General features: G+C 40.9%; 59 protein-coding genes and 2 pseudogenes (2 of these 61 only partly in view). 40 read left to right on the plus strand and 21 right to left on the minus strand.

All coding sequences use genetic code 11. The features are described 5' to 3' along the window. On the plus strand, positions 1 to 50 hold the 3' portion of the coding sequence (gene yhaM, locus BM126_RS00815; RefSeq protein WP_090987309.1) for a 3'-5' exoribonuclease YhaM. Its footprint begins 889 nt before the window's first position; 50 of the gene's 939 nt are visible here — the last part of the coding sequence; the start codon falls outside the window, past its left edge; its stop codon occupies positions 48 to 50. A gap of 366 nt (positions 51 to 416) precedes the next feature. Next, positions 417 to 602: a sporulation YhaL family protein gene (locus BM126_RS00825; protein ID WP_090988348.1), complete on the plus strand. Its 186-nt coding sequence runs from the start codon at positions 417 to 419 to the stop codon at positions 600 to 602. A 64-nt stretch (positions 603 to 666) separates the two neighbouring features. Here the strand turns inward: BM126_RS00825 and BM126_RS00830 are convergent, their stop codons facing one another. Next, positions 667 to 1,542, minus strand: a complete 876-nt coding sequence (locus tag BM126_RS00830; RefSeq protein WP_090987312.1) for a peptidylprolyl isomerase — start codon at positions 1,540 to 1,542, stop codon at positions 667 to 669. Positions 1,543 to 1,979: 437 nt separating this feature from the next. Here BM126_RS00830 and BM126_RS00835 point away from each other — a divergent pair, with 437 nt between their 5' ends. Next, complete coding sequence (locus BM126_RS00835; protein WP_083392217.1) at positions 1,980 to 2,063, plus strand: YjcZ family sporulation protein; 84 nt, start codon at positions 1,980 to 1,982, stop codon at positions 2,061 to 2,063. 158 nt (positions 2,064 to 2,221) lie between these two features. Here BM126_RS00835 and BM126_RS00840 read toward each other — a convergent pair whose 3' ends face one another. After that, positions 2,222 to 2,401, minus strand: coding sequence for a hypothetical protein (locus tag BM126_RS00840; protein ID WP_071352540.1), 180 nt, complete (start codon positions 2,399 to 2,401; stop codon positions 2,222 to 2,224). A gap of 451 nt (positions 2,402 to 2,852) precedes the next feature. Here BM126_RS00840 and BM126_RS00845 point away from each other — a divergent pair, with 451 nt between their 5' ends. Further along, the gene (locus BM126_RS00845; RefSeq protein WP_090987314.1) at positions 2,853 to 3,182 is read left to right on the plus strand and encodes a DUF1878 family protein; all 330 of its coding nucleotides are present in this window, start codon (positions 2,853 to 2,855) and stop codon (positions 3,180 to 3,182) included. A gap of 3 nt (positions 3,183 to 3,185) precedes the next feature. Here the strand turns inward: BM126_RS00845 and BM126_RS00850 are convergent, their stop codons facing one another. Next, positions 3,186 to 3,764, minus strand: a complete 579-nt coding sequence (locus BM126_RS00850; RefSeq protein ID WP_071352513.1) for an HTH-type transcriptional regulator Hpr — start codon at positions 3,762 to 3,764, stop codon at positions 3,186 to 3,188. A gap of 221 nt (positions 3,765 to 3,985) precedes the next feature. Further along, entirely contained in the window at positions 3,986 to 4,348 is a 363-nt protein-coding gene (locus BM126_RS00860) for a YtxH domain-containing protein (protein ID WP_090987319.1), read from the minus strand. Positions 4,349 to 4,867: 519 nt separating this feature from the next. On the opposite strand from BM126_RS00860, the gene BM126_RS00865 reads away from it, so the two are divergent. After that, the gene (locus tag BM126_RS00865) at positions 4,868 to 5,059 is read left to right on the plus strand and encodes a membrane protein YhzF (protein ID WP_090987321.1); all 192 of its coding nucleotides are present in this window, start codon (positions 4,868 to 4,870) and stop codon (positions 5,057 to 5,059) included. 111 nt (positions 5,060 to 5,170) lie between these two features. On the opposite strand, the gene BM126_RS00870 is transcribed toward BM126_RS00865, so the two are convergent. The 3 genes from BM126_RS00870 to BM126_RS00880 all read right to left on the minus strand — a co-directional run bounded on the left by BM126_RS00870 (position 5,171) and on the right by BM126_RS00880 (position 7,485). Beyond that, positions 5,171 to 5,689, minus strand: a complete 519-nt coding sequence (locus tag BM126_RS00870) for a tryptophan transporter (protein ID WP_090987323.1) — start codon at positions 5,687 to 5,689, stop codon at positions 5,171 to 5,173. 142 nt (positions 5,690 to 5,831) lie between these two features. Beyond that, on the minus strand, positions 5,832 to 6,929 hold the full coding sequence (serC, locus tag BM126_RS00875) for a 3-phosphoserine/phosphohydroxythreonine transaminase (protein ID WP_090987325.1): 1,098 nt from the start codon (positions 6,927 to 6,929) through the stop codon (positions 5,832 to 5,834). 130 nt (positions 6,930 to 7,059) lie between these two features. Beyond that, positions 7,060 to 7,485 carry an HIT family protein gene (locus tag BM126_RS00880; protein WP_090987327.1) on the minus strand — a complete coding sequence of 142 codons (426 nt, stop codon included), beginning with the start codon at positions 7,483 to 7,485 and terminating at the stop codon, positions 7,060 to 7,062. Positions 7,486 to 8,038: 553 nt separating this feature from the next. On the opposite strand from BM126_RS00880, the gene BM126_RS00885 reads away from it, so the two are divergent. The 3 genes from BM126_RS00885 (at position 8,039) to BM126_RS00895 (ending at position 11,000) form a co-directional block, all read left to right on the plus strand. Continuing rightward, a complete protein-coding gene (locus BM126_RS00885) occupies positions 8,039 to 8,782 on the plus strand; it encodes an ABC transporter ATP-binding protein (protein WP_090987330.1) in 744 nt (247 codons plus the stop codon). Continuing rightward, complete coding sequence (locus BM126_RS00890) at positions 8,775 to 9,983, plus strand: ABC transporter permease (protein WP_090987332.1); 1,209 nt, start codon at positions 8,775 to 8,777, stop codon at positions 9,981 to 9,983. The genes BM126_RS00885 and BM126_RS00890 overlap by 8 nt, the downstream gene beginning before the upstream one ends. Before the next feature lie 303 nt (positions 9,984 to 10,286). After that, positions 10,287 to 11,000 (plus strand): EcsC family protein, encoded by a 714-nt coding sequence (locus BM126_RS00895; RefSeq protein WP_090987334.1) that lies wholly within the window; start codon positions 10,287 to 10,289, stop codon positions 10,998 to 11,000. Positions 11,001 to 11,029: 29 nt separating this feature from the next. Here BM126_RS00895 and BM126_RS00900 read toward each other — a convergent pair whose 3' ends face one another. Together BM126_RS00900 and BM126_RS00905 are read right to left on the minus strand one after the other, a co-directional pair. Beyond that, entirely contained in the window at positions 11,030 to 12,208 is a 1,179-nt protein-coding gene (locus tag BM126_RS00900; RefSeq protein WP_177201264.1) for a M20 family metallopeptidase, read from the minus strand. Positions 12,209 to 12,353: 145 nt separating this feature from the next. Beyond that, the gene (locus tag BM126_RS00905) at positions 12,354 to 13,748 is read right to left on the minus strand and encodes a hypothetical protein (protein ID WP_090987336.1); all 1,395 of its coding nucleotides are present in this window, start codon (positions 13,746 to 13,748) and stop codon (positions 12,354 to 12,356) included. 400 nt (positions 13,749 to 14,148) lie between these two features. On the opposite strand from BM126_RS00905, the gene BM126_RS00910 reads away from it, so the two are divergent. The 5 genes and pseudogenes from BM126_RS00910 (at position 14,149) to cspC (ending at position 15,936) form a co-directional block, all read left to right on the plus strand. Next, the gene (locus BM126_RS00910; RefSeq protein ID WP_090987338.1) at positions 14,149 to 14,484 is read left to right on the plus strand and encodes a LiaI-LiaF-like domain-containing protein; all 336 of its coding nucleotides are present in this window, start codon (positions 14,149 to 14,151) and stop codon (positions 14,482 to 14,484) included. Between the two features lie 14 nt (positions 14,485 to 14,498). Continuing rightward, entirely contained in the window at positions 14,499 to 14,702 is a 204-nt protein-coding gene (locus BM126_RS00915) for a hypothetical protein (protein WP_141770014.1), read from the plus strand. Then, entirely contained in the window at positions 14,699 to 14,833 is a 135-nt protein-coding gene (locus BM126_RS22670) for a hypothetical protein (protein WP_371261389.1), read from the plus strand. Before BM126_RS00915 ends, BM126_RS22670 begins: the two co-directional genes overlap by 4 nt. Before the next feature lies 1 nt (position 14,834). Continuing rightward, positions 14,835 to 15,471, plus strand: a pseudogene (locus tag BM126_RS00920) (response regulator). Positions 15,472 to 15,735: 264 nt separating this feature from the next. After that, entirely contained in the window at positions 15,736 to 15,936 is a 201-nt protein-coding gene (cspC, locus tag BM126_RS00925) for a cold shock protein CspC (protein ID WP_044394619.1), read from the plus strand. A gap of 247 nt (positions 15,937 to 16,183) precedes the next feature. On the opposite strand, the gene BM126_RS00930 is transcribed toward cspC, so the two are convergent. Then, entirely contained in the window at positions 16,184 to 16,696 is a 513-nt protein-coding gene (locus BM126_RS00930; RefSeq protein ID WP_090987342.1) for an antibiotic biosynthesis monooxygenase family protein, read from the minus strand. Positions 16,697 to 17,008: 312 nt separating this feature from the next. Between BM126_RS00930 and hemE the strand changes: the two genes are divergently transcribed. The 12 genes from hemE to BM126_RS00990 all read left to right on the plus strand — a co-directional run bounded on the left by hemE (position 17,009) and on the right by BM126_RS00990 (position 29,417). Beyond that, a complete protein-coding gene (gene hemE, locus BM126_RS00935; RefSeq protein WP_090987344.1) occupies positions 17,009 to 18,049 on the plus strand; it encodes a uroporphyrinogen decarboxylase in 1,041 nt (346 codons plus the stop codon). An 87-nt stretch (positions 18,050 to 18,136) separates the two neighbouring features. Continuing rightward, positions 18,137 to 19,075 carry a ferrochelatase gene (gene hemH / locus BM126_RS00940; RefSeq protein WP_090987346.1) on the plus strand — a complete coding sequence of 313 codons (939 nt, stop codon included), beginning with the start codon at positions 18,137 to 18,139 and terminating at the stop codon, positions 19,073 to 19,075. Between the two features lie 527 nt (positions 19,076 to 19,602). After that, a complete protein-coding gene (locus BM126_RS00945; protein ID WP_090987348.1) occupies positions 19,603 to 20,337 on the plus strand; it encodes an MBL fold metallo-hydrolase in 735 nt (244 codons plus the stop codon). Between the two features lie 66 nt (positions 20,338 to 20,403). Continuing rightward, positions 20,404 to 21,393 (plus strand): lipoate--protein ligase, encoded by a 990-nt coding sequence (locus BM126_RS00950; RefSeq protein ID WP_090987350.1) that lies wholly within the window; start codon positions 20,404 to 20,406, stop codon positions 21,391 to 21,393. Between the two features lie 187 nt (positions 21,394 to 21,580). Further along, positions 21,581 to 23,131, plus strand: coding sequence for a fatty acid--CoA ligase family protein (locus BM126_RS00955; protein ID WP_090987352.1), 1,551 nt, complete (start codon positions 21,581 to 21,583; stop codon positions 23,129 to 23,131). A gap of 244 nt (positions 23,132 to 23,375) precedes the next feature. Continuing rightward, positions 23,376 to 24,176, plus strand: a complete 801-nt coding sequence (locus BM126_RS00960) for an enoyl-CoA hydratase-related protein (protein WP_256212936.1) — start codon at positions 23,376 to 23,378, stop codon at positions 24,174 to 24,176. Positions 24,177 to 24,377: 201 nt separating this feature from the next. After that, positions 24,378 to 24,902, plus strand: a complete 525-nt coding sequence (locus BM126_RS00965; protein ID WP_090987354.1) for an HD domain-containing protein — start codon at positions 24,378 to 24,380, stop codon at positions 24,900 to 24,902. A gap of 76 nt (positions 24,903 to 24,978) precedes the next feature. After that, positions 24,979 to 25,611, plus strand: a complete 633-nt coding sequence (locus BM126_RS00970) for an NUDIX hydrolase (protein ID WP_090987356.1) — start codon at positions 24,979 to 24,981, stop codon at positions 25,609 to 25,611. Between the two features lie 74 nt (positions 25,612 to 25,685). Then, complete coding sequence (locus BM126_RS00975) at positions 25,686 to 26,411, plus strand: AzlC family ABC transporter permease (protein WP_090987358.1); 726 nt, start codon at positions 25,686 to 25,688, stop codon at positions 26,409 to 26,411. Next, complete coding sequence (locus BM126_RS00980) at positions 26,404 to 26,709, plus strand: AzlD domain-containing protein (protein WP_090987360.1); 306 nt, start codon at positions 26,404 to 26,406, stop codon at positions 26,707 to 26,709. Before BM126_RS00975 ends, BM126_RS00980 begins: the two co-directional genes overlap by 8 nt. 203 nt (positions 26,710 to 26,912) lie before the next feature. Continuing rightward, positions 26,913 to 28,169, plus strand: coding sequence for a M48 family metallopeptidase (locus tag BM126_RS00985; RefSeq protein WP_090987362.1), 1,257 nt, complete (start codon positions 26,913 to 26,915; stop codon positions 28,167 to 28,169). A 438-nt stretch (positions 28,170 to 28,607) separates the two neighbouring features. Beyond that, entirely contained in the window at positions 28,608 to 29,417 is an 810-nt protein-coding gene (locus tag BM126_RS00990; protein WP_090987363.1) for a YitT family protein, read from the plus strand. Between the two features lie 90 nt (positions 29,418 to 29,507). On the opposite strand, the gene BM126_RS00995 is transcribed toward BM126_RS00990, so the two are convergent. Then, on the minus strand, positions 29,508 to 29,744 hold the full coding sequence (locus BM126_RS00995; protein WP_177201265.1) for an IDEAL domain-containing protein: 237 nt from the start codon (positions 29,742 to 29,744) through the stop codon (positions 29,508 to 29,510). 153 nt (positions 29,745 to 29,897) lie between these two features. Here BM126_RS00995 and BM126_RS01000 point away from each other — a divergent pair, with 153 nt between their 5' ends. Next, a complete protein-coding gene (locus tag BM126_RS01000) occupies positions 29,898 to 30,509 on the plus strand; it encodes a competence protein ComK (RefSeq protein WP_256212937.1) in 612 nt (203 codons plus the stop codon). 333 nt (positions 30,510 to 30,842) lie between these two features. On the opposite strand, the gene BM126_RS01005 is transcribed toward BM126_RS01000, so the two are convergent. Then, positions 30,843 to 31,217, minus strand: coding sequence for a YhjD family protein (locus BM126_RS01005; RefSeq protein ID WP_090987366.1), 375 nt, complete (start codon positions 31,215 to 31,217; stop codon positions 30,843 to 30,845). A 692-nt stretch (positions 31,218 to 31,909) separates the two neighbouring features. Between BM126_RS01005 and BM126_RS01015 the strand changes: the two are divergent. The 6 genes and pseudogenes from BM126_RS01015 to addA all read left to right on the plus strand — a co-directional run bounded on the left by BM126_RS01015 (position 31,910) and on the right by addA (position 43,571). Beyond that, positions 31,910 to 32,523 (plus strand): annotated as a pseudogene (locus tag BM126_RS01015) (TVP38/TMEM64 family protein). A gap of 41 nt (positions 32,524 to 32,564) precedes the next feature. Then, positions 32,565 to 33,128, plus strand: a complete 564-nt coding sequence (lepB, locus tag BM126_RS01020; protein ID WP_090987370.1) for a signal peptidase I — start codon at positions 32,565 to 32,567, stop codon at positions 33,126 to 33,128. 586 nt (positions 33,129 to 33,714) lie between these two features. After that, positions 33,715 to 37,215, plus strand: coding sequence for a helicase-exonuclease AddAB subunit AddB (gene addB, locus BM126_RS01025; protein WP_090987372.1), 3,501 nt, complete (start codon positions 33,715 to 33,717; stop codon positions 37,213 to 37,215). Next, entirely contained in the window at positions 37,208 to 38,560 is a 1,353-nt protein-coding gene (locus BM126_RS01030) for a UvrD-helicase domain-containing protein (RefSeq protein ID WP_090987374.1), read from the plus strand. Before addB ends, BM126_RS01030 begins: the two co-directional genes overlap by 8 nt. 613 nt (positions 38,561 to 39,173) lie before the next feature. Next, a complete protein-coding gene (locus BM126_RS01035; protein ID WP_090987375.1) occupies positions 39,174 to 40,718 on the plus strand; it encodes a reverse transcriptase/maturase family protein in 1,545 nt (514 codons plus the stop codon). A 426-nt stretch (positions 40,719 to 41,144) separates the two neighbouring features. Beyond that, complete coding sequence (gene addA, locus BM126_RS01040; RefSeq protein WP_090987377.1) at positions 41,145 to 43,571, plus strand: helicase-exonuclease AddAB subunit AddA; 2,427 nt, start codon at positions 41,145 to 41,147, stop codon at positions 43,569 to 43,571. Positions 43,572 to 43,600: 29 nt separating this feature from the next. Here the strand turns inward: addA and BM126_RS01045 are convergent, their stop codons facing one another. The 6 genes from BM126_RS01045 to BM126_RS01070 form a co-directional block, all read right to left on the minus strand. Next, positions 43,601 to 43,819, minus strand: a complete 219-nt coding sequence (locus tag BM126_RS01045) for a spore germination protein (protein ID WP_090987379.1) — start codon at positions 43,817 to 43,819, stop codon at positions 43,601 to 43,603. 37 nt (positions 43,820 to 43,856) lie between these two features. Further along, positions 43,857 to 44,267 (minus strand): spore germination protein GerPE, encoded by a 411-nt coding sequence (locus BM126_RS01050; protein WP_090987381.1) that lies wholly within the window; start codon positions 44,265 to 44,267, stop codon positions 43,857 to 43,859. 4 nt (positions 44,268 to 44,271) lie between these two features. Beyond that, a complete protein-coding gene (locus tag BM126_RS01055) occupies positions 44,272 to 44,451 on the minus strand; it encodes a spore gernimation protein GerPD (protein WP_090987383.1) in 180 nt (59 codons plus the stop codon). Continuing rightward, positions 44,441 to 45,055: a spore germination protein GerPC gene (gene gerPC, locus BM126_RS01060; protein ID WP_090987385.1), complete on the minus strand. Its 615-nt coding sequence runs from the start codon at positions 45,053 to 45,055 to the stop codon at positions 44,441 to 44,443. Before gerPC ends, BM126_RS01055 begins: the two co-directional genes overlap by 11 nt. A gap of 93 nt (positions 45,056 to 45,148) precedes the next feature. Beyond that, positions 45,149 to 45,340 (minus strand): spore germination protein GerPB, encoded by a 192-nt coding sequence (locus BM126_RS01065; protein WP_071350136.1) that lies wholly within the window; start codon positions 45,338 to 45,340, stop codon positions 45,149 to 45,151. 32 nt (positions 45,341 to 45,372) lie between these two features. After that, positions 45,373 to 45,594 (minus strand): spore germination protein, encoded by a 222-nt coding sequence (locus BM126_RS01070; protein ID WP_071350137.1) that lies wholly within the window; start codon positions 45,592 to 45,594, stop codon positions 45,373 to 45,375. Positions 45,595 to 45,815: 221 nt separating this feature from the next. On the opposite strand from BM126_RS01070, the gene BM126_RS01075 reads away from it, so the two are divergent. The 4 genes from BM126_RS01075 to BM126_RS01090 all read left to right on the plus strand — a co-directional run bounded on the left by BM126_RS01075 (position 45,816) and on the right by BM126_RS01090 (position 48,873). Continuing rightward, positions 45,816 to 46,985: a DUF418 domain-containing protein gene (locus BM126_RS01075; protein ID WP_090987387.1), complete on the plus strand. Its 1,170-nt coding sequence runs from the start codon at positions 45,816 to 45,818 to the stop codon at positions 46,983 to 46,985. Positions 46,986 to 47,011: 26 nt separating this feature from the next. Then, positions 47,012 to 47,905, plus strand: coding sequence for a fumarylacetoacetate hydrolase family protein (locus tag BM126_RS01080; RefSeq protein WP_090987389.1), 894 nt, complete (start codon positions 47,012 to 47,014; stop codon positions 47,903 to 47,905). A 94-nt stretch (positions 47,906 to 47,999) separates the two neighbouring features. Further along, positions 48,000 to 48,350 carry a YisL family protein gene (locus BM126_RS01085; RefSeq protein ID WP_071350140.1) on the plus strand — a complete coding sequence of 117 codons (351 nt, stop codon included), beginning with the start codon at positions 48,000 to 48,002 and terminating at the stop codon, positions 48,348 to 48,350. Positions 48,351 to 48,738: 388 nt separating this feature from the next. Then, positions 48,739 to 48,873 (plus strand): BA3454 family stress response protein, encoded by a 135-nt coding sequence (locus tag BM126_RS01090; RefSeq protein WP_090987391.1) that lies wholly within the window; start codon positions 48,739 to 48,741, stop codon positions 48,871 to 48,873. Positions 48,874 to 49,121: 248 nt separating this feature from the next. Here BM126_RS01090 and BM126_RS01095 read toward each other — a convergent pair whose 3' ends face one another. Continuing rightward, positions 49,122 to 49,442 carry a winged helix-turn-helix transcriptional regulator gene (locus BM126_RS01095; protein ID WP_090987392.1) on the minus strand — a complete coding sequence of 107 codons (321 nt, stop codon included), beginning with the start codon at positions 49,440 to 49,442 and terminating at the stop codon, positions 49,122 to 49,124. Positions 49,443 to 49,627: 185 nt separating this feature from the next. Continuing rightward, positions 49,628 to 50,194: a DUF2777 domain-containing protein gene (locus tag BM126_RS01100; protein WP_090987394.1), complete on the minus strand. Its 567-nt coding sequence runs from the start codon at positions 50,192 to 50,194 to the stop codon at positions 49,628 to 49,630. 326 nt (positions 50,195 to 50,520) lie between these two features. On the opposite strand from BM126_RS01100, the gene asnB reads away from it, so the two are divergent. Next, positions 50,521 to 52,371 (plus strand): asparagine synthase (glutamine-hydrolyzing), encoded by a 1,851-nt coding sequence (gene asnB, locus BM126_RS01105; RefSeq protein ID WP_090987396.1) that lies wholly within the window; start codon positions 50,521 to 50,523, stop codon positions 52,369 to 52,371. Between the two features lie 49 nt (positions 52,372 to 52,420). On the opposite strand, the gene BM126_RS01110 is transcribed toward asnB, so the two are convergent. Beyond that, on the minus strand, positions 52,421 to 54,175 hold the full coding sequence (locus BM126_RS01110; protein WP_090987397.1) for a glycoside hydrolase family 13 protein: 1,755 nt from the start codon (positions 54,173 to 54,175) through the stop codon (positions 52,421 to 52,423). A gap of 427 nt (positions 54,176 to 54,602) precedes the next feature. On the opposite strand from BM126_RS01110, the gene BM126_RS01115 reads away from it, so the two are divergent. From BM126_RS01115 to BM126_RS01125, 3 genes are all read left to right on the plus strand, one after another. Beyond that, on the plus strand, positions 54,603 to 55,895 hold the full coding sequence (locus BM126_RS01115) for an extracellular solute-binding protein (protein ID WP_090987399.1): 1,293 nt from the start codon (positions 54,603 to 54,605) through the stop codon (positions 55,893 to 55,895). A 128-nt stretch (positions 55,896 to 56,023) separates the two neighbouring features. After that, on the plus strand, positions 56,024 to 57,301 hold the full coding sequence (locus BM126_RS01120; protein WP_090987401.1) for a carbohydrate ABC transporter permease: 1,278 nt from the start codon (positions 56,024 to 56,026) through the stop codon (positions 57,299 to 57,301). Positions 57,302 to 57,307: 6 nt separating this feature from the next. Further along, positions 57,308 to 57,671 carry the start of a sugar ABC transporter permease gene (locus tag BM126_RS01125; RefSeq protein ID WP_090987403.1) on the plus strand. 479 nt of this gene lie beyond the right edge of the window, so the window shows 364 of its 843 coding nt (coding positions 1-364); the start codon lies at positions 57,308 to 57,310; its stop codon lies beyond the right edge, outside the window.

A 57,671-nucleotide genomic window follows, 5' to 3' on the forward strand; every position in this document is an offset into this window, starting at 1 on the left:
AAAGGGTATTTGCCCTGGAAAACCGTTCCTTTTATAAACCTTCTTACTGAAGCAGTCCCTGAAAATATATAAATCTGCTTATTGCTTGTTAATTTAGGCTGTTTTCGTAAACTTTGTTGCTATGGAACAAGGGGTTGATTTCCGCTGCAGGATGCTTCGCTTTCCGCGGGGCGTGCGCTGAGCCTCCTTGACTTGCGTCTGCGGGGTCTCATCTGTCACGCTGATCCCGCAGGAGTCTCCGCACCTTTCGCTCCAATCAACCTGCTTTAACAAAAGATTTGCCTCGAAAACTTATTAAATAACAACAACCTTTAAGAAAAGAGTCTTTATTTAAGATTTCAGCATGCATAAACTTGTCCGGGGAGGCATATTCTCTATTAAGATTAATGGGACAGCTTCCCGAAAGGAGAAAGAATATGCCATTTTGGATATGGATTATATTTGCGGGAATTATTGTAAGTGCAATTATGGCTGTTTATACGGCAAAGCAGGACAGGAAACTGGAAAATGATTGGATTGAAAAAGAAGGCCAGAAATATATAGACAGGATGAAGCTCGAGAAAGAAAAGAAAAAAGACGATGATATACAGCAAGGAGCATAAAAAACATCCCGGCGTAATTGCCGGGATGTTTTTTATGTTATCGCAGTCCTGGAAAGTACCAGGATTATTGTCCTGCAGCTGGTGCAGCTTCAGGCTGTTTAAGGGCATCCTTGAGATCTTTATCCTTAATCTCAACATCAGAAGCCTTAATTTCTTTATTGATTTTCTTTTGTACTTGAGCTTGGTCAAGTTTTGAAACTTTTAAATCATACTCAAGCTTTTTCTTCATATCTTTATATGGTTTCTTTGCCTTTTTATCTAGGAGCTGGATAATGTGATATCCATTTTGTGATTTAACAGGTCCGGAAATTTCACCTTTTTTCAATGCATACGTAGCATTTTCGAATTCAGGAACCATTTGTCCTGCACCAAACCATCCTAAATCTCCACCTTTGGAAGCAGAGCCTGGGTCTTGTGAGTATTTCTTGGCAAGGTCTTCGAACTTTTCGCCTTTATCGAGCTTTTGTTTAATTTCTTTTGCTGTTTTTTCATCTTTAAGTAAAATGTGTCTTGCGTGAACCTGCGGCTTAAGCTTGTCATAGGATGCTTTTACTTCTTTATCAGTAACCTTTACATCTTCAGCTGCAGCTTTTTCTTGAAGCATGCCAATTTTCATTGAACGCTTCAAATCAGCTTCGCTTTTATAGCCGGATTGTGCAAGTGCGGCTGCGAAATTATCACCCATTTGATCTTTAAGTTCTTTAAGCTTGGCATTAACCTCAGAATCAGAAACTTTATATTTTTTTGAAAGGACTTTTTCATAAACTAATTCCTGAAGAACTTGGTTTCCATATCTGTCTTTCAAAGTATTGTAAAGATCTTCTTTTGAGATATCTCCAGCCTTGGTTTTAACAACGGCTTCAGAGTCGCCTCCGCTGCTGCAAGCAGTTAGTCCAAGAAGGCCGGCTGTTACCGCAAGGGATAATACCAATTTCCTCATAAAAAACAACTCCTGTTAATAAATTCGTGGCTGCTTTGTAAATCCACAAATCCTACTATAACATAAATTGGTTTCATTACAAAAAATAATATGGTTTTTCCCCATTGAATTTATTGAAAATAGGCAAATATCTAGTCAATTAATTACTGCCTACATATGATAAGCCGTGGGAATAAAAGGGGTACCACAATGGGGGTTTTTAGGCAGCTGTTTTACATTTGGTTTTGATTTGACGGGCGAAAAAATCAAGTGCAAGCATTTTTTACAGTGCAAGTCAATAGCCCACTCTTTTCAGCCAAATGCTGAATAGGATATGGTAATCGCATAGTAAATGCTTTCCAGGAATGCCGGCTTGCCTGCACAGATTGCCTGGTAAGAAAACGGTATTATGCGGTGTATAGCCTGTTCACTTCTTTTATTGGAAAGGAGGAAACACAATGTCCGGAGGATACGGCGGAGGTTTTGCTTTAATTGTAGTCCTTTTCATCCTTTTAATCATCATCGGATGTTCTTGCCTATAATAAGAGCTTAAACAAATAATAAAGGTGAAGCCTTATTGGGCTTCACCTTTTATAGTTGTATACGAACAGCCAAATTTTCATTAAATTCGGGAGAACTTAGAAAGGATTATGTATGAAAAAGTTACCGGATGTATACATTTGTAAATTTGTGCGGCAGATTAAGTAAAGGATATTTCAATATAAGACGATAAAAGCAATATGGTAATTAATATATTGATAGTCCTGAATACTTTAGGCTGGCGGTCTTCAGGAATTTCTTTTTGAAGACATAGAGAATTGGTCATTTTGTTGATATTGTATAATATTACGGCGGAGAAGAGAATAAACCATAAAACAATCACTCCTGAATCCCTCCTTGCAAACATTCATGTATAATAACGATACCAAATTCCCCGCAAAAAAGATAGCCTAAAAACTTCAGCAGCACGCACCTGGCTGGAGCTTTTGATATGAGGAGAAAATAACTCCATACAGATTTTTGCGTAATAAAACTGGGACAATGTACTGTTTTGCATGAAACCCGGCAAAGGGTTTATCCCTTAAAGGGTAAAAAGCAGTTTAAATGAAAAGGGCAGCCTATTGGAAAATGAGCTGCAGGTGGAGCATTTTTTTAGGATTTAAGAAAGGTAAATAGTGTAATAGTATTCAAACAAGATATAATAAGGTGAGAGGGTCTGAAGCCGGGGGTAAAAATGCCCGGATAAGCTGCTTTAGCAGCTCATATAAAATGAAACTGTAAGTATACATAGGAAAAATCAGTTAAGCGTATTTGTATCCGGAGGAAAACATATGGGAAATCTTGAAAAAGAAATAGAGACATTAAAATATCATAACCAGCTGCTGCTGAATATCATAAAAAATCCTAAAGCCAGTCTGGATTTCCTTTATGTAGAGAAAAATATTACTCTAGCTGAAGCAAAAAGAGTAAAACAAATTTGTGAAGAACTGAACAAGCGATATCAAATAGAAAAAGCGGAAGGATATATGAATTTTCAACCGCTTCTTGGCCAATTAAAAAGGGAGCTGAATCCGAAGCTATCACTTAAGGAATTTATGGAAGCATGTATGACTCAAGGAGAGTTCATATCATTGATGTCTGCATTATCCAAGAGTCAATGATCCTTAAACAGGTTCTTTTTCTGCTTCACTCTTCTTTTTTTGAATTTTACCTTCTTCTTCTGTAAACTGATTGTCAATATTGGCAAATGAGCGTTCAAAAATACCAATGAAATCCTCACCATAAATATTTTTGATTACGGCCATCATTTCAATCATATCAGGAAATTTCCCATACAAGTCACGGAGGGGGAGTGCCCCTGTAAAAGCTGCATTGTTGCCGGGATCATAGGTTTCCATCAATTCCAAAAGAATGGTTTCACCCTTTTCGGTGATCTTGATGTAGGTGTTTCGCTTATCATGTTCCTTTTTTGAAAACTCCAGCAAACCGCGTTCTTCTAATTTTTTTGAAAAATTAAAAGCTGTAGATACATGCATAACACCGAATTTTGCAACATCAGAAATGGATGCGCCGTTCAAATGATAAGCAATCCATAATATATGATGTTCATTGATATTTAAGTCAAAGGGTTTGATCCATTGCTGCCAATCTTTTTCGATTGATTTCCATAGTGCTTTGCTGAGCTGTGCAATCCTTTGACTGAAAATTAGCGCTTCTTTCATAGAATAATTTTTATCCTGCATGTCCTTACTCACCTACTTATAAGAATTCTCTATATTTATTATGACAATAAAGTAAAAATTAATAAAGATAAAATTTGCTAAATTTTTAGAAATTTTCAGTTTTTTTAGCTCTGTTTTACTGAAAATACCGGTTTTTACTTTGAAAAATGGAAATGCAGCTTCACGAAGTAAAAGAACCGGAGCAGGAAAAACAGGCATAGGCCTGCTGCTCCGGTTTTTTCTTATTTTGCAGGAGTGCCAGCGGTTTCCTCTAATTCCTGAATAGAAGATTCTATTTCCTGGATGCCTTTTGTCAGCTCTTCTTTATGAGGTTCAATTTCCTCTTTCCATCCTTGGATCAGCAGCTTAACATCTTCAATGAATGCTTTGATGGACTCTTTGCTTACTTTAGAAGCGTTTACGGTTTCATTTTTTATATCCATGATCCGTGCTTTAAGCTCTTGGATTGACAATGAAATCTCTTCCTTGCCTGCACTGATTTTTCCGCGGACTTCTTTTCCTGAAGCAGGAGTTGTCAGGATTACAGCAGTACCTGCGACAATAGTTCCTGTCACAAATCCGAACAATAATGATTTAGCCTTCATTGTATATCACCTCGTTTTTTCTTATCTAATTGATTTCGATGAAAAAAGACAAATCCCTTCTATAAATGAAAACATTAATTGGTAATTAAAAAAGTTTTTAATAAACTTGAGTGTTTTTCTTAATTTACCATAATTTTCTTATACAGGGAAGTGTAATTCTATATTAACTTTATATCACAAAAATAATTTCTTAAACGTTAATTACAATAATTAAAGTATATAAAAATAACTTGGATAGACAAACTACCTCCTATCTAAGACTTTGCTGCTGCCTGAACAAGGGGGGATTTCCGCTGCAGGATGCTTCGCTTTCCGCGGGGCGTGCGCTGAGTCTCCTCGGCTTCGCCTGCGGGGTCTCATCTGACACGCTGATCCCGCAGGAGTCTCCGCATCTTTCACTCCAATCAACCGGCTTAAATAAAAACCAAAACCATCTTTAAGAAAAAAGAGCCTTTCATAATAAAGGAGTGTGCTGAATATAGTAATACAAGCTAAAATGCGGAGACAGGGGGAGTGAGCATGGGGAGAGCTATGAGCATTTTTTTTATATTATGTACGCTAAGTCTTGCTGGTATGCTTTATTTTCTGGCAGCTGCCAGGAAACCAGGCATGTATCCGCCCAAAAATATGCTGAAAAAAAGAGCTGAAATGCTTGGCGTGCTTGGCTGCATATTCCTGCTGCTTGGCCTGATAGGATATATGTTCCACTAAAAAAAGGGAAACGGCTTGAGATCTCATAAGTGAGAATTGAATGCCGGATAATCAGCATGCATAAAAAAAACCGCCGGATTCCTCTTCGGCGGGGTTTTTTTATGCATTTATTTAAACATTGGCAGGGAGGCTGCTTTTCTTTATAAGTCCGCTGACAATCGGATAAATAATGACCATAGCGACTGTATTAAGAAGTACTGCAGGAAGTACAACAGCAGCGAATAAGCTTACAAAAGCACCTGGCAGTCCAACGATTAAATATGCTGATCCTAAAAATACAGTTCCGGAAACTAATGTACCAATGGCTGTCAAAATTCCTGCGTTTACTGCTGTAAAAGAAAACTTCCTTGCTGCAATAAACATGAAATAAAAGACAAAACAAGTGACAAATTTATCAATAACGTTCGGGATAAAGCCCCCGGGGAATGTAGAAGTCAATCCAGATATAATTCCGCCCGCCAAAGCCACTAAAAAGACATTTTTCTTTTCAGGAAAAAGGATGATGGCCAAAAAGGACATTGTAAGCATCATGTCAGGCTTCATTCCCAGGAAAAAACCGGGGATGATGACATGAAGTGCAGCACCAATTCCGACAAAAAGGGCAAGGGAAACCAAAGTTCTAATATTCATTTCTCATCTCTCCTATTCTCATCTCAGCTAATTTTCTGATTCTTCAGCAGTGCACTGATTGCCTGCTGCAAGAACTTTAAAACAGTATATCATGTGATTGCTTTTTTTTGAAGTTATATCTTTTGAAAATGTAGTAGAGCTCTTATCGGGTGCAGCATTTTTTATAGGTGTTCTTAAAAGCCTTCATAAAATCGAATAATTGCTCGCAGTGCGAATAAGGAACCGCATTGTAGATGGAAGCCCGGCAGCCTCCAATGGAGCGATGGCCGTTTAATCCTGTAAATCCTGCTTCGGCTGCTTGCTTTAGAAATTGTTTTTCTGCATCTTCTTCGGGGAGAGTGAAGGTTATATTCATATTTGACCTGCTGCCGCTCCTGGCATGACCTTTATAAAATCCATCACTTTCATCAATGGCCTTGTAGATGAGATTGGCCTTTTTAGTATTTATTGCTTCTATTTTCTTTAATCCGCCTTTGTCTTTAACCCATTCAAGCACAAGTGAAAGAAGGTAAATGGCGAATGTAGGAGGAGTATTATACAGTGAATTATTTTTTGCATGAATATAATAGGAAAGCATTGAAGGAATATGGCTTGATTCATGAATTAAATCTTTTCTGATAATGACAGCGGTCACTCCCGAAGGTCCAAGGTTTTTTTGTGCACCTGCATATATCAGTCCAAATTTATCTACCTCAATTTCTTTACTCAGTATATCGCTGGACATATCCGCAGCCAGCGGCACATGCTTTGTATCAGGATACTCACGCCATTGTGTTCCGTAAATCGTATTATTGCTTGTAATATGGAGGTAAGATGCATCATTGCTGACCAATATTTCATCAGGCTTGGGGATATGTGTATAATTATCTTTCTTCCCTGAACCGGCAATCCGGGTTTTTCCTACTTTTTGGGCCTCCTTCAGCGCCTTTTCGGACCATGACCCGGTAATTACATAATCAGCAAATTTATCAGGGGCATTGAGGTTCATCGGAACCATTGAAAATTGAAGGCTTGCTCCGCCCTGCAAAAATAAAACTTCATAATTGGAAGGAATCTGAAGGATTTCTTTTAATGAATGTATGGCAGAGTTGTGGATGTCTTCAAAAATGGAACTGCGATGGCTAAGCTCCATGACAGACATGCCTGAATTGCGGATGTTTAACCATTCTGACTGTGCTTTAGTAAGCACTTCTTCGGGCAAAGCAGCAGGACCGGCATTAAAATTCAGCGCTCGTTTCATCATATTTCCTCCTATACTGTAATGTGCTAAAGAACTATTGTATAATCCTAACAGAAAAATAGGCGGAATAGTATAAAAATTTAGATAAAAAACGCAAAGCCTTAAAAAAGACTTTGCGGAAGAAAATTTATTATAGTGATATATGCTGTGCTATGGACGAAGCGATGTCATTAAGATCTTCACTTGTGTATTCGCTGGTATGTGTTTTCCAGACAGCTCCAAAACCATCCCCTTCACCGTAGCGGGGAATTAAATGCATATGATAGTGAAAAACAGATTGGCCGGCAGCTTCACCGTTATTATTAAGCACATTTAAACCAATTGGCTTCAGTTCCTGATTAATGGCTTTTGCGATTTGAGGAACTGATTCGAATAGGCGGCTTGCAATCTCTGGTGTCAATTCATAAATGTTTTCTTTATGTATTTTTGGAATAACAAGGGTATGGCCCTTGGTTACCTGGCTAATATCTAGAAAAGCCAGCACATGTTCATTTTCAAATACCTTTGTGCTTGGAATATCCCCTTGTACAATCCTGCAAAAAATGCAATCGCTCACTGCCGATCGCCTCCTTAATTAATATGTACCCTAATCGTACCACATGTTGTAAAAAGGCGAAATGACAAACAGGATGCAGCCTAAGCTGCACCCTGCCGTTTGAAAAGGGGCTTTTGCTTCTTTTCGTTTCAGGTAGAATTCTCTTTGATAAACACCTCATTTACTGAAATCAGGTATTATATGTTAAAGAGTATGCATTCAAAGCAACCATCTCCTATATCTCCAAAGTTTCATCAACTTTTAAAGCATAATGGACGGAGTGTAATGAACGTTTTTTCAGCCTTTACGTGCAAGACAACCATCTCCTTGCTCGAAAACGTTTTTTTGAAGCTAAATTGGAATAAACAGTTAGAACAGTAAAATGTCTTTAACTGACACCCCATTTACAATTTGATGTAAATCACCTTGTAATGACTGCCCCTCTTCACTATATATCATGGCCCTCTTAGAAGAAAATTATAATTGGTAAATAACGGAATAAAAAAAGTCTAAACATTGTAATGGAACAGATTTTTGATAAAATGAAGACATCATACAGAGAGAGGATGGTTCAATGTCCTTATTAGAGATACATGAACTTGTTGGCGGCTATACCCGGACTCCAGTCCTGAAGGGAGTCAGCTTTGATGTCCAGCCAAACCAGCTGGTAGGTCTGATTGGATTAAATGGAGCAGGTAAAAGTACCTCGATCAAACATATTATAGGCTTAATGGAGCCTAAGAGCGGCAGTATCTCCATTAATGGGAAAACATTTCAAGAAGATCCTGATGGCTATCGCAAGCAGTTCACTTATGTGCCGGAAACGCCTATTTTATATGATGAACTTACTCTTGAAGAGCATTTGAAACTGACGGCGATGGCCTATGGATTGGAAGAGAAGGAATATCAAGAAAGGCTGGGCCGCCTGCTTAAGGAATTCAGAATGGAAAAAAGACTTTCCTGGTTTCCTGCCCACTTTTCCAAGGGAATGAAACAAAAAGTCATGATCATGTGTGCCTTTCTGGTTCAGCCGTCCCTTTATATTGTTGACGAACCTTTTGTAGGACTGGATCCGCTCGGTATACAATCATTGCTGGACCTCATGGATAAAATGAAAAAAGAAGGAGCAGGCATTCTTATGTCGACGCATATCCTTGCAACTGCAGAAAGGTATTGTGATTCTTTTATTATTTTACATAATGGCGAAATCCGCGCCAAAGGAGACCTTGAGGACCTTCGTTCGCAATTTTCGATGCCTGGAGCTACGCTTGATGATATTTATATTGCTTTGACGAAAGAAGAAACCAATCATGAATAACCCGGATTTGTGGCAGGGCAGGTTCACTGCTTTCATAATTGAAATGCAAAAGTATTTAAAATATATTTTCAACGGCCATCTTCTGTTTGTTTTGCTGATTGCGGCAGGAGGTCTTGGCTATTATTACAGCGAGTGGGTTAAAGATCTGGGGAGCGATTTTCCCGCTGCACTGATCATGTGCCTGATTATCGGTTTTGCTGCTGCAACGAGCCCCATTTTTACATTTTTGAAAGAAGCAGATATGATTTTTCTGCTTCCGCTTGAAACCAAACTAAAAAGTTATTTTTCCCGTTCCATTACCCTGAGTCTTTTTATGCAGTCCTTTATTCTGTTGGTTCTCTTTGCGGTTTTGATGCCAATGTATTCAAAAGTCAGCGGTGCATCACTCAAAGATTTTGCCATTATCTTTGTTTTTTTGATTGTCTTGAAATATGTCAATTTAATGATTACATGGCATGTCTTAAAATTTCAGGAAAAAAGTACAATACTTACAGATGCAGCCATCAGATATATATTAAATGCAGCTGTACTTTATCTGGTTTTCAGCGGTGCTGGCATCCTGTTTCCATTGATTGCTTTCATTTTGCTGATTGCATTGATGCTCTATTATCGAAGTGCAACTATTAGAAAACCGTTAAAATGGGAAAAGCTTATTGAACTTGAAGATAAGAGAATGATGTCTTTCTACAGGATTGCCAATTTGTTTACAGATGTCCCTAAGCTCCGGGGCAAAACCGCCCGAAGAAAATGGCTGGACTGGCTTCTGAAATTTATTCCTTATAATCAGAATTCAGCTTATTCCTACCTGTACGCCCGCACTTTTTTGCGTGCGAATGATTACATTGGGCTTCTGCTCAGGTTAACGGTGATTGGCTCTGTAGTGCTGCTTGCATTTATAAGCGTTTGGGCAAATATACTGGTAATAGTCATTTTCCTCTATATGACTGGGATCCAGCTGCTTCCAGCCTGGAAACAGCATGAAATGAAAATTTGGGTGTCTCTGTACCCGCTGCCTGCAAAGATGCGTGAAACGGCCGTGATTAAAATGGCTATGTATTTTCTCATCTTCGAAAATTTAATTTTCTTTCTTGTGAAGATCTTGTCAGGTGCCGTGGTTTCTTCTTTAGTTTCCTTTGCGGCAGGGTTCGTATTTATTAGCATATTCAGGGCGTATGCGGTGAAGAAAATCAGGAAATTTTAAATTTGTTTATAGGGATCTGGCATATAAAAGAATGTCAGATCCTTTTATATTCTAAAGAATCACTCCAGGTACCTGAGCTCGGAGGGTTGCAGGTTTCCTGCACGGTCTGCAGAATCAGGGAAGCAAGTGACTTTTGTTAAGGCTCCTTTCTTAAAGAATGTTGTTTATTTAATTTGTTATGTGAGGCTTCCCATTGTCAAGTCAGGTTGATTGGAGCGAGCATCCTGGAGCGGAAATCAACCACCTTGTTTCATAGCAACAAAGTTTACGAAAACATTCATTTTAAAAAAGGGGAGAGCACGGATGGGCAGTTACGAAAACAAAGCTTTAGAAGAGGCTGAAGCATGGAGGAATAAAATTATCCGAAAATCTGGGATGATGAACCGGATGTCCAAGCAAGCTCAAATTAAATTAAATGGTTTCATACCGGAAAAAGCACACGGAGCCATTACGGAAACATTTAAGAATTTGATCGAAGGCGTGCTCAAAGGAACCCATTATCTTGCGAAAAATAAGAAAGAAGAAGCTGAAATGGCTTTTTCTGAAAGAGAAGAGAAAGTAAAAAAAGCTATCCAGCTGGCTCAGAAAACCGGAATGCTGGAAGGAGCGGGCACTGGTGCAGGAGGGATTTTCCTTGGCCTGGCTGACTTTCCGCTGCTGATTGTCATTAAAATGAAACTTTTATTTGAAATTGCTGCCCTATACGGATTTAATGCCAATCGATATGAGGAAAGAGCATTCATTTTATATGTTTTTCATCTAGCCTTCTCCAGCGGCGAAGTGAAAAAGGAGATCCTTGATATCATTTTGGACTGGAAAGAAAAAAATCCGCCGAAAGAGCCTGACTGGCGGGTCCTCCAGCAGGAATACAGGGACTATATTGATATCATTAAAACGTTTCAGCTGGTGCCTGGAATAGGTGCAGCAGTCGGTGCCTATGCAAACCGGGTCCTGATTGCCGAACTGGGGGAGACAGCCATGAACTGTTTTAGGTTAAGGATGCTCTCAAAAGAATAGGGAAGGGGCATAAGCCCTTCCCTTAATTTCTATTCCCCGGAATGAATGCTGACAGCGGCAGTGCCTAACGTTTTTGCTGCTATCAGCATGGCTTTTTCATCAATGTCAAACTTGGGATGATGATGTCCGTATGTTATATCAGCATCAGGCTTTGCCCCGGTAAAAAAGAATGTCCCTTTTACTTTTTGAAGGTAATATGCAAAATCTTCTCCGCCCATATCCGGATCGATTTCTTCCGTATGCTCCACCTCTGAAACCTGCTTGGCGCATTGAAGCAAAAACCTTGTTTCCTCATCATGGGGAACTACTGCAGGGTAGCCCCTTTCATACTTGTACTCATATTCTGCATCTGCTGCCATACATGTTCCTTTAATGATTCTCTCCATTTCCGTCTCAATAAAACTTCGTACGTCTTCTTTGAACGTTCTGACCGTCCCGATCAATTTTGCTTTATCTGCAATCACATTGAAGGCATTTTCTGCAACAAACGATCCTACTGTAAGTACTGCTGAATCAATCGGGCTGACCCGTCGGCTGACAATCTGCTGAAGAGCGATGACCAGCTGGGAGGCAATGATAATGCTGTCCTTTGTCTTATGGGGCTGTGCACCGTGTCCGCCTTCTCCCTGTATCACAATTTCAAACCGGTCAGCGGCTGCCATAATGGGTCCGTTGCAATACTGAATGGTGCCAGTTGGTGCCGTAGCCCATAGGTGTGTCCCGAAAATAACATCCACACCATCGAGGCACCCATCTTCAATCATAGGTTTAGCCCCGCCTGGAGAGTACTCTTCGGCATGCTGATGAATGAAAACGTAATTTCCTTCGAGATCATCCTTCAATTCATGTATGATTCTCGCGAGAACCAGCAATGATGCTGTATGTCCATCATGTCCGCAGGCATGCATGACACCAGGAACTGTTGACTTATATGCCACTTCTTTTTCATCCTGAATCGGAAGGGCATCAAAATCTGCCCGTAATGCAACGGTTTTTCCAGGTTTGGCTCCTTGAAATTTTGCAACAACCCCATTTCCTCCGACTTTAGTGCGGACGTCCACACCCAGTTTATGATAATATTCGGCAATAAAGGCTGCTGTTTTGGTTTCCTTAAAACTCAGTTCGGGGTGCTGATGGAGATATCTTCTGATTTCAACCATTTCCTGAAAGGACTGCTCAAGCCGCTTATGTAAGATATTTATCGTCATTTGATCCTCCGAATTTAAATATTTAGAATATTTAATATTATACCATATACTAAGATAATAGCTTACATTCTGCCTGTACTTCCTAATAGAATCAAATACCATTAAAAATGCCAAAACAGGATGTGTTTTGGCACTGTACAGACTATTACATTAAAAACATAGCTGCAATGGTTGTAACTGCCAATCCGATAACCACTGGCACCAGATTCCGTCTGGCCAGTTCAAAGGGATCAACATTGCAGATTGCAGCTGCCGGGATGAGTGCCCATGGAATGAGTGTTCCGCCTCCTACCCAAATGGCGGAAATTTGACCAAGCGCAGTAAGTGTTGCTGCACCGCCTCCAATTGCTGCGGAAAAAAGATGGGCAACCGAGCCTGCCAGTGAAATGCCAGAAAAACCGGAACCATCCAAACCAGTGATGGCGCCTATTGAGGTTAGGGTAACAGCGGCAGCTTCCTTTGACAATGGTACGGCAGATGCAAGAGCAGCTCCAAGATCGTTCACGATTCCCTGAGAAGAATGGGGCAGTGTGCTGCCAAGGATTTTTGTAAATCCTGCATCTCCCAGATAAAAGAAAGCAGCAATCGGAATGACCGGCCCAAATACTTTAAAGCCAAACTGAAAACCTTCTATCAGGTAGCTCGTTGTCTTTTCTAAACCATGATTTCTGTGTGCTGCGAGTGAGAGGATTAATAGTATAAAGACTGAGGTGCCGCCGATAAGTGCTGTGGCATCCCCCCCTTGAAGGTGAAGCACTGACATGGCAGCCACATCGAGTATGAAGGCCAAGGGGATGAAAACTGCAAATGCCTTTTTTACTCCGGGAGAAAGCAGGTCTTCATAAGTTGTGTTTGGCTGTTTAATCTGTACAAATGATTCTGCTTGTGCAAATTTACCCCGTTTCATATCTCTCTTCAAAAAGAAAAAAGCTGTGAACGTAGTGACGGCACCCATTATAATAACGAGCGGAATACTGGCATGTATGACCTCGCCAATCGGGAGTCCTGCTGCATCTGCTGTGAGCTTTGGGGCTGCCTGAATAATAAAGTCTCCTGAAAGTGCTATCCCATGGCCAAAAAGATTCATCGCCATGGCAGCCCCAAGAGCAGGCAGGCCAGATTTAATTGCGACGGGCAGCAAAACGGCACCGAGAAGTGCTACGGCAGGAGACGGCCAGAAGAACCATGAAATGACCATCATTAATATTCCGATTGTCCAGTAAGCAAGAGCAGGTGATTTTATGAACCGGACAAAGGGCGAGATCATAACATCATTTATTCCGGTTATTGTGAGAACTCTGCTCATGGCCACAATAATTGAAATAATCAATATGGTTGACATTAATTCTGTAATTGCATAGACAAAGCTGTTGAAAACCCCGCTTACTGATCCAAAAAGGCTGCCTGTTGCAATTAGTGCAATAGTGAAAATCCCAAGAATGCACACGATTGTTGTATCTCTTCTTTTTATCATAAAACCGATAATCAGCACGATAAATATTACATAAGACCAATGGAGAGCCGTCAGTTCCACTCCCATAATCTTTCCTCCTTCCGAATGGCAGAAATGTATTTGCTTTTCTACACATTATGATGGGCATTGTCTTTGGTGAAAGGTAGGGAGAGATATATTTCATCATAAAAGTAACCCTTCATTTCTTTATCTGTTAATTTTGCCTATTGGTTCAGCTTCAAGAGCTCATTATGTGCCTGAGAACCGTCACTGGTCACAACCTCAATCAGCAAAGAACATTAACAAAGTACTTTTTTTAGAGTGAAACATTCAGCCTTAAGGCGGAGAAGCAATAAAGCAAAGCTTAAGCAAGTATTAACTAATGAAAAGCCGTGATACATTCAAACGGCGGGAGTGTTATCGGCAAAAAAGGAAAATTTGGGGATTATGACGAATTAAGGGGAAGAGAAAGGGTCTGAAACCATTTATGAAAAAAAACTCGCTTACACATATTTTGACTGCACTGGTACTGTTCGCAGCGGGAACGGTTCTGCTGCTAAAAAATATCGGGGTCATTTCTTGGGAAATAAAGCAGATTATTGTCGCAAATTATCCCTATCTTTTGCTGATCATTGGAATACTTATTTTTCTGAAAAGCTTGAAGGTGCCATTTGGGTCGGCCATCTTCGCTGGATTTTTTTTGCTGCTTTTATCATGCTTGCTTGTCGGGGACCGGCTGGGCTTCTGCTCTTTTCATTTATATGATGCAGGGGAACTATGGCCAGCAATCATTATTTTTGCTGCTTTACGTATGCTTTTCTGAATAAAAAAATTTCCGTGGAGATTAAAAATGACCGCTCTAAAAAGAGTGGTAACGGACTCGAAAAGGTAAAGCGAATTCCTAAAACAAGAGGGTTTTCGATAGGAAGCTTTGAATATAGCCATTCTAACTGGGCTCTTGAGCCTGTGAAAATGTACAAAATGATAGGTGATTACCATATATTAGTGATAACGGAAAGGGATTTGATCCGCAAGATGTGAAAATGATCTCTTATGGAATTAAGTCGATGGAAGAACGGTGTAAGGAAATTGGCGGGGTCTTTCAAATTCGGTCAAAGGACCGGGAAGGAACTTACATAGATATTAAAGTGCCGCAGTCGAGGAGGGAATGATATGACAAAAATAAGAATTGCAGTAATCGATGATCATGAATTAGTGAGAAAGGGAATAATATCTTTCCTGGAAACCGAACCGGATATTGAAATAGTTGGAGAAGGAAGCAGCGGAAGAGATGCTATTAACCTCGCTGCGAAGCATAAACCGGATGTCATTTTGATGGATCTGTTAATGGAAAATGGAACCGTGATTGAAGCAACAAAGGAAATAATGGAAACGGGGTCAGCTTGCAGAATCGTGATTCTTACAAGTTATTTTGATGAAAAAGAGGTTTTCCCTGCTTTAGAAGCAGGAGCATTCAGTTATTTGCTGAAGACTTCGCCGGCTTTTGATGTGGCAAGTGCGATAAGAAAAGCGGCGAAAGGAGAAGCCGTAATAGAGCCCAGGGTGACTGATGTAATGGTAAAGCGCCTTCGTAATAGAAGCGAAACTCCATGATGCGCTGACTGAAAGAGAAAGGGATGTTTTGCTTTGTATTGGAGAAGGAATGACCAATCAGGAAATTTCAGAGGAGTTATTCATCGGGATCAAAACGCATGTCAGCAGCATACTTGGAAAACTGCAAGTCGGGGACTGGACACAAGCAGCTGTTTATGCAAACAAAAATGGCCTCGTCAAGCAGCAGGAACGGTAATAAACATAATAGGCCAAACGGCCATATATGTTCGGGGTGAATTTTTTTAAGATTAAGTAAGTATAGAACTTAGAACAATTTTTAATAAAAATTCCCCGAATTGATTTTTTCATTTGCTTTCACGTTCAGTAACTGATACAATAAAGTAGAATTATTTTTGTTCGGTGTAAAGGATAGTATAAGTATTTGACTTTTCGTCTTGATGATCACTTTGGGCAAGGATAGTAAAACATTGTGTGTTTATCGCACTAGGAGGCAACAATTATGGAACAAGGTACAGTTAAGTGGTTTAATGCAGAAAAAGGTTTTGGCTTTATCGAACGTGAAGGTGGAGACGACGTATTCGTACATTTCTCTGCTATCCAAAGTGAAGGTTTCAAATCATTAGACGAAGGTCAAAAAGTTACTTTTGACGTTGAGCAAGGTGCTCGTGGAGCTCAAGCTGCAAACGTTCAAAAAGCATAATAATTTGTAGCCAAAAAACAGGTCCTTTTAAGGGGCCTGTTTTTTTTGATTATGTAAGGAATTGCTGCATGTAAAAAAACCCGCTCTGTGTAAGAGCGGGTAACTGGTACAAGTAAAGTAACGATGATTTAGTTAAAAGGTTTAACTAAGTATAGCACAGTGACTATACATATCCTAACTTATGCATAAAATACTTCACTAGAACCTCTAAGCATAAGAACAGTACAGGGTTAAACCCTGAAAACAATTATTCCGTATCTGATGTAATCGTATATTGCGTGACATAAGAAGGGCCGGTGAAAATAGTTTGTGATGCATCTGTCTTTTGACCAGGCTGTTCTTTTTGATGAGCCTCAGAGAATGAGTTCGAGTTCTTCCAATTATTGAAAGACATGGCGTCGTCCCATACCGTCAGGATGACATATGTATCTGATTGGATAGGGCGCAAAATCCGGATGGCCTGAAATCCGCGTTCATTTTCAATCTTCCCTGCCCGATTTTTAAACTTATACTCAAATACAGGCCGCCCTTCGCCAGACACAGGAATATTATTCATGACCGCATATCCTTTGCCTCCTATAGTGCCCTTTGATTCAATGACCTCAAACTTCCTTGGTGAGCTGAAGACGCTCTTTCCATTTGTTTCATGATACAAAAGAGTGTTTTCCGCATTTTGCATGAGGATGATTTCTTCCTCTTGATATTTGTCTTTTTTGCTTTTTAGAAAGTCGTATGTACCCGTTGTCATATAAACATTCAAATCTTCCACCCCATTTTACAGTATAGGTATAAATGTATTGTTACCACAAATCCCAGAAAAGTAAACTATTGGCCGAAAATCGTCATTTTTTTGACAATTGAGAGTAAAATCTATACTTCAAAAATCAAAAAGGATATATTTATGTGGGTACATAAGCATTTACAATAATAGATGGCAATTCAGAGTAAATTGCGGAATAGCTCCTAAGAAACGTTATTTTGGAATGGATAACATTTGAAAATAGCCCTTTGTCTGCTATTCTAGGGAAAGAAGTATATATAAGGTTGTTTTTAGGCTGAAAGGTGGATATGAATGCTAAAAGAATTTAACGATACACTTTTAAGAGCAGCAAGAGGAGAAAAAACGGACCATGTGCCAGTCTGGTATATGCGCCAGGCTGGAAGGTCTCAGCCGGAATACCGGAAAATCAAGGAAAAATATTCGCTGTTTGAAATTACGCACCAGCCTGAGCTTAGTGCCTATGTAACAAGGCTCCCTGTCGAACAATATGGGGTGGATGCGGCCATTTTATATAAGGATATCATGACTCCGCTTCCTGCAATAGGCGTGGATGTGGATATTAAATCAGGAATAGGGCCGGTTATCTCTAACCCGATCCGCTCGCTCAGCGATGTAGAAAGACTCGGGGAGCTGTCTCCTGAAGATGATATCCCTTATATTCTGGATACAATCAAATTGCTTACCACAGAGCAATTATCGGTTCCTTTAATAGGATTTTCCGGTGCTCCTTTTACAATTGCTTCTTATATGGTCGAAGGCGGCCCCTCCAGAAATTACAATAAAACCAAGGCATTGATGTATACGGAACCAAAAGCCTGGTTCGCATTAATGGACAAGCTGGCTGATACGATTATCGTTTATGTGAAAGCACAGATTAAAGCGGGCGCCAAAGCGATTCAAATTTTTGATTCATGGGTAGGGGCATTGAATGTGGAAGATTACCGGATGTTTATCAAGCCGGTGATGAACAGGATCTTTTCTTCATTAAAAGAAGAGAATGTGCCGCTCATTATGTTTGGAGTAGGTGCAAGCCATCTGGCCCTGGAGTGGAATGATCTCCCGCTTGATGTTGTAGGGCTTGACTGGAGGATGCCAATTTCAGAGGCCAGAAGCATGGGGATACATAAAGCGGTTCAGGGGAACCTTGATCCATCGATTCTTCTATCTTCATGGGATGTAATTGAGGAAAGAACAAAAAAAATTCTCGATCAGGGGATGGAGCAGCCAGGATATATCTTTAATCTCGGACACGGTGTATTCCCTGAGGTAAATCCGGAAATCTTAAAAAAACTGACCAGCCTCATCCATGAATATTCAGCAAAACATTCCTGAGATTAACATGTGAAGGGGACGGTAAAGCCCTCGCGTTTGGGGCCCCTTTAGGGAAAAGGCAAAAATTATAGATAAGGTGTGAGACATATGACACGAAAGAAAATGGGGCTGCTGGTAATGGCTTATGGCACTCCCTACAAAGAAGAAGATATTGAGAGATATTATACTCATATCCGCCGTGGCAGAAGACCTTCTGAAGAGCTTATCGAAGATCTTAGGAGCAGATATAAAGCCATCGGCGGCCTGTCACCTCTTGCGAAAATAACAGAAGCACAAGCTCTTGCTCTGCAGGAGCATTTAAATAGTATCCAAGATGAAATTGAGTTCATTTCATATTTGGGTTTAAAGCACATTGAGCCATTTATAGAAGATGCGGTGCAAAAAATGCATGAAGACGGGATTAATGAATGCATCAGTATTGTGCTTGCCCCTCATTTCTCTACATTTAGTGTTAAATCCTACAATGGACGGGCAATGGAGGAAAGCAGCAAAATTGGCGGTCCAAGCATTATATCTGTAGAAAGCTGGTATGATGAGCCCAAGTTCATTCAGTATTGGTCAAATCAGCTGAAAAATACTCTGGAAAAGATGTCCCCTGAAGAGCGGGATCATTATATGCTCATCGTTTCTGCGCATAGCCTTCCAGAAAAAATTGTCCAGCTTGGCGATCCGTATCCTGATCAGCTTAAAGAGTCGGCTGAACTGATTACAAAAGCTGCTGGAATAAACAACTATAGCATCGGATGGCAAAGTGCCGGACAGACACCTGAGCCTTGGCTTGGACCGGATGTGCAGGATCTGACAAGAGATCTTTTCCATGAAAATGGATACAAGGCATTCATCTACATGCCGGTGGGTTTTGTCGCTGAGCATCTGGAGGTCCTTTATGATAATGACTATGAATGCAAAATTGTAACTGAAGAAGTAGGTGCAGCCTATTACAGACCGGAAATGCCTAATGACAATCCTGCATTTATCGATGCCTTGGGGTCAGTAATTATGAAAAAACTAAAAAGCGCCAAGTAAAATCAATACATGATAAACCCTGCAAATGAACCATCCTCCCAAGGATGGTTTTTTGTTTTTGTGAGAGCATATGTCTGCAATGTTTTTCACATGTTCAGTTTTGTATAGCTCTGACAAATCATTTTCTGTTAACTGCTTTTTGTGTTTACATGGTAAAATAATGCTATCATTTAGAAAAAAAAGGAAAAGGCGGGAAGGCAGTGGGGAGAAAAGCAAGAAAGGCAGCCTTTAAGAAGCGGGGTAAGGGGAATTTCTTAGACTGGATTTTTACATCAGTACTAAATCTCTGCTTTTTTGTTTTAGTGGCAGGTTTAATTTTTTATCTGCTAAAATAATCGAATGCAATTTTAAAAGCTTTGTGCTTGAAGTACAACTGAAAAAAATCTCCCGCTATGTCCCATGAAAGAATGAAGAGGAGATTTCTGGGCAGAATCTCTACTGTTTAATTCTCTAAAAAAGTGAAAAGTTGAAAAGGATGCTATAATGTAGCAGAAATCATGATTCGTGCATATAGGGGAGGTAAGTTCTTGAAAATTACTGTTATTGGCTATTGGGGAGGCTATCCTGCTAAAAATGAAGCTTCTTCAGGGTACTTGCTAGAATATGGGGACTTCCGGATTTTGCTTGACTGCGGAAGCGGTGTGCTCGCACAGCTGCAAAACCACTTGAAACCCGAGGAACTGGATGCAGTCGTACTGACCCATTATCATCCAGATCATGTTGCAGATATAGGTGTCCTGCAGCATGCTGTTTTTATTCAGCAGATTTTGGGAAGCGAAAAAAAGACGCTGCCCATTTATGGCCATGATTTAGATTCATCAGAATTTAAGAAACTCACGTTTAAAGACGTCACGAAAGGGGTTTCCTATTCAGCTGGAGTACCATTGACAATTGGGCCATTGACTTTTACCTTCATGGAAACAAAGCATCCTGTTCCCTGTTTTGCAATGAGAATTGAAGCTGGCGGACAAGCAATTGTTTATACAGGCGACAGTTCATACATGGAGGAGCTTGGCGAATTTGCCAAGGGTGCCAACGTTTTGCTATGCGAAAGCAATTTTTATGGAGATATGGATGGCACACAGGCAGGGCATATGACGGCACGCGAAGCTGGCACTGTGGCAGAAAAGGCAAACGTGCAGCTGCTGCTGCTTACCCACTTGCCCCATTTCGGGGAACTGAGCCAGCTTAAGAAAGAGGCTGCCCAGAAATATGGCGGGGAAATCGCCATCGCAAGGAGCGGGCTGGAATATCAGCTGTAGCCCTGATTTACAAAATTGACCGAGCGGACACTAATGTCCCGCTTTTGATTGTGCAGGAGGATAAGGATGCTTTTTATTGATAATAAGGGAATTACAGATCCGCAAATTAATTTGGCAATTGAAGAATATGCTCTTAAAAACCTCGATATTAATGAAACTTATTTGCTTTTTTATATTAATGAGCCATCCATAATTATCGGGAAAAACCAGAATACCATTGAAGAAATCAATACTGACTATGTAGAGAAGCACGGGATTAAGGTAGTCCGCCGGTTATCAGGGGGCGGAGCAGTTTATCATGATCTCGAAAACCTGAATTTTAGCTTCATTACAAAGGATGATGGAGAAAGCTTTCATAATTTCCTGAAATTCACTGAGCCTGTAATAAAGGCACTGGGAAAACTCGGCATACATGCAGAATTGAGCGGCAGAAACGATATCCTGGCTGAAGGGAAAAAAATTTCCGGAAATGCACAGTTTTCTATCAAGGGAAGAATGTTCAGCCATGGAACTCTTCTGTATAACTCGGATATGAACCATGTTGTTTCGGCTTTAAAGGTGAAAAAGGATAAAATTGAATCCAAGGGAATTAAGTCGATTAGAAGCCGTGTAACCAACATTGCCGATTTAATGGAAAACCCCATTACAATAGAAGAGTTCCGGTCTCTGCTTTTACGATACATTTTTGAAGACGCCGAGGAAATCCCTGAATATGTGCTTACTGAAGAAGATTGGAAAAATATCCATGAGCTCTCAAAAAGCAGGTATCAAAACTGGGAATGGAATTACGGTAAATCCCCGAAGTTCAATTTGCAGCATTCACATCGCTTTCCGGCAGGCTCTATTGATGTCCGGCTTGAAGTCAACAAAGGGATCATTGAGGATTGCAAAATTTATGGCGATTTCTTTGGCGTCGGGGATGTACAGGATTTGGAAGAAAGGCTGAAGGGCATCCGCTATGAAAAGGCGGCAATTGAAAGTGCGTTGGATGATATACAAGTCAGCCATTATTTCGGCAATATTTCAAAAGAAGATCTGATTAATTTGATTTATTAAAAATACTTTTGCCCTTGCTGTATTAGCAGGGGCGAAGTATATCTGGAATTCTTGTGGGAAATATTGCTTGAAGTAAGAGATTTATAGTTGATAGGATTATTTTCTTTTAATATAATATATTTGAATTATTTTTTTATTTAAAAAATGAATGGTTATTCATTCATTGCTATGGGGGAGGGAAAAGGGAATGAATTTATCAGAAAGACTTCATCAAACAGCACTCGATAAAGGAAGCAAAACAGCCTATTATTTTATGGATCAGGCAACATCCTATGAAGAACTGGATACATCCGTAACCAAATTTGCAGATGGATTGAACAAACTGGGAATTGGAAAGGGTGACCATGTAGCGCTGCTTCTTGGAAACTCGCCGCATTTTATCATTGGCATGTACGGTTCTTTGAGGGCTGGAGCAGCAGTTATTCCAATTAATCCTATTTATACGCCGGATGAAATCGGATACATTATCAGCAATGGAGATGTGAAGGCGGTTATTTCTTTGGATGCTCTAGTTCCGCTGCTTGAAAAGATGAGTCCTCAATTGCCTTCGGTGGAGCATATGATTATCTGTGATACCCAGCAGTCAACAGAACAGAACGATCTATCAAGCTTAACTATTTACCCTAAATTGAAAACGTTTTCAAAAATGATTTCAGCAGGAAATGATGAATATCGCCGAGAAGCTGCAGATCCGGATGAAACAGCCGTCATTTTATATACATCCGGTACAACAGGAAAGCCAAAAGGCGCCATGCTTACTCACCGCAATCTTTATTCAAATGCCAAAGATACGGGGGATTATCTCAAAATATCAGAAAATGACAGGGTAATCACCACATTGCCAATGTTTCATGTGTTTTGCTTAACGGTGGTATTGAACGCTCCGCTCATGAACGGAGGCACCTTGCTCATTGTCCCTAAATTTAGTCCAAGGGAGATCTTCAGGATTGCAAAAAAATATGAAGCAACCCTTTTTGCCGGTGTGCCAACTATGTACAATTTCCTATTGCAATATCCGGAAGGAAGCGCAAATGACCTGAATTCCTTTAGGCTTTGCATTGCTGGAGGATCCTCCATGCCTGTCGCACTTTTAAAATCCTTCGAGCAGAAGTTTAATGTTACTGTTTCAGAGGGCTACGGATTATCAGAAGCTTCCCCTGTAACATGCTTCAATCCGCTGGACCGGCCGAGGAAACCAGGATCAATCGGAACCAGCATCCTTAATGTAGAAAATAAAATCGTGGATGAGCTGGGAGAGGAAGTTCCGGTCGGCCAGGTTGGCGAATTGATTGTGAGAGGCCCGAATGTCATGAAGGGATATTATAAAGCTCCTGAAGAAACAGCTGCAGCGCTGAAGGATGGGTGGCTGTATACAGGGGATTTAGCAAGGATGGATGAAGAGGGCTACTTCTTTATTGTGGACCGGAAGAAAGAAATGATTATTGTGGGGGGGTATAATGTTTATCCGCGTGAGGTGGAGGAAGTATTATATGAACATCCTGAAGTCGTGGAGGCAGCAGCTATAGGGGTACCTGACCCGGAACAGGGAGAAGCTGTCAAATGCTTTGTAGTCGTTAAAAATAAAGCGCTTACCGAAAAAGAGCTAAGGGACTACTGCAAGGAACATCTCGCAAAGTATAAAGTTCCCGGCGCTATCGAGTTTTTAGAAGAACTGCCTAAAAACACGACAGGAAAAATTCTAAGAAGATCATTGAAAAGTGAAGTATTGCAGAGATAATTAAAAGCCGGGAAAAAGGAGATTCTCCTTGATCCGGCTTTTTTGCTGTGAAAAACAGTAGCATATTTGACCTGATAAGGAGGAAGGCAAAAAAAGTATCCATTGGCTCCGCTAAACATCAGCATGTGGAAGGAGCTCTTCGCTGATGGGATCCGTGTTGCGGTGTCTTAGCCGGCAGAACGCAATTAAGGCAAAATTCCTGCTTAACTTCAAGAATAAGCGGGAATAGGGGAGTAAGGAACTATTGAAACAAAAGGAAGTGAATTTGATGCCCTCTATTTTATATGAAGTACAGGCAGGGATAGCAATTGTCACTCTCAATCGGGAGTCTGCCTTAAATACGATTGATACTGCAACAGCAGAGAGATTGCAAGCAGTTATAGCTGATATATCCAATAATGATCAAGTGAAGCTGGCTATTTTTACCGGTACGGGAAATAGGGCATTTTGTGCAGGAGAAGATCTGAATGACCCATCTATCCATTCGGCTGAAGGGCTGATTCGATTCACTGGAAGGCTCAATGATATTTTTAATGAAATCGAAATGCTTCCTCAGCCCACAATTGCGGCAATTAACGGATTTGCCTTCGGAGCAGGCTTTGAGCTTGCCCTTGCCTGCGACCTTCGGATATCAGCTGATCAGACACTCATGGGGCTTCCGCAGGCTAAGCTTGGCCTGATTCCTGGAGCTGGCGGGACTCAGCGGCTGCCGAGACTGATCGGAGAAGCAAAAGCATTGGAATTAATTTTAACCGCAAAACGTTTCACTTCTTTGGAAGCTTACCATTTCGGTATATTATCCAAGGTAGTATCAAATCATGAACTGCATAAAGAGGTCATGTATACAGCGGAACTGATATTAGAAAATGCACCCATCGCAATAAATCAGGCGAAATATGCAGTGAAAAAAGGAATGGGGACAGATCTGCAAGCTGGTTTGGAACTGGAGAAAGAAGGATTCTTGAAGACTGCCTCATCTCAAGATTTAGAAGAAGGGATCCAATCATTCTTTGAAAAGAAAAAACCCGTTTTTAGAGGGAAGTGAAAAGAGGCTGTTCCTGATACGGTATGACTGATTCCTGCTTTAAGGCCGTTTGGGGAGCAGCCTTATCATGTCAATAGAGCTTAACACTTGCGGGCTGGTCTAGAATAAAGCTCTTCCTGCCTCTCTATCTTGACGAGGTACTTGCTCTTTTTGGAATGATACCTGTAAAATAAGAAAAACTCCAAAAGGAGAGAATCAAAAATGAGAGATGTAACACTGCTAGAGATTTTTCAGCATCATATAGCTCAAAAATATTTAAACCGGTCCGGCCTGGCGCATGCCATAGCTGTTTCTTATCACGCCTTTCATTTAGCCAAGGAGCAGAATGTCGATGTTGATCTGGCTGCAAAAGCAGGGCTGCTGCATGATATAGGCCATTTTACTTGGTACAGAAACGGAAAATGGGATTATGATTTATACAAAAAAAATGATATACATCCAATTAAAGGAGCAGAACGGGCACATAAATTGCTGATCAGGCTTGGAGAAAACCCGATTGCTGCCAAAACGATTTCACTTGCCATTTTGTTTCACACCGACTCCTTTCTGCCGTCAAATGATATTGTCCGGACTCCTTTGCAGCAAATCGTTAAATGGGCTGATGAAAAGGATGAAGAAGAAGGAGGCAAGCATCATTACAGGAAAATTGATTTTGAACGGGCAAAAAAAAGCCTATCACGCCTTGATGATATGATTGATGAAGAAAGAAAAAAGCTGTCATCCTGATTTTCATCAGGCTGACAGCTTTTTTTAATGGTATAGTTAAAAGACGAAATGTTCTTGTAATTGGGAGGGTGAAACAATGGAATCAGAACAGCTGAAAATTTTTGATGAAAGAGGCCGGCACATCGGTAAAGCTTCAAGAAGCGATGTTCATAAAAACGGTTATTGGCACGAAACCTTCCATTGCTGGTTTATCAGCAAAAAAGGAGATAAAGAATACATATATTTTCAACAAAGGAGTTCTGGAAAAAAGGATTTTCCCGATCTTCTTGATATCACGGCTGCCGGCCATTTGACATCTGAGGAAAGCGTTCAGGACGGAGTCAGGGAGATCAGGGAAGAGCTCGGGATACCTGTTTCATTCTCAGATCTTGTTTCAATAGGCATAATTAAGGATCAGCTCCAAAAGCAGGGTTTTAATGATAACGAATTAAGCCATGTTTACCTATATGATATTACTGGCCTTGATATCTCCTTTCATTTTCAAAAAGAAGAAGTGTCAGGAATGTTCAGAGTGGCTTCAGCAGATTTTTATAAAATGTTCTTAGAGAATGAACAAGAAATACCTGTTAATGGATATTACATTAATCAGCAGGGTGAAGAAATTAAAGTCGATGGACATGCTATAAAAAGCAGCTTTGTTCCGCATGGCAAGGAGTACTATCATACGGTTTCTGGTGCACTCAAAAAATATTTTTCTTCCCTGAACTGAAATAAATATACTGTCAGGCAGCCGAAATGATATGCCAATGTATAAAATAATTAATCATAAAAGGGGAGAGGAAGATGGGAGAAGCATTATTGCAGGGAGGGCCTTCTTCTTTCCGCCAGGGTATGAAGGCAGGGGCAGGCATTGCAATAGGATACGCCCCAATAGCCCTGACATATGGACTGCTGGCTAAAACCACAGGGCTTTCCATGGAAGAAACAATTTTAATGAGCTTAATCGTGTTTGCCGGTGCTTCTCAGTATATTGCGTTAAACCTGCTGGCAATTGGCACAGGTGCAATAGAAATTATACTGACTACCTTCATAGTGAATATTCGGCATTTTTTGCTGGCAGCATCCATAAATGAGAAAAGCAGCAGCGAAGATGGCATTGTAAAAAGGGCAATTTATGCTTTTGGCTTAACAGATGAAACCTTCTCTGTTGCAGCCATGATGCATGGCAAGGTTACAGCAGGGTTTATGTTCGGACTGAATATGACTGCGTATGTTAGCTGGGTGCTGTTTTCCGGACTTGGGCATGTATTTGGCGCAAACCTGCCTGATATGCTGCAGGAAAGTATGTCAGTGGCTTTATATGCAATGTTTATAGGTCTGCTTACACCTTCAATGAAGGGATCCAAAAAGACTGTATTCCTGGCTGTGACTGCTGCTGCCTTTAACAGTGTATTTACACTCTCCGGCTTAAGCGCAGGCTGGTCGATTGTCCTTGCAACACTTCTTTCATCCGTTATCATCCAGCTGCTAGTTACGTTGAGAAACAAAGGGGAAGAAGCCGATGCATAGTAAAATGATTTACATGATCATTGCAATGGGGGCTGTTACATATATCCCAAGGTTTTTGCCTTTTGTCTTGTTTAAAGGAAAAGAGCTTCCTCCCTTTCTTCAGGGAGTATTGAAAAATATTCCTTTTGCCACTCTTGGCGCCTTGATTTTTCCGGGCATATTATTGATCAGCCATGACCTTAAATATGGCCTCACAGGTGCAGCAGCTGCCTTTATCCTTGCATGGTATGGAACCAATGTCATCGTGGTCATCGTTGGGGCCATTGCTGCTTTAAGTATTTATTCGATGATATTTTAGGCAATGGCAAGCTTGCGCTGCAATCAGCAAAGCTGGAAGCGTGAATAATAGAATTGAAAAGGCTAATACTTAAGGCTATATTTAACATCCCTAAGAAAAGCGCTGTCTGTAAACTTGTGAAGAGCATTCAGAATTTTTGTTCTAATATTCCCTGCCGCACCTAAACTATGTAGAGAGGGTTTGTCTTATAAGGAGGAAAAGCAATGGCAAGAAAATGGGCAGCTGCCGCTGTAGGTGTGTATCTTATTTCTGCAGCTTTTATGTACTGGTACCTTTTTTATGGAACATCTGGCGCTATTCCTTCCGGCTTGAAGGGGACCGCTGCAGATCCTGCGACGTTTTTGAATGGAAGGGAATTGCTTTTAAGTGAGCATTATTCAAAAATCAGGAATTTTATTTTCTTCCTTTCAACGCCTTATGAATGGCTGTTTTATTTCCTGGTTTTAATCTCTGGCTTGTCCCGGGTGTTCGAGAAATGGGCAACTTCTTCTTCAAAATGGAAAGCTTTACAGACAGCGGTCTATCTATTCTGGCTTTCGCTTCTTTCGTTTGCTGTTTCTTTTCCGTTTGATTATGTAAGCTATGCCTATAGTAAAAGTTATCATATCAGTACTCAATCCTTTTCCTCATGGATGAAGGATAACATCATTGATTTTTGGGTCAGTTTCGGCACTATGTTCATCCTTGCAGGTGTTATTTACTGGCTGATGAAGAAAAGCGCAAAAAAATGGTGGCTGTATGCATGGCTGTTATCCATTCCCTTTTCACTATTCATGATGTTTGTTCAGCCTGTGATCATTGATCCGCTTTATAATGATTTTTATCCGCTGAAGGATAAAAACCTGGAAACAAAAATTCTTGCGATGGCCCAAAAGGCTCATATTCCTGCAGATCATGTGTATGAAGTGAATATGGCTAAAAAGACAAACGCCCTTAATGCATATGTCACAGGAATTGGCTCTAATTCCCGGATTGTGCTTTGGGACACCACACTTAAAAAACTTAATGACAAGGAAATAATGTTCATAATGGCACATGAAATGGGCCATTATGTAGAAAAGCATATTTACTACGGAATTGCTGGCTATCTTGTTCTTACATTTGCAGGTCTTTGGCTAATAGCAAAGCTCATGGATTTCATGGTGAGAAAGCGAGGGAAGCTGCTTCAGCTATCGGATGTCAGCAGTCTGCGTTCTCTGCCGCTATTTTTGCTGCTTGCAGGTGTGCTTCTGTTCGCCTCGAGCCCGCTTACAAACTATGCTTCCCGTTATCAGGAAACCCGTGCAGATCAATATGCAATGAAAATGACACATGATAAAAATTCCGCCGTAAAAACCTTTCAGGAGCTTACCCGTGCAGGACTGAGCGAGGTGAATCCGCCCGTATTGGTTAAGTGGTTCCGTTATACGCATCCAGCCATGCTAGACCGCATCACTACTGCATCGCAATATAAAAAATAGGCTCTTTTCTTAAAGATTGTTGTTTTTTAATGTATTCTGTGGGGCGATCCCATTGTTAAGTCAGGTTGATTGGAGCGTAAGGTGCGAGACTCCTGCGGGATAAGCGGGAAGGGGAGACCCCGCAGGCACAGCCGAGGAGACTCTCCGCCCGCCCCGCGGAAAGCGAGCATCCTGGAGTGGAAATCAACCACCTTGTTCCATAGCAACAAAGTTTACGAAAACAGCCAAAAAATAAGCAGCAAACAGCCATCCCGATCTGTAATCAGGATGGCTATTTTGTATGCATAATCCTCATAATACGTATGAAGGCGTCTCGTTCAAATCAGGAGCAGGCAGCAGATTAACACATTATATTCAGAAAATACTTTTATATTTTATATTTATGGTTTCTTTACTATAATAAAGTAAATTCTTAATTCGTATGCAAGGGGATCAGTTATGTATAAGATATTCAACATCATTTTGGGTTCGGTCATCGTTGGAGTTGCCTATAATTTATTTCTTATCCCGCATCAGATTTTAAGCAGCGGATTAAGCGGAATCGCCATTATGCTGGGGATTATTACTCCCTTTAATACTGGGATCCTAAATTTCCTGCTGAATCTGCCGCTCCTGATTTTAGGATGGTTTAAATTAGGGAAACAGTTTATTCTCTTTACCATTCTTTCTGTAGTCGTTTTGTCTGTCAGCTTGTATTTGATTCCGGTGCATGCCATTTCACATGAACCTATTTTGTCTTCTTTATTTGGGGGGGTTATTACAGGTATTGGAATTGGCTTGATTTTCCGGGCTTCAGGGTCCTCAGGCGGATTTGATATTGTGGCGATGCTTTTGACGAAAAAAAGAGATTTTCCATTGGGCGCTCTCATTTCTGCCATGAACGGCATTGTTGTCATCGCCTCCGGGTTTGTATTTAATTGGGACGCTGCTTTGAATACAATGGTTGCAATCTTTGCAACAGGAAAGGTCATTGATACGATACACACAAATCATATCAAGCTTACTTTAATGATTGTTACCAAAAAGGGCGAAGAAATGAAAGGCAAGCTGCTTTCCAATCTTTATCGGGGCATTACGGTGATTGATGGAGAGGGAGCATATACCGGAGAAGGACAGAAGATTCTCATGGTTGTTATTACAAGATATCAATTAACCGATGTGAAGACGATGATTAATGATGTTGATGGGAATGCATTCGTTAATATTACAGAAACCGCAGAAGTGATGGGATCATTTCATCGGTCATAACTACAATAAAGGCCTCTTCCATAGTTGGAGAGGACTTTATTGTATGCATGCTCCGGAATAGCTGAAATCACATGATGCTGATATAGAGGCTTAAGTGCCGAACGACAAAAGAAGTTTTTTCAGTTCGCTGCTTAACTTCATGAACAGGATCTTGTCCTTTTTATCCAGTGCATCATCTAGTTTGCGTTCTAAATCGTCTTTTTTACTGTTAAGGAGCGCTTCGTGAATAATCATGTCAATGAACATTTCCTGAAGGGAAGATTCTCGTTTTTGTTTTTTCATGTAACAGTCTTTAACGAGGTCGGAATAGGATTTATTATTTTTCAAGATAACCACTCCTGACATTCTTTTCTTTATTATATAAAATAATTTGTTGGATAATTCAGAAAATTTAATATATATTCATTCAAAACATGACAAAATATCCAAAAAAATTACAATATTTTGTTAATTTTAGGAGAAAAGTAGGAGATTTATGGTATGATGAGAGAAAAGATAATAGGAAGGAAGCGTTTTATGACAGATTTCAAGCCGAGCCATATAGAAGAATATGAGATATCTCCATTCACCTTACTGATCATGCCCATTAATTATGGAAGCAAAATCTACTCGCATATAATAGAAGTAGAAGATGAGTTTATTTCTCCATTTAAACCTATCGATATTATTAAAAAAAGCTGCGAGTATTTTGGCAGCAGCTATGAAGGCAGAAAAGACGGAACCAAAGAGCTGATTGGCATTACCCATAAAGCACCGATTGCCATCGATCCGACAAGCTCTGTTTTTTTCTTCCCGACCACTTCTCCGATGCGGCCGAAGTGCATTTGGCTGTCGCATTCACATGTTTCAAGATATAACCGCAAAGATTCCACCCATACGAAAGTTGTTTTTAGGAGTAAACAGAATATAGAAGTGCCTGTATCAAGCAGCTCTTTTGGGAATCAGGTTCTTAGAACCGCCCAGCTAAAGGCCAAATTGACCCAGCGGATAGAAGAAAGCGAAAGAAAGTCCTACTATCTTTTTACAGGTTCAGGAAATTCAGAGGCCTCGGAATTTTCTTCTGCATATACTCCAGGAAACCGGAAAAGGTAACAAAAAAGGAAGCTTAGAATATTCATAGACGGAATAACAGCAGGCTTCCTTTATAAGAAAGAGAGCATTTCTTTCCTTTTTTGCTTCTGTATTTATTGGAGCTGCCGGATATTGAAACAACAATTTTTTCCTCATTAACTCACTTCCGCAAGGTTTGGATTGTTCCATTCCCTCTAAATGATTCATAAGAAACTCTTCCCTGGTTTTACCATACGTATTCCGGCACGCCAGCTGTTACTGCACCTCAAGCGAGGAGTTATGGCATCACATGTAAAAGGATAATCAAATCAAACATAGAGCAAACTGAACTCTTCATCCTTTCTTTGCCGGGCATTATTTTTTTGCATCTTCCATTAGCCGTTTAACAAGATAAAATGCCAGTAATTCTTCTACCCGGTTGCGGAGTCTTGGGTTGAAATAATTATGATGCTCTTCATAGCCGCGGTAAAGAAAGCAATACATCGTAAAATCAAGATCTCTCTTCAGCTCACTGACTTTGATATTTTCCCTGCGCAGGTGCTTTCGCACTTCCATTAAATCCTTTTGTGCTATACTCAGTGCTTCCTCTACGAGTTCCATGTATGGCTTTTTTAACTTAAAGGGACTTTCATCAATGATTTTTAAATCGCTATTTAATATCGTGATGACCATTGGAAGATAAATAGCCTGCTCGATAATATTTCTTTCTTTTTCGGGTATACGGGTCACGGAGCTTCAACTCCCTTCTTGATTGTCTATGCACCGGCTATGAAATGGGCTTTGTTTATTAGCCTGTGTCTGCGGTGTTTTTTTTGCAGTGCTGTTTCTTTGTTAAATCCTCCATTTCAGTAAGCGGATTTCAGAATCAGCAGCTTAATTGGCTGAAATATGAAAAAAGCTGCAAATTATAAATAACCCGTTCGTTATGTTTTCAGCTTTCAGGATTTGAAGTGCTTTATACAAATATCTGGTGAGGTCAATAGGCTTTAAATATTCACCATAATCCGATTAACAAACCCATGAAATAAGAAGCAGCTCCCGTACAATTATATGTATGATGAAAATCATTTTAGAACACATGTTCCTGTATTTATATTAATCAATAAACAGCATGGATGCAAGCCTCCACGGCAGGAAATTCATCCCGCTGCTAGTATGATGGCCATTCAAGAAGGACTGTCTGTGATATTGTATTACCCTTTTCTAAACAGGCGCATTTTTAGCCGATCTATGTTATTTCATGAAATAAGCCATCTTATCATGGTTAGGGAACAGAAAGTTAGGGAAAGAAAAAAATAGACCATTTACATATAATTCTTGCTTTTTGAAGGAGAAGTGATATATCTAAGTTATACAATTGACTCTGGACTATACCTTCTCAGAAAATGAATGGAATAGCCTGTGTTCTTAAGGAGATAACTATGGACTTTGACATGATTCAGGAATGGTTTACCTTAGATTATATTTTGGAATTGATGCAGAAATATAAATCATTCGGTCCGATACCCGGGATATTGCTGCCGATGCTTGAGGCTTTCTTGCCGTTTTTGCCTCTTTTCGTATTTGTCTTTGCCAATGCCAGCGCATTTGGATTATGGTTCGGTTTTTTGTTTTCCTGGATTGGTGCCATTACGGGGGCGCTGCTGGTATTTTGGATATTCAGGAAATATGGTCAAAGAAAAGCTTTAAAGTTTCTTCACAAACATAAACAAGTCCAAAAATTAATGAACTGGGTGGACAGGCATGGATTTGGGCCATTGTTTTTGCTGCTTTGCTTCCCGTTCACTCCATCTGCGGTTGTGAACATTGTGGCAGGGTTATCCAGAGTAAAGCCGGTGCAGTATATTCTCGCGGTTCTCGGCGGGAAAATGGTGATGATCTTTACGATAAGCTTTGTTGGTTATGATTTGAGAGATCCCTGATACATAAGCCTGTCAGGACAGTCATTGTATTTTTAGTCATTTTTATTCTATGGTACGCAGGAAAATTAATTGAAGGCAGGTTAAATAAGAGCATGAAGAGGGAGAATGGTTAATATATCTTAGAAACAGGCTATCGGCTAATGGAGGCATAAGGATGGAAAAAAAAAGAAAAGGCCCTTTGTTTGATTGGTTTAAAGCAGGCATCATTGGCTTTGTGCTCTTTCTCCTTATTCGTGCATTTTTCTTTTCAAGCTATGAAGTGGATGGCAAGTCTATGCAGCCTACCCTTCAGGATGGAAATAAGCTTGTTGTGAATAAAATTGGATACCAAATGAAGGATATTCAGCGGTTTGACGTGATTGTTTTTCATGCAAACAGCAAAGAAGATTATGTTAAAAGGGTAATAGGCCTTCCTGGAGATACTATTGCTTATAAAAATGATCAGCTGTATATAAAGGGTGTACGGTATGCTGAGCCATATCTTCAAAGGTTCAAACATCCTTTTCCAGGCCAGCTGCTGACAGGCGATTTCACGCTGAAGGATGTGACGGATACCAATACCGTCCCGAAAGGAAAGCTTTTTGTAATGGGGGATAATCGGCTAGAAAGCATGGACAGCCGCCACTTTGGCTACATTTCCTATAAGCAGGTGGTCGGAAAGGTTGATATGAGATACTGGCCAATAAGGGAATTTAACGTGAATTTTAAAGGGAATTGAACGGTGAAAAAAAGCAAAAGACCTGCAGTTTATGGTTTTTTGCTTTTTTAGTTTTTTAAAGGCTATTTTTTCGAAGATTATTTAAGCTGCTTCAGGTGAGAGTCTATGCCATATTACGTCTCCGCCAATTTTCGGGGATAGGGGATAGCTGGGACGGAAACGGCGTACAAGACTTATTGTGCTGCTCAGGATCAGCAGGACACGTTTTGTTTTTTTTAGATTGTGTTGCCACCATGGACTTTACACAAAGGTCGATTAACCAAAATATACGAACATATGATTGGATTATGGGCGGGGAACAAAGTAAAATAAAGGGAGGAACATATTAATCCGTCGTACCTGGATTCTGGCAGGTACAGCAAATGATAAGTCTTTCAGTGAAGATTCCACCGCATGATGCGCAGGCACCAAAGCCATGCGGAAATGCTGGTGCCATTCAGGGACTTGGCGCAGCGCTGTGATTCTTGTTTCACAGGAAAAAATGCCAGCAATTACAGGATCCTTTTAAAGAAAAAAGGGCTGTTTTTCTGATATGATAATAGCAGGGAAATATGAAAATAAAGTGGGAGAGCTAGGAGGCTGCATAGTGTCGCTTCGTTTTATTACTGGAAGGTCAGGAACGGGAAAAACTTCAGTGATGCTGGATGAAATCCGCAATAAGCTGCAAGATGATCCTGGCGGGAATCCGCTGATCTACCTTGTTCCGGACCAGATGACTTTTTTGTCTGAATATAAATTAATCTCAACACCCGGCCTCGGGGGAATGATCCGGGCCCAGGTCTTCAGTTTCAGCCGCCTTGCCTGGCGCGTGCTGCAGGATACAGGCGGCATGAGCAGGATGCATTTAGACAGCACTGGCGTCAATATGCTGATTAGAAAGATCATAGAAGACAAAAAAGAGAATTTGTCGCTATTTCGGCGTTCTGCTGATAAACAGGGATTTATCGCACAAATTGAAGATATTTTGACAGAGTTTAAAAGATATTGCCTGAACCCGAATGAAATCAAGGAGTATGCCGCCCATAAGCAAGGCGGAGATTCTAAGGCACTGCAGGATAAATTGCACGATCTTGAGCTGATTTACCAGGCTTTCGAGGATGAGCTTATTGGCAAGTATCTGGATTCGGAAGATTATTTTACACTGCTCGCAGAAAAACTTGGGGAGTCTGATTATATCGCGGATGCCGAAATCTACATTGACGGTTTTTACAGCTTTACTCCTCAAGAGCTGCTGATTGTAGCACAATTGATGAAGCTGAGCCGCAATGTCACTATTGCACTCAGTGCTGACAAGCCATATAAGCTTGTGCCTCCTGATAATTTGAGCCTTTTCCGCCAGACAGGAAGTACTTATTACAGCGTATATCAGGCTGCTGCAGGGATGGGCATCGATATTGAAGAAGATTTACATTTGAATGAAGGTGTGAGATTTAAGCAAAGTCCAGGCCTTTTACATTTAGAATCGAATTTCAATATCCGACCGGCAGCACCTTACTATGAACATGGGAATATAACCATCGCACAGGCAGTGAACCGAAGAGCGGAGGCGGAAGGCACGGCACGCGCCATACTTGAATTGGTCCGTGATAAGAAATACAGGTGGAGGGATATTGCCATACTCATCCGCAATGGCCAGGCATATCATGATATCATTCAAACTGTTTTCCGTGATTATCATATTCCTATATTCATTGATTCAAAAAAATCGATGCTCAATCATCCTCTCATTGAACTAATACGCTCTACTCTGGAGATTCTGATTACCAATTGGAGGTATGAGCCAGTATTCCGAGCTATAAAGACGGAGCTTCTTTTTCCTCTGACAAACAGCAATCATGAAATGCGTGAACAGGTGGACCGTCTGGAAAACTATGTTCTTTCAAGAGGCATTAAGGGAAATAAATGGACCTCAAAGGACAGATGGCATTACCGGAGAATCAGGGGACTTGAGCTTGAGGAGCGCATGCAGACTGACAAAGAAATGAAGCAGGAAGAGGAGCTGAACGGCTTAAAGCAGATTTTCACCGAGCCTGTACTAAGGCTTGCGAGAAGATTAAAACGAGCAGAAGATGGCCGGGAATTCTGTGAAGCTCTTTACCTGTATCTGGAGGAATTGCATATTCCGGAGAAACTGGAAAAGCTGAAAGGTGAATCCGAGGAAGAGGGTGACCTGGTTTCAGCGAGAGAGCATGAACAGTCATGGGATGCTGTTGTGGATCTGCTCGATCAGTTCGTTGAAATACTAGGTGATGAAAAAATAACCATCAAGCAATTCTCAGCAATTTTGGAATCAGGAATGGACACGATGAAGTTTTCCATCGTTCCTCCTGCGATTGACCAGGTTTTAGTGGCAAACCTGGATTTGTCCAGGCTTGATTCTGTTAAGGCAGCCTTTGTAATAGGTTTGAATGAAGGCGTGCTGCCGGGTAAAGCTGCTTCAGATGGCATCTTCTCTGACAGTGAGAGGGAAAATCTCACTGCGAATGGACTGGAGGTAGCACCAGGTTCCAAAATACGGCTTCTGGATGAAGAATTTACTGCTTATAAGGCCTTCACGACTCCATCACACGATCTTTACCTGTCATATCCAATGGCAGATGAAGAAGGTAAGGCTTTGCTGCCTTCTTCATATATTAAAAGAGTAAAAGATGCTGTGCCAAATGTATCTGAACTGGTGTATATGAATGATCCTTCTGATCTCGATGCAGATGCGCAGGCGGGATTCGCAGCGAATTATGATGTCGCCCTGTCCTACCTGACAGCGCAGCTTCAATTACAAAAGCGGGGCTATCCAATCGAACCGTTATGGTGGGATGTGTACAATTCCTATATGGATGACAGCCAAGTGAAACGCCGGGCAGTCCGTGTGCTATCAAGCCTTTTCTATCAGAATAAAGTCAAGACGCTAAATGAAGAGACTAGCAAAAAACTTTACGGGGACAGCATTCTTGCAAGTGTATCCAGGATGGAAATGTACAATAGCTGTGCGTTTTCCCATTTTGCGGCACATGGGCTGAAATTGCAGGACAGGAAGATTTACCGCCTTGATGCCCCGGACATCGGGGAGATGTTCCATGCTGCCCTAAAGCTCATTTCAGAGCATTTATATCAAAATCACATTGCATGGTCTTCCCTGACCAAGGAGCAGTGCCTGCAGCTGGCTAAAGCAGCTGTTGAAAACCTTGCCCCGAAACTGCAGAATCAAATTTTGCTCAGTTCAAACCGCCATCATTATTTAAGAAGGAAGCTTGAAAACGTCATAGGCAGGGCTTCTATCGTGCTGAGCGAACATGCAAAGGCGAGCGGTTTTTCACCGATAGGCCTTGAGCTTGGATTTGGCAGGAATGCAGAACTTCCGCCCCTTTCTTTTACATTGAAAAATGGCACTAAAATGGAGCTTATAGGCAGGATTGACCGCGTTGATAAAGCAGAGGAGGAAAATGGCACATACCTTAGGGTGCTGGATTATAAATCAAGCGAAAAAGAATTGAATATGAGCGAAGTTTATTACGGTCTGTCCCTGCAGATGCTTACCTATCTTGATATCATTATTACTCACTCGAGGTCATTAATCGGAAAGGAAGCATCTCCTGCCGGTGTGCTGTACTTCCATGTCCATAATCCAGTGGTGAAGAGCAGCGGGATGCTTGGACTGGATGAAATAGAGGAAGCCATTTTAAAGAACTTTAAAATGAAGGGCCTAGTGCTCGGAGATCCGAATGTTGTTCAATTAATGGATAAAAATCTTGAAATTGGCGTGAATGGAAGTTCGGATATCATCCCGGCCGGTTTTAAGAAAGACGGAACCCTGCAGTCTGTTTCAAAGGTTGCGAGCAGTGAAGAGTTCAGGATGTTAAACCGGCATGTGCGGAATGTATACCAAAGTGCCGGAGATGGTATAACAGGGGGGACAGTTGATATAGCTCCATATAAATTAAAGGAAAAAACCCCATGTACATTTTGTTCGTTTAAAACGGTGTGCCAATTCGATCAATCGTTAGAGGATAATGATTTCAGAATTCTTCTGCCAAGAAAACAGGAAGATGTTCTCAGCTTGTTAAGGGAGGAGATAAAGGGTTATGAGTAAAACAATTATTCCGGCTATGCCGGAGAATGAAAACTGGACAGCAGAACAATGGAAGGCCATTTGGGCAAAAGATCAGGATGTTCTGGTTGCCGCAGCTGCCGGTTCAGGAAAAACGGCAGTCCTCGTCAATCGCATCATCCAGAAGGTTCTTTCGGAAGAAGATCCGATGGATGTAGATGAATTGCTGGTAGTAACATTTACGAATGCTTCTGCGGCGGAAATGAGACACCGGATAGGAGATGCACTCGAGAAGGCCATCCGGTCAAATCCGCAGTCACAACATCTCAGAAAACAGCTCAGCCTGATTAACAGGGCATCGATTTCGACACTGCATTCCTTTTGTCTTGAAGTGATCCGCAAATACTATTATCTTACCGAAATAGACCCCGGCTTCAGAATTGCTGATTCGGCGGAGGCGGAGCTGCTTCGTGATGAAGTTCTTGAGGAGCTTTTTGAAGAACAATACGGGAGAAGTGATAATGAACGCTTTTTCAGGCTGGTGGATGCCTACACAAGTGACAGGAATGATGATGCCCTGCAGGGAATGATCAGGACACTGCATGACTTTTCAAGAGCTCATCCTGATCCAGACGAATGGCTGAATCGTACTGTTTCCATGTATGAACTGCCTGAAGGATCATCGATTGAAGATTTGCCTTTCTATAAGACACTGCTCTTTGATATCGGCCTTAAGCTTCAAAGCGTAAAGGATCTGCTTCAGCAGGGAATGGAGCTGACTAAAGTGCCAGGGGGACCGGCTCCGAGGGCGGAAAATTTCATTGCTGATCTGGAAATTGCAGAAGGGCTGATCGAGGCAAGCGGCCAATCATGGAATTCATTATACGAAAAAATGAATAACTGGAAGTTCTCAACAGCCAAAAGGTGCTCCGGTGCAGATTTTAATAAAGATCTTGTCGATCAGGCAGCAAAGCTGCGCAATAAGGCAAAAAAAATCCTGGAAGATTTAAAAAAAGAGCTATTCATTAGAAAGCCAGAGCACTATTTACAGGATATAAAGGATATGAAGGAATATGCCGAAACCCTTGTGGAGCTGGTAAAAGAATTTGACGGTAAGTTTTCTGCAGAAAAAACGGAAAAAAACCTTGTGGATTTTTCTGACCTTGAACACTACTGTTTAGATATCTTAACGAATGAGAAGAGCGGAGAAATCCTTAAACCTTCAGAAGCTGCTGAGGAGTACAGAAAACAGTTCAAAGAAGTGCTTGTCGACGAATATCAGGACACAAATCTTGTACAGGAGTCTATTTTAAATCTGGTTACGTCAGATGGAGAATATGACGGGAATTTATTCATGGTCGGAGATGTAAAACAGGTGCGCCCATAAGGGCAGATAAGAATCCGGACATTAGCAAGTCCGCAGAGAAAACTCGCAGGCAATACTCTGTCACCGATCACTAACTTAAACTGGGAAACTGATTTGAGGACAATAGCATGTGATTAAAGGTATAATCCGCCAAAGCTGCTTAGGCGAAGATGAATATCGAGGTGAAAGGCGCAGACAAGGATGAAAGCTATACTGCCTGAATGATAGTCCAAGGTGCTTTAATGTCAGCCATGTTGCAGAGCAGCTGAAACGGCATGCGGTCAATGGAATAAAGTATGGTTGTTTTGCTTTATTTGTAAAAGATACATCTTTTCGTGTACATGATGTAATGAGCGAGTCTTGACCGGCCAAACTCAATAAGAGTTAAAGGACGAAAGTCACATCCGACACTGCGCAAGCTAGGTTCTTAACTGTACTAAATGGGGATTGCCTAAACGGGAATGCTGACTAGCTATTGAGGATGATTTCAAGCGAAAGCAAGAAATGTGGCTCATGAAAATCCCGCATGGCAACAGAGCTCCCGCAGTAGTCCGAGCTAGGGAAAGCCTGGTACATGGCGAAGGGGAGCAGTTCATCGGGCATAATACAAAATTGGGAAGGAGCGTGAGGCTCTATGAGAAATCCGAGAGTAGTATTAGCCAGTCTGGCTGGGAAATCCAGCAGTGAAAATTATAAGTATGATAGGCTATATCGGAATTTATATAACCCGGAATTTTTTTGCTTGGCATATCAGCATTTATATGGGAAGCCTGTGGAAATGATGGAAGGGGTAAATAACGATACAGCCGATGGCATGAGTCTTGAAAAAATCAATAACTTAATTGAACGTCTAAAGGACCAATCATACCAGCCTGCCCCAATCGGGAAAGCAGATTTACCGAAAAGGGACGGCAGTAATAGACCAGGTATACCTTCAGTTGAAGATCAATTAGTCCAGGAAGCTGTAAGAATGATACAGGAAAGTATTTATGAGGGGAAATTTGAAGATACATCGCATGGTTTCAGACCAAACAAAAGCTGCCATACCGCAATAATGCAAATCCAGCAGCGATTCAGCGGTGTCCGCTGGTTCGTCAAAGGAAATATCGGAAATTTGTTTGATAATATTGACCGCCATACCTTAATAAGCCTGTTAAGAAAGAGCATTGAAGATGAGAAATTCATTAATCTGATATGGAAGTTCCTCAAAGCGGGTTATATGAAAGACTGGAAATGGCGTAAATGCCATGGCGGGGCTCCTGAAGGAAGTATTATAGGGCCGATATTATCAAATATATACTTTCATGAACTTGATAAATACATGAAAGAGTATAAGGTAAACTTCGATAAGGGCAAAATGCGGGGACATAGCAGTGAATATGTAAATGCAGCAGCCCGGATCAGGCATTATCAGGATAAAATCAGCGCTGCTGGCAAAGAAACCGAAAAAGGAATGGAGTATCTTCAAAAACTTAAAAAGCTGGAAACAAAACTTAAAAATACCCCCTCTAAAAATCAAATGGACAAGAACTTCAGACGATTGTTTTATACAAGACATGCAGGTGACTTTATTGTGGGCATTATCGGGGCAAAGGAAGATGCAGAAAAAATAAATGAAGATGTAACATTGTTTCTAAAAACAAAGTTAAACCTTCAATTACCACAAGAGAATATAAACATAATACATTCTGCAGAAAAAACAAGATTCCTTAGCTACGATATAACAACTGAGCGCGGTAAGAATTACAGATTACAGCGAAGTAATGGAATTAAATCCGCACACCATATGCCTATCAGATTATATGTACCGCATGAACATTGGGAAGGTAAACTAAGGGAATTAGACGTATTGGATACTACCAAAGAAGGTCAATGGAAAGGCAAGGCAAGGCCCCGGATGCAGCAGTATGATGATCTGGAAATCCTATTAAAATATAACTCCGAAATCAGAAGGCTATATGATTATTTCCGATTAGCCCATAATGCAAATGTACTGAACAAATTCTGTTACATTATGGAACAGAGTATGTTAAAAACCTTTGCAAGTAAATATCGGACATCAGTCTCGGAGATTTGGGGCAGATATTCAAAGGATGGAAGATTTAGAGTGAGGTATAAAACAAAAAAAGGGGAAGAGTTTGCCTATTTCATTGATAAGGTAAAAAGACAAAACGATTAAGGAAAAGCATTCTGTTAATACTTATGCTGATGGTTGGACATTGATGGTTTCTGCTGCAGAACCTGGTCCCTGGAGCAGAAATCGAGCAACAGAGCCATAAAAAAAGACTCGAACACTGATAGCCGAATACTATATAATTTGCTGCTCGCGAAGCCTTTTAGACAGGTTATTCTGGAAGACCTTTAAAGCATCATGGCTGAAAGTGACCTGACTAAAGGCAAAAGCTGCGGGTAGAAATATGATTGAAAGGCAGAGAAAGGCGTTTGCCTTCATTTAGAAACTTTCATTCATATAAGACCTGAAGCGGCGAGCTGGACTGATGAATGTGGAGCCGTATACATCGAGAGGTGTACGTACGGTTCTGGGAGGAGTGTTTGGAAACCTGCTATAGCAATATAGCAAGGCGCCGGGCGCTTACTTGATTCTATTTATCGTTTTCGATTGGCAGAGCCAAATTTATTTCTCGGAAAATATGCAAGATTTACCCATGAAGGAGAACAGACAGGCTTAAAAATTGATCTGAACCGGAATTTCCGCAGCCGCAGCGAAGTTCTTGACGGGACAAACTTCTTATTCAAACAGCTGATGGGAATGACTGTCGGCGAAATTGAATATGATGAGGATGCTTCTTTAAAAAAAGGAGCCAGTTATCCTGATGACGGGCCGCATCCTATTGAAATGTTTCTGATTGACGGCGGGAAAAACGATGAAGAGGCTGTTGCATCCCTTAAGGAAGAATCTGATGAGGGAGAAGCCGGATTTGAAAATGAGGAACTTGAGAATGCACAGCTTGAAGCAAGAATGATGGCTAAGCTGATTAAGAAGGCAATAGGAGAAAAAAAGCAAATCATTGACCCAAGAACAGGTAAATCCCGCTCAGCCGCATACAGGGATATTGTCATTTTACTGCGTTCAATGCCATGGGCTCCTCAAATCATCGAGGAGTTTAAAAAGGCGGGAATACCTGTCTATGCCAATTTGTCCACAGGATATTTTGAGGCGACAGAGGTTGCTATTATGCTTTCCTTGCTTAAAATCATTGATAATCCCCAGCAGGATATCCCGCTTGCTTCCGTATTAAGATCCCCCATTGCCGGCCTGGATGAGGAAGAGCTTGCACAAGTGCGCCTGTTTCATTCAGGGAGCTATTATCAGGCTGTCGCAGAGTACTGCTTAAAAGGAGACCCTTCAGAAAATGAGGCTCTTTATGAAAAAGTGTCATCTTTTTACACAAAACTTTCAGCATGGAGAAAAGCTGCCAGGCAGGAGGCACTTTCTGACTTAATTTGGCTGTTATTCCGGGATACCGGCTTCTATGATTTTGCAGGAGGAATGCCGGGAGGAAAGCAGAGGCAGGCAAATCTTAGAGCACTATATGACAGGGCAAGGCAATATGAGACAAGCTCTTTTAGGGGATTATTCCGTTTCTTAAGATTTATTGAAAGAATGCAGGAGCGGGGAGATGACCTCGGTGCTGCAAGAGCTTTGGGTGAACAGGAAGATGTTGTGCGGATTATGACCATCCACTCATCGAAGGGTCTGGAATTTCCAATCGTCATGTTTGCAGGGCTTTCCAGGCAGTTTAATATGATGGATATCCGAAAATCCTATCTGCTTGATAAAGACTTAGGGTTTGCATCGAAATTCGTGAATCCCGAACTTCGGATTACCTATCCTTCTCTGCCGCAGATTGCATTTAAGAAAAAAAAGCAGCTTGAAATGATAGCGGAGGAAATGCGGGTTTTATATGTTGCGCTGACAAGGGCAAAGGAAAAGCTTTATTTAATTTGTTCCTTAAAGGATTCTCAAAAATCCATTGCTTCATGGTCAGCTAATGCATCCCATGGGGAGTGGCTGCTGAAGGACTATGTCAGGGCAAACGCCAAAAGCTACATGGACTGGATTGGACCTGCTATTATCAGGCACCGGGACCTGGCTGAAATAGCCGGTATGGACGGCGGAACGGCTGCAGACAATAGCAGCATCACTGGCCATCCTTCAAAGTGGAAAGCCCAGATTGTTGCATTAGAGGAACTTCAATCAGAAGAAGACGGAGAAGCCGCGGAGCAGCAGAATTTGCTTGATCATGTGAAGCATGGTGAAAACGTGGAAGTTCAATCAGGATATAATGACCAAATTCATAAACAGCTTACGTGGATTTATCCGCATTTGGAAGCTTCCATACACCGTTCGAAGCAGTCGGTCTCGGAGCTGAAGCGGCAAAATGAACTAAGAGATCAGGAAAGCTCCACAGAGCTGCTGCGGAAATATAAGCGCCCGATTTCGAGAAGGCCGCAATTTTTGCAGGAAAAGTCATTAACTCCGGCAGAGAAGGGAACAATTACACACCTTGTCATGCAGCATATAGATGTAAGGAAGCCGGTTACCGAGGCAGCGATTGATGAGCTCTTACACAGCTTAATAGATAGGGAGCTCCTAAAAGAAGAACAGATGGACGCCGTTGACAAAGACGTGATAGCAAATTTCTTCAATAGTGAGATAGGAGAAAGACTGAGCCGGGCAGAGGTAATCCGGCGTGAAGTTCCCTTTACAATGTCCCTTCAGGCAGCTGAGATATATTCAGATTGGAAGGGAGAGGACGAACAAATTCTTGTTCAGGGTGTAATCGATTGTATTTTTGAAGATTATGAGGGACTCGTATTAATCGATTATAAAACAGATGCTATCCAAAACAGATTTGCACATGGCTTTCAAGGAGCAAAAGAAATACTGGCTGATCGGTACCATCTTCAGCTTGAACTCTATACCAGAGCAATTGAAGAAATTCTAAACAAAAAGGTAACGGAAAAGTATTTATTCTTTTTTGATGGAGCACACCTGCTCGAAATGTAAACAACCAGGGAGACAGCAGAGCTGTCTCCCTAGTTGTTTCCTGTAATCGGCTGATCGATGCCGTTCACATCAAGTACATTGCTTCCGTTAATGCCGTTTATAGTGAAGATTAAGCCGCCAGAGTTGACAGATCCTGAACCTGCTATCGTTTTGGCTGCAGATTTGGGGGAAGTAACAAGAGAATCTCCGAATTGCAAGACCCCTCCTCCTACGTTAATGATTTGAACGGGCCCTGTTATTGCAGGCATCTAAAACATTCCTTTACCATGAATTTTTAGTATTCTTTCATGAAGTATTGGTATCCGGCGAGGGGGAACCCTGAGAGGGCGCAATTTTGCTTAGCCTACGAATATGTTTAATCCTGGATTTCATTCTGATATGATCCGTGTTTCCGATAGAAATAACGGAAGAGACCGTGGCTCCAATAAAATCCAGTCTGCCGACTTGAATAAGCGGTGATTTATTTATTGTTTTTATGAAAACTGGCTCTTCTATAGGCAAGTAAACAGACGGATAGCCGAATACCCTGTAAGTTGAGTAATCTTCTTCATTGCTGTAATTATATTTTACATCCCTCTGCACAGCTAAAACTTCTGAAACTCCATCAATATAGCGTGTATCTCCAATTTGCAGAACGGAGCTGAAGATGAGGCTTTTTCCAGTGATGGAATCAACTTTGGATATTCTTGAAAACATGGAATTAACCTTGTGAGCTAAATGGCACAAATGGGCCAATGATTAAAGATTCAGGTGGTGTATCAAAGGCCGATGACAGCTGGACGGTCTGCACATCACCAATGTGCAGAAGTGAAGAGGCTGCCACACCAGTGACTTTGATTTCTCCGACACATATTTCATGATTTGTTACATTAAACTCCATTATCGCCGTTCCCCCCTGTTTGACTGTTTGATTGACTCATAAAAGCGGCAATGGCAGCATGTATATCAGAAGTGATCCGCTCAATTACTTTTTCTTTTACATTCTGAAGCAAATGAGGGACCCTCTCAGGCTGCGGTGTTTCGTTGATGTACATATCAATCCGGGCAGGCAGCTGCCGTTCTACATCATGCCTAATGAAGTCATGATAAGAAGGATCCATTGCTGTCCCGCTTCTTTCCTCGTTTTCTAAAATAATGGCAGGCAAGCTGCCTTTTATAGCATCAGAGATGTCAGCTGTCATGATATCTCTTTCAGGAAAAATATAGGGCACTTGAGCCGCTGGATTTTTATTAACGGTAAATTCATCAATATTAGCCAGGTCATTTGGATTCAACCCGATATTTAAGGTGCCTTCTAAAGACTCAACTTTGAGCTGATCGAATTTATATTCAATTCTTTCAACATTAATGGGGGGCTTTTTTTTTATTTCATCCAGTTCATTTGCCAGGCGTGTAAGATCACTTTCAAGCTTTGCTATCCGCCTGTCCTGGGCCTCCAGATATCGCTGCATTTGTTCTGCATAGGAATAAAATTCAGATTGCATGGGGTGTCTTCACCTAACCTTCAGCAAAATTTTCAGATGAAAGGATTTAATCAAGTATATGCAGGAACTGGGCGCAGGTGAACAGACTTGCAATTATTCCCTTCCGGCAGTGAATGGAGTAGTAATTTCAAAGCCTGGTGCCGGTGCAGTGAATCCTCCGGTATTCGAAAGAGTTGAATATGGCTTTATGACCCCGGCGCTTCCAATTTGGAAAACGGAAGAATTGGACACACTGCCGATTTTAATCATATTAATATGAATGGATTGCTGAATATTAAAAATCATGATGTGCCTCCTTACCGTACAGCATCCGTACATTAAAGGTTAAAAAGAATTGGCTGATCAGCGGCATCAGTATCATAGGTATTTGTTGAACTGTGTGCATTGTATAAAGAAATGGTGTCCCCTGTGTTAAAAGAGCCAGCCCCGGAAAAAGTTTTTGAGGTGGAGTAAGGAGCTATTTTAAAAACATCTCCAATATGAAATACACCGCTGCTGCCGACACTGATCACTTGAACAACACCAACGATGGCCGGCATACAGGCACCTCCCCTGCTGAATGAAAGTTCTAGGTTATCATATGTGAAAGCACCGGACTCGTGATAAATTTATGGGCGATATAATTAAACCCGCCGCCTTTCCGCCGGTGAACCTGTAGAGCTGCGAGCGGAAAAGCGGATAGGACGCTGATTTAGATTACAGAAATTTCAACATTTTCTCAGTATTTAGTATAATAGGGACATACAGGAGAGGTGATGCCGTGGCAAAAGAAACAGTTTTATTTAAAGCAAGGATTACTAGTGTTGACAGTCTTAGAGGTATCGCATTGTTTGGAATCCTGCTTGTTAACATACTTTCCTACTTTTATCCGGTTGCCTATATGGATCCTGCTGTCTGGAGAAAAGGATTTCCTTTTCATTTTATTTACATATTCATTGATATTACGGCACAGGCTAGCTTTTATCCGGTTTTTTCTTTTTTATTCGGCTTTGGAGCGGCGGTATCTGCAGAGAGGTTTTTGCATGAAGGAAAATCATTTTCTCTGTTTTTTGCAAAAAGGCTGATTATCCTCAGTATTTTTGGCATTGTTCATGCTTTTTTAATATGGAGCGGAGATATTCTCATTCATTATTCTCTATTTGGTTTTGCTTTTTTGCTGTTTTATAAATGGGAGGGGAAATTCCTGCTGTTAACAGGGGCTGCGCTATATATTATTCCTTTTTTTCTGACAGGAGTGCTAATGGCTATGTCTGCAGATAACCCTGTTAATGCAGGGGCTGCAATGGCCGGAAAAGCTTTGAATATGTATCAAACGGGTACCTTTGAACAAATAACCATGATGAGAATAAAAGAATGGCAAGAAATGAATAATGCAGAAAGCTTTATATTTCTATTCTTATCTGTTTTTCCATTTTTGCTCATTGGAGCCGGATTTGCGAAATTAAGATGGTTACATGCTCCGGATCAGTTTAAAAACTTGCTCGGAAAGCTGGCTGTTATTTCTCTTGTTGCCGGTCTGATTTTAAAGTTTCTTCCGTATGCAACGGTCTCAAATTCTCTTACGGAATTTATCCAGGACCAGTTTGGAGGGCCGCTGCTGTCAATGTTTTATATTACTGGAACAGCCCTGGCGCTGCAGCAATATGCGGGGAGCAAACTTTCATGTCTTCTTGCTGCAGCTGGGAAAATGTCGCTCAGCAATTATATACTGCAGTCAATTGTTTGTACCATGCTGTCTTATTCATATGGATTGGGTTTATATGGAAGGATGACGCTTGCAGAATGCCTTGGCGTCGCAGCTATTATTTTTTCTTTGCAGCTGGGTGCAAGCTTTATTTGGATTCAGCGTTATTATTTAGGGCCTATTGAATATGTATGGCGATTTGCTTCCTACGGAAAAAGACCTTTCATGAAGAAGAGGCGGCTATAAAAAATATATGATAGGAGAGGGAGAACATGAAATTTGGAACGATTAGGGCAGAAGGAAAAAGCGTGCTGGTGCTGGTGGAGGAGGAAAAGCTTTTGCTTCTCCAAAAGGCGGCTGCGAAAAGCGGAATCAAAATGGCATCTTCTCTTGAGGAATTAATAAACAATGAAGAGAGCGAACTAAATAATGCAGAAAGCATCCGAAAATGGGTGAAAGAGCAAAAAGACAAAGAGGGTTACTATACAAATTTTGAAAGTGCAGACTGGGAAGCGCCGATTCCGAGGCCATCTAAAAATATTTTCTGTGTGGGGAAAAATTATACTGAGCACGCAAAAGAAATGGGAAGCGAAGCGGATATTCCGGCAGACATTATGATGTTTACAAAAGCTCCGACTTCAGTGATAGGGAATAAAGGAGACATTCCTATCCATTCTGAAGTAACATCACAGCTGGACTACGAGGGTGAATTAGCTGTAGTAATCGGCAAAAAAGGGAAAGGAATCAGCAGGGAAAAAGCACTGGATTACGTATTTGGGTATACGATTTTAAATGATGTAACAGCGAGGGATCTGCAGGAAAAACATAAACAATTCTTCTTGGGAAAAAGCCTGGATGGGACCTGTCCGATCGGACCGGTGATTGTGCATAAATCTCAAATTGGAAATCCGGGAAGCCTGGAAATCCTGACAAAGGTGAACGGAGATGTACGGCAGCAGTCCAATACTTCCCAGCTTATCTTTCCGGTAGAAGAAATCATTTCTGTAATTTCCAAAGGAATGACACTTGAGCCTGGAGATATTATAGCTACTGGAACTCCTGCAGGTGTCGGCAAGGGCATGAAGCCTCCTGTTTACCTAAAGTCTGGTGACAAGATTGAGGTTACTATTGAAAAAATAGGCACGCTCTCAAATTCAGTCCGATAACTTAATTAAAGCTGAGAAGAAAGGGCGATACCTGTTTTTCTATAAATGTGTATGATATGATGATGAAGATTATATATTAGGAGGGCATTGTAATATGACCACACATTTGCACATAACGACCTGGGTAATCGCCATTATCCTCTTTTTTGTTTCATTGTCCATGTATAAGAGCGGAAATTCGAAAGCAAAGGCTCTTCATATGGCAACACGTGTTTTTTACATATTGATCATCCTCTCAGGCTTTCAGCTGATTGGAAGCAGTTTTTCGTATTATGCAGGAAAGCTGATCATGGGAATCGTGGTCATCGCCTTGATGGAAATGACACTTGTCCGAGCAAAAAAAGGAAAAAGCACAGGAATTTTTACAGTAATATTTGTTGTTGCTTTCCTGATTATCCTGTACATGGGATTATCCATGCCTCAAGGATTGCACCCATTCAGTTAATAAGAAGAAAGCACCGTCTTTTAAAATGCACCCCAACTGTTAGAAACCAATCTAACAATTAGGGTGTTTTTTTGTTTAGAGAGCAGAGGAGAATTCAGGGCTTGACGTTTCATTCAAAAGGGTCTAATATAGGTTATGTAAAGTAACTTAAATAATAAAAAGTTACTTCTTGTGATTTATGAAATGGTTCTTATTGAGAAATGGAGAACATGAGGATCATTTACTGAGCAGCAATAAGTTTTACTCTCACAGAAACTAAAAGCAGCCGATAAGGGCTTTTCATAGAACACAAATAGTGCAATCGCCCAAACAGCCCCTCAGACCTCGAGGGGCTAAGCGCCTTGCAGAAAAATATTGGACATGAAAAAAGAAGAAGGAGGAAAACTGAATGTATCAAGTAACACTTACAGTTGATTATCAGGGCAGAAGATATCAAACAAATGTAATTGCCAATAAAGGCGACAGCAGCAAAAAAATTGAGAGCATTGCTATGCAGCAAGTAAAAAAACAGTTATCTGCATAATAAAAAAAAAAGACATGAAAACAGCAGAGGCTGTTTTCATGTCTTTTTTTTGTATTATTGGCCTAGGCCCCCAGGACGCGGCGTAAGTAGTCTTTGATCCGCTATTCAAGGCGCTTACGCTTTTTATGAATCCAGCTTCAGCGCCTAGCCCCTCGAGGTCATAAGTCACATAAGAATTGAAGGCAAAAAGCGCCTTCTATTCTTATGCGCCTAATGCTGGTCGGGGCTGAACAAGGCGCTTGCGCTTTTTAGTTTGGGATTATCCATTTTTCTGCCCATGTTTGTACGGGGGAAAGTGCTTTTCCGAGTTCAAAGCCTTTTTTTGTAAGGCTGTATTCTATTTTGACGGGGCGTTCTGCGATGACATTCCGGATTACAATACCCAGTTCTTCAAACTCTTTCATCCGCTCTGTTAGCATCCGCTTGCTCAGGTTGGGCACCATTTCGTGTACTTCATTAAAACGTCTGGGGCCATCCATCAGCACGTGTATAATCAAGCCTGCCCATTTCTTTCCGATAATTTCATATGAGAATTCAACTTTGGGGCATAATTGAAGCGGTGATTTCATTTTAGATCTCCCTTTAGTTACTTTTACTGTCATAGAGCATTATAAGTAATTTAAGTAAATTATACATGGAATACTGCGAAAACTCAATTGTTTCAGGGGGAATTGCCCCAAGCGTGCAGTGAGTTTCTTTAGATTGAAAAGCAGAAAAAAAAGACTTGCTGGTATAACGTCAGCAAGCCTTTCGATTAAAGGTTGTTCATTTTCTCAATTACAATTCTTTTTCCGGTGTTCATGGTAAATTCAAACCGGTCATGGGATTTCTCGGCATAGCAAAAGTGATGCTGGACGGAGCATATGTCTGTACCGTTGTCGAAAGTAAAAAAATTAACACCTGACCGGCTTTCTGCCTCTTTTAAAAAAGTCAGCTGATTATAGCTGTAAATACAGTCATAAATTGAAAAATCGAGGGAGTTCAAAGTCGTAATAAACTGAAAAAAGGAATCGTCATTCAATTCTTCAAGCAGCCTCTCAAATGAGTAAATCAGCTGTTTACGGATTCGTATCCGTTCTTCATCCATTAAGTAAAGAACTTCTTTGTTGAATCTTACGGCCCCATTATCTTCAATTATTCCTTTTCTCCATCTATGTCCTCTGAAAACTTCAATATCCTGGTGCAAATATTCATCCAAAGAAGAGGCTTCATCAGTTTCTTCATCAAAAAATATCCATTGATGATTGATATTTTCCACTGTTCCTGCTGAAAATGCCCTGGATTGGCGCTGGAAAAGCTTTGCTCGCTGCTGTTGACTCATAATTTACCTCCAAAAGTGGAATGCCTCACCTACTTTTTTGACAAAATTCCAAGAAATTATAACTGAATCTATTTAATAAGAGCTTCATACAATGATTTTACTGGGTGCGTTTATAAAAAACGCAAGCCGTTAAAAGGGCGGGGTTCCACCACACATCTGTTTTTTAATAAGGACAAATAACCATCCTCTGCAATTTGCATAGGCTATTTTAAATCGCTATTAAGCTGCACTCAGTCTGAATATGAAAAATCAGCGTATATGTCGGCGCTGCTGTAAAAGAGGCCGTTTGGCTTTTCTTGCTCTCCGGCTAGAAAGGATGGATGGATATGTGCGGAATAACCGGCTGGGTCCATTTTCAAAAAGACCTGACAAATGAAAGAGAAAAAGTGGCGGCCATGACCGAAACATTAAAGAAAAGAGGACCCGATGAAACAAATATTTGGAATGATACTCACGCAAGTTTCGGGCATAAGCGGCTAACAGTGGTCGATCCCATAGGCGGCAAACAGCCAATGGAAAAGGAACACGGCAGCTTGAAGTATACTCTCGCTTACAATGGTGAATTGTATAATACGGAAGATATACGTAAAGAACTGTTATTAAAAGGATATTCCTTTAAGGGGCATTCTGATACAGAAGTTTTGCTCACTTCCTATATAGAATGGAAAGAAAAATGCGTGGATTTTTTTAATGGGATCTTCGCTTTTGCCATTTGGGATCATCATGAGCAAAAATTGTTCATCGGAAGAGACCGTTTAGGTGTAAAACCTTTATTTTATGCAGAAAAAAATGGCGGGCTTATTTTTGGGTCTGAAATTAAAGCCATTCTGGCACACCCTGACATAAAAACTGAACTGGACCGTGAAGGATTGGCTGAGGTGCTTGGACTGGGCCCTTCCCGATCACCTGGATCGGGTGTGTTCAGGGGAGTTAATGAGCTGAGGCCAGGGCATGCAATGACACTGTCACGGCAGGGCCTGCGGATTTGGCGGTACTGGAATGTAAAAAGTGAACAGCACATGGATACACTTGGCGAAACAGCAGAAAAGGTCCGTTTCCTTGTGAAGGATGCTGTAAAAAGACAGCTGGTGTCAGATGTACCTTTATGTACATTTCTATCTGGAGGAGTGGATTCAAGCGCAATCACGGCCATTGCTGCAGAAGAGTATAAGAATGAAGGCAAAGGAAGGCTCCATACTTATTCGATAGATTATGAAGGAAATGACCTGTTTTTTAAAGCTAATGATTTTCAGCCCAATTCAGATGGACCATGGATTAAGCTGATGTCAGACACTTTCGGCACTGCCCACCATAAATCCGTCATCTCCCAGGAGCTGCTGACAGATTATCTGACCGAAGCGGTTCATGTAAGAGACCTTCCTGGAATGGCTGATGTCGATTCCTCACTACTTTGGTTTTGCAGGGAAATCAAAAAAGATTTCACTGTTGGATTATCAGGGGAGTGCGCCGATGAAATTTTCGGGGGATATCCATGGTTTCATAGAGAAGATGATCTGAACCGGCCCGGGTTTCCCTGGATGAGATCAACAGAGGAAAGGGTGTCACTGCTGAAACAGGGCTGGCAGGAAAAGTTAAGGCTTGAAGAATATGTACGCTCCCAATATTTACGGACTGCAGCAGAAACGCCTAAATTGGACGGGGAAAACAAAGAAGAAGCTAAAAGGAGAGAAATGTTTTACCAAAATATCACTTGGTTCATGACTACTCTTCTTGACCGGAAGGACCGGATGAGCATGGGGGCGAGCCTTGAAGTCCGGGTGCCGTTTGCAGATCATCGTCTCGTGGAATATGTCTGGAACATTCCTTGGGAAATGAAAATGACCGGAAACAGGGAAAAGGGGATACTGCGGAAGGCATTGGAGGGTCTGCTCCCCGATGAAGTGCTGTACCGCAAAAAAAGTCCATATCCTAAAACCCATAATCCTGTTTATACCGAACGTGTGGCAATGTGGCTGAAGGATATACTGGAAGACAGGAATTCTGTGCTGTATGAGTTATTTGATAAGAAAAAGCTTGGAGATATTCTGGAAAGCAGGGGTGCTGCATTTAAGGTCCCTTGGTTCGGGCAATTAATGTCAGGTCCGCAATTGCTGGCCCATCTTGCCCAGATGCATGTATGGTTCAAGGATTATAATATTGGGATAGTCGAATCCTAAAGAAGGCTGCGGGGCATTTTAAAATCCCGCAGCCTTTACATTTATCCTATTATTTTTCAGTGTTTGAATCAGAAGATGAGATAATAATAAATCCATAGCTTCCTAACTCAAGAGATGGAACTGAGCCAGTTTTGATTTCTGCGGAAGCAGAAAATAAACTGGTATATTCCGCATCACCTGGCAGAATTGCTTTAACTGGTTCTCCGGAAGGATTTGCAGCAATAAGTACCGATTTTTTATCAGTGAACTTGCGGAAAGCAACAAGATTTTCATGCAGAGAAGGCAAGAATTCAAATTGTCCCTCATTTGAAAGAAGTGGCTCTTCCTTACGAAGCGCAATAAGTTCTTTTATATGATGATACATTCTAAGGTTTTGTTTTTCTTGATCCCATTCCATACACTTGCGGCAGCCAGGGTCCATTTCACCGGAAAGTCCTATTTCATCTCCGTAATAAATGCAAGGTGTTCCCATAAAGGTAAGAAGCAGTGAAAAGACAAGCCTGGTTTTGTCCTCATCTCCGCCGCATTCTGTCAAGATCCTAGGTGTATCATGGCTTCCGACAAGGTTGAATGCCACACTGAAGACATTTTCCGGGTAGCTATGGTAAACAGATGAAATATTGTTCATAAATTGCTGTGCATTGATTTTATCAAATGCTAATAGATTTAAAATATTGGCTGTAAACGGATAATTCATGACGGCATCAAATTGATCGCCGCGGAGCCATGGCATGGAATCATGCCAGATTTCCCCGAGAATATAAAGATCAGGTTTGATTTCCCTTACAGTCTGCCTGAACTCCCTCCAAAACTGGTGGTCAATTTCATTTGCCACGTCAAGCCGCCAGCCGTCAATATCAAATTCTTTAATCCAATATGCTGCTGTATCCAAGAGATACTTTTTAACGTCCTTATTATACGTATTCAGTTTCGGCATGGATCCAACAAAGCCAAAAGTTTCATAATTAGGGCGCTCTCCCGCATGCAGCGGGAAGCTGTGAGGGTGGAACCAATCTTTATAAGGAGAATTTTCCCCATTTTTCAAAACATCCTGAAAAGGTTCGAAATAATAGCCGCTGTGATTGAAAACAGCATCAAGCATAACACGAATGCCCCGTTTATGGCATTCAGATACAAGTCTCTTAAGTGTTTCCTTATCACCGAATTGAGGGTCGATTTCAAAGTAATCGATTGTGTCATATTTGTGATTTGAATGGGCCTTGAAAATTGGAGTGAAGTAGATTCCATTTATGCCGAGATCTTCAAGGTGGTCAAGATGCTCGATCACACCTTCGAAATCACCGCCGAAGAAATTATCTGGGCTTGGCTCCTTGCTGCCCCATGGAAGAGCACCTTCCGGGTCATTGTCACTGTTCCCATTTCCGAATCTCTCAGGGAAAATCTGGTACCATACAGTTTCCTTTACCCATTCTGGTGCGTTAAATACTTCTGTTTTATGAATGTATGGAAAAGCGAAGTAGTATCCGACATCACCCGGCGCTTCTTCAAAGAATCCCTTCTCAGTTAAATATGTTTCCTCTTCTTCTGACTTCAGAAAAAATCCATATCGAATCCTTCTATATTCAGGCTTGACATGAATATGCCAGTAATCAAAAAGACTATCGCTGCCGGAAATTTTCATTGGCTCTAAAGAGGCTTTATCCCATTCATATGGGTCACCATGCAGCAAATGGACTTCTTGTATATCATTTTTCTTCGTTCTGATTCTGATATGCAGTGTTTCCTGATCTGTCGGATAAATAAAATTATCTCCAGGACGGTGAAATATTGCAGCATGTTCCATCTAGTAATCCTCCTGTGTAATGCAATCGATTGCATCAATTTTTTTAAAAAACTCAAAGTTTAGAATAAAGGCTACTTTAAAAAATATCAGAGTGAAAGCTATACAGCAAGAAGTTTGCACAGCTGTAAATACCATTCCCTGTTTAATATTCAAGTCATATAATTGTAAAAATTTTCATTTTAAAAAAATACTTGTAAAAAATAATAATGATTGTATAATAAAGTCATAAAGTAGTGCAATCGGTTTCACAAATGGCATCTTGAAATAATAAGTGCTTACATATCCTTCTATCAGGAGATTTATAGAATAATATAGGATTTCTTTGTTAGTATATGTTAGCGTTTTCATTTGAGGTAATTTTGCAGAAAAGTGCAAACGTTTGTGCAAACTTAAGAAAAGAGAGTACATATTTCAGGGGGGAAATAGAATGAAAAAGTCACTATCTATTTTAGTGTTATTCGTTTTGCTTGTCGGCATGCTTGCTGCGTGCGGACCGAAGCGTGATACTGCTGAGCGAAAAAATGCGACTGGCGGTAAGAATACAGAAGAAAAATCAACAGAAGCAAAACCGGAAAAACTGGTTGTATGGGAAGATAAAGATAAAGGCATTGCTTTAAAGCCTGCAGCTGAAGCTTTCACAAAGAAATACGGAATCAAAGTAGAATACAAAGAATTGAACATGGCTGATAAAATCCGCGACCAATTGCGTCTTGACGGACCAGCTGGAAATGCCCCGGACGTAGTTACATTGCCGCATGACCAAATCGGCCAGGTTGTTACAGAAGGCCTTATTCAAGAAATCAAAGTAGATGACAGTGTTCTTTCTACTTTCAATGACTCTGCTGTCGATGCAGAAAGATATGAAGGAAAACTTTATGGTTTGCCAAAAGCAACTGAAACTCCAGTTTTCATTTACAACAAGAAATTGATGGATAAAGCTCCTGCTACAATGGATGAGCTTTATGCAAAATCAAAAGAAATGACTAAAGACGGCAAATATGGCTTCCTTGCTCTATTTGACAACTACTACTTCGCACACGCAGTAATCGGCGGAATGGGCGGGTATGTATTCAAAGACGACAACGGCAAGGTTAATCCTTTAGAAGTTGGCTTAAATAACAAAGGTGCTGTCGAAGGCGCAGCATATATTCAAAAATGGTACAAAGAAAAGCTATTCCCTAAAGGCATTATCGGAGAAAGCGGCGGCGCAGCAATGGACGGTTTGTTCAATGAAGGCAAAGCAGCATCTGTTATGAACGGTCCTTGGGCATTCCAGGGGATGAAAGCAGCTGGAGTTGACATCGGTGTTGCTCCAATGCCTACACTTCCAAATGGAGAGCACATGAAAACGTTCATGGGAGTTAAAGGATGGCATGTAACGGCATTTACAAAGAATCCTTACTGGTCCACAAAGCTGGTTGAGTTCATTACAAATGCAGATAATGCGAAAATCCGTTTCGAAAAAACTCAGGAAATTCCTCCTGTGAAATCATTAATTAAAGATCCTGTCATTGCAAATGACGAAGGAGCAAAAGCGGTTGCTGAACAATCCAAATATGCACTTCCAACACCAAATGTTCCAGAAATGGCCGAGGTATGGGGTCCAATGGCGTCAGCGCTGCAAACACTTGCTACTAATAAAGCAGAACCTAAAGCTGCGATGGATGATGCTGTTAAAACAATAAATACCAATATTAAATCTAACCATCCATCAAAATAATTGATTCAAATAACAAGGGCGTACCTCCATATACATATGGGGGTAATGCCTTTGTTTAAACAAATGAGAGCAAACGTTTGCGCACTTAATAAATAATTTCCCTAATAGAAAGGGTAGGCTGATTTACCATGGATGCAAGCACTCCTATAACGAAACATAGAAGGAACGCTGCCCTGCTTTCCATCATTCCTGGATTTGGGCAATTTTATAATAAACAATACGTTAAGGGCTTCATATTTTTGATTTTGACAGCAGCTTTTTTCAGCTGTTTTTCGGATACACTCAGCTGGGGATTTTGGGGGCTGTTCACTCTTGGAGAAATTCCGGGCTTAGATCATTCAGTTTTCCTTTTGATTGATGGTATCATAGCCTTGCTGATTACTGTAATCGGGCTGATCATTTACGCATTGAATATATATGATGCACAACATAATGGCCGAAAACGGGATGAAGGTTTTAAACTTAATAATGTTAAAGAGCAATATCATAACCTTATGGACAGCGGTTTCCCGTATTTAATGTTTTCACCCGGATTTCTGCTGCTGATTTTTGTGGTTATCCTCCCAATCATTTTTGTTATTTTGCTGTCATTCACCAATTATGATTTATATCATTCACCTCCAGCAAAGCTTGTGGATTGGATTGGCATCCAAAATTATATTGATATCTTTAAGCTTGACCTTTGGAGAAAGACCTTTGTAGGTGTTCTTGGCTGGACGATTGTTTGGACATTTGGTGCTACAACCATTCAGGTAGCAATAGGAATTTTCCTGGCAATTCTTGTGAATCAAAAGGACTTAAAAGGAAAAGCGATAATCCGTACTATTTTTATTCTTCCTTGGGCAGTTCCATCATTTGTTTCAATCCTAATCTTCTCAGGTATGTTCAATGAATCCTTTGGAGTAATAAACAACGGTATCCTTCATGCTTTAGGCATAGGCCCAATACCGTGGATGACTGAAGAAATGTGGACAAGGCTTGCATTGATTTTCGTTCAATCCTGGCTTGGATTCCCGTTCATTTTTGCCATGACAACAGGAATCCTTCAATCAATTCCTGACGAGCTGTACGAGGCAGCAACAGTGGATGGCGCGTCAATTTGGCAGAAATTCACCAAGATTACACTGCCTATGGTTCTTTTTGCTACAGCACCGATCATTATTACGCAATATACCTTTAACTTTAATAACTTTAATGTTATCTATCTATTTAACGGCGGCGGACCTGCAATTCCGGGACAAAATGCCGGCGGTTCCGATATCCTCATCTCTTGGATATATAAGCTTACAATGACTTCAGCCCAATACGGGAAAGCTGCAGCCATCACTATGCTGCTGTCACTCGTTGTGGTAGGAGTAGCATTGTGGCAATTCAAACGGACCAAAGCATTCCAAGAGGAGGTATAAGATAGAATGAGCATGAAAAGAAGCAGAATCATCCGTTTGACACTATCTTATCTGGTAATTATTATTATGAGCGGCATCGTCATTTATCCTTTGCTATGGGTAATCGGCTCTTCGCTTAATCCGGGAGCAAGTCTATCAGGGTCATCAATGTTTCCAAAACATCCGACATTCGATCATTATAAATATCTGTTTAATAGCGGCAAATCCCATTATCTTGTATGGTATTTCAACTCTATTAAAATCAGCATTTTTACCATGATCTTTACTGTAATAGCAGTTTCTCTTACTGCTTACGCTTTTTCACGATACCGCTTTGTCGGAAGGAAAAATGGTCTAGTGACCTTTTTGATTCTTCAAATGATACCAAACT

Source organism: Bacillus sp. OV322, from assembly GCF_900112495.1.
Lineage (GTDB): Bacteria > Bacillota > Bacilli > Bacillales > DSM-1321 > Peribacillus.

Bases quoted from the DNA above. Each gene is read 5' to 3' on its own strand.
- BM126_RS01095 (WP_090987392.1), bottom strand. From the start codon at position 49,442: ATGAAATCACCGCTTCAATTATGCCCCAAAGTTGAATTCTCATATGAA.
- serC (WP_090987325.1), bottom strand. From the start codon at position 6,929: ATGAAACGAGCGCTGAATTTTAATGCCGGTCCTGCTGCTTTGCCCGAA.
- BM126_RS01110 (WP_090987397.1), bottom strand. From the start codon at position 54,175: ATGGAACATGCTGCAATATTTCACCGTCCTGGAGATAATTTTATTTAT.
- BM126_RS01070 (WP_071350137.1), bottom strand. From the start codon at position 45,594: ATGCCGGCCATCGTTGGTGTTGTTCAAGTGATCAGTGTCGGCAGCAGC.
- BM126_RS00950 (WP_090987350.1), top strand. From the start codon at position 20,404: ATGCTTTTTATTGATAATAAGGGAATTACAGATCCGCAAATTAATTTG.
- BM126_RS00965 (WP_090987354.1), top strand. From the start codon at position 24,378: ATGAGAGATGTAACACTGCTAGAGATTTTTCAGCATCATATAGCTCAA.
- BM126_RS01035 (WP_090987375.1), top strand. From the start codon at position 39,174: ATGAGAAATCCGAGAGTAGTATTAGCCAGTCTGGCTGGGAAATCCAGC.
- BM126_RS00885 (WP_090987330.1), top strand. From the start codon at position 8,039: ATGTCCTTATTAGAGATACATGAACTTGTTGGCGGCTATACCCGGACT.
- BM126_RS01050 (WP_090987381.1), bottom strand. From the start codon at position 44,267: ATGTTTTCAAGAATATCCAAAGTTGATTCCATCACTGGAAAAAGCCTC.
- BM126_RS01115 (WP_090987399.1), top strand. From the start codon at position 54,603: ATGAAAAAGTCACTATCTATTTTAGTGTTATTCGTTTTGCTTGTCGGC.
- BM126_RS01055 (WP_090987383.1), bottom strand. From the start codon at position 44,451: ATGGAGTTTAATGTAACAAATCATGAAATATGTGTCGGAGAAATCAAA.
- BM126_RS00825 (WP_090988348.1), top strand. From the start codon at position 417: ATGCCATTTTGGATATGGATTATATTTGCGGGAATTATTGTAAGTGCA.
- BM126_RS01045 (WP_090987379.1), bottom strand. From the start codon at position 43,819: ATGCCTGCAATAACAGGGCCCGTTCAAATCATTAACGTAGGAGGAGGG.
- BM126_RS01090 (WP_090987391.1), top strand. From the start codon at position 48,739: ATGTATCAAGTAACACTTACAGTTGATTATCAGGGCAGAAGATATCAA.
- asnB (WP_090987396.1), top strand. From the start codon at position 50,521: ATGTGCGGAATAACCGGCTGGGTCCATTTTCAAAAAGACCTGACAAAT.
- BM126_RS01120 (WP_090987401.1), top strand. From the start codon at position 56,024: ATGGATGCAAGCACTCCTATAACGAAACATAGAAGGAACGCTGCCCTG.
- BM126_RS01000 (WP_256212937.1), top strand. From the start codon at position 29,898: ATGATGAGAGAAAAGATAATAGGAAGGAAGCGTTTTATGACAGATTTC.
- BM126_RS00955 (WP_090987352.1), top strand. From the start codon at position 21,581: ATGAATTTATCAGAAAGACTTCATCAAACAGCACTCGATAAAGGAAGC.
- BM126_RS00990 (WP_090987363.1), top strand. From the start codon at position 28,608: ATGTATAAGATATTCAACATCATTTTGGGTTCGGTCATCGTTGGAGTT.
- BM126_RS00845 (WP_090987314.1), top strand. From the start codon at position 2,853: ATGGGAAATCTTGAAAAAGAAATAGAGACATTAAAATATCATAACCAG.
- BM126_RS00910 (WP_090987338.1), top strand. From the start codon at position 14,149: ATGAAAAAAAACTCGCTTACACATATTTTGACTGCACTGGTACTGTTC.
- BM126_RS00900 (WP_177201264.1), bottom strand. From the start codon at position 12,208: ATGACGATAAATATCTTACATAAGCGGCTTGAGCAGTCCTTTCAGGAA.
- cspC (WP_044394619.1), top strand. From the start codon at position 15,736: ATGGAACAAGGTACAGTTAAGTGGTTTAATGCAGAAAAAGGTTTTGGC.
- BM126_RS01030 (WP_090987374.1), top strand. From the start codon at position 37,208: ATGAGTAAAACAATTATTCCGGCTATGCCGGAGAATGAAAACTGGACA.
- BM126_RS00870 (WP_090987323.1), bottom strand. From the start codon at position 5,689: ATGAATATTAGAACTTTGGTTTCCCTTGCCCTTTTTGTCGGAATTGGT.
- gerPC (WP_090987385.1), bottom strand. From the start codon at position 45,055: ATGCAATCTGAATTTTATTCCTATGCAGAACAAATGCAGCGATATCTG.
- BM126_RS00890 (WP_090987332.1), top strand. From the start codon at position 8,775: ATGAATAACCCGGATTTGTGGCAGGGCAGGTTCACTGCTTTCATAATT.
- BM126_RS01100 (WP_090987394.1), bottom strand. From the start codon at position 50,194: ATGAGTCAACAGCAGCGAGCAAAGCTTTTCCAGCGCCAATCCAGGGCA.
- BM126_RS00835 (WP_083392217.1), top strand. From the start codon at position 1,980: ATGTCCGGAGGATACGGCGGAGGTTTTGCTTTAATTGTAGTCCTTTTC.
- BM126_RS00985 (WP_090987362.1), top strand. From the start codon at position 26,913: ATGGCAAGAAAATGGGCAGCTGCCGCTGTAGGTGTGTATCTTATTTCT.
- BM126_RS00905 (WP_090987336.1), bottom strand. From the start codon at position 13,748: ATGGGAGTGGAACTGACGGCTCTCCATTGGTCTTATGTAATATTTATC.
- BM126_RS00865 (WP_090987321.1), top strand. From the start codon at position 4,868: ATGGGGAGAGCTATGAGCATTTTTTTTATATTATGTACGCTAAGTCTT.
- lepB (WP_090987370.1), top strand. From the start codon at position 32,565: ATGGAAAAAAAAAGAAAAGGCCCTTTGTTTGATTGGTTTAAAGCAGGC.
- BM126_RS00975 (WP_090987358.1), top strand. From the start codon at position 25,686: ATGGGAGAAGCATTATTGCAGGGAGGGCCTTCTTCTTTCCGCCAGGGT.
- BM126_RS00830 (WP_090987312.1), bottom strand. From the start codon at position 1,542: ATGAGGAAATTGGTATTATCCCTTGCGGTAACAGCCGGCCTTCTTGGA.
- BM126_RS00970 (WP_090987356.1), top strand. From the start codon at position 24,979: ATGGAATCAGAACAGCTGAAAATTTTTGATGAAAGAGGCCGGCACATC.
- BM126_RS00895 (WP_090987334.1), top strand. From the start codon at position 10,287: ATGGGCAGTTACGAAAACAAAGCTTTAGAAGAGGCTGAAGCATGGAGG.
- hemE (WP_090987344.1), top strand. From the start codon at position 17,009: ATGCTAAAAGAATTTAACGATACACTTTTAAGAGCAGCAAGAGGAGAA.
- BM126_RS01065 (WP_071350136.1), bottom strand. From the start codon at position 45,340: ATGATTTTTAATATTCAGCAATCCATTCATATTAATATGATTAAAATC.
- BM126_RS01080 (WP_090987389.1), top strand. From the start codon at position 47,012: ATGAAATTTGGAACGATTAGGGCAGAAGGAAAAAGCGTGCTGGTGCTG.
- BM126_RS00860 (WP_090987319.1), bottom strand. From the start codon at position 4,348: ATGAAGGCTAAATCATTATTGTTCGGATTTGTGACAGGAACTATTGTC.
- BM126_RS00980 (WP_090987360.1), top strand. From the start codon at position 26,404: ATGCATAGTAAAATGATTTACATGATCATTGCAATGGGGGCTGTTACA.
- BM126_RS00850 (WP_071352513.1), bottom strand. From the start codon at position 3,764: ATGCAGGATAAAAATTATTCTATGAAAGAAGCGCTAATTTTCAGTCAA.
- hemH (WP_090987346.1), top strand. From the start codon at position 18,137: ATGACACGAAAGAAAATGGGGCTGCTGGTAATGGCTTATGGCACTCCC.
- BM126_RS01085 (WP_071350140.1), top strand. From the start codon at position 48,000: ATGACCACACATTTGCACATAACGACCTGGGTAATCGCCATTATCCTC.